The sequence below is a fragment of the Pseudomonas sp. BS-2016 genome (genome assembly GCF_001806145.1).
Classification (GTDB): Bacteria; Pseudomonadota; Gammaproteobacteria; order Pseudomonadales; family Pseudomonadaceae; genus Aquipseudomonas; species Aquipseudomonas lundensis.
Window position 1 is genome coordinate 115,343 of record NZ_MLCT01000015.1, and the last position, 56,456, is coordinate 171,798.

56 protein-coding genes and 1 pseudogene (2 of these 57 running past the window's edge) are annotated in these 56,456 nt (G+C 57.9%); 38 read left to right on the forward strand and 19 right to left on the reverse strand.

Annotated features, from left to right (window positions below; translation table 11 throughout):
* From BKD70_RS05965 to BKD70_RS05985, 5 genes are all read left to right on the forward strand, one after another.
* A protein-coding gene (locus BKD70_RS05965; RefSeq protein WP_047274095.1) for a high-affinity branched-chain amino acid ABC transporter permease LivM crosses the window boundary here: on the forward strand, positions 1-1,073 show its 3' portion. The gene continues 184 nt to the left of window position 1, outside the view; only the last 1,073 of its 1,257 coding nucleotides appear in the window; the start codon falls outside the window, past its left edge; its stop codon occupies positions 1,071-1,073.
* On the forward strand, positions 1,070-1,837 hold the full coding sequence (livG, locus tag BKD70_RS05970; protein ID WP_047274093.1) for a high-affinity branched-chain amino acid ABC transporter ATP-binding protein LivG: 768 nt from the start codon (positions 1,070-1,072) through the stop codon (positions 1,835-1,837). Before BKD70_RS05965 ends, livG begins: the two co-directional genes overlap by 4 nt.
* Positions 1,838-2,539 carry an ABC transporter ATP-binding protein gene (locus tag BKD70_RS05975; RefSeq protein WP_047274091.1) on the forward strand — a complete coding sequence of 234 codons (702 nt, stop codon included), beginning with the start codon at positions 1,838-1,840 and terminating at the stop codon, positions 2,537-2,539. It begins immediately after the preceding gene.
* Positions 2,540-2,791: 252 nt separating this feature from the next.
* The gene (locus BKD70_RS05980) at positions 2,792-3,925 is read left to right on the forward strand and encodes a colicin E3/pyocin S6 family cytotoxin (RefSeq protein WP_240478034.1); all 1,134 of its coding nucleotides are present in this window, start codon (positions 2,792-2,794) and stop codon (positions 3,923-3,925) included.
* A complete protein-coding gene (locus BKD70_RS05985; RefSeq protein WP_047274089.1) occupies positions 3,922-4,146 on the forward strand; it encodes a hypothetical protein in 225 nt (74 codons plus the stop codon). The genes BKD70_RS05980 and BKD70_RS05985 overlap by 4 nt, the downstream gene beginning before the upstream one ends.
* Before the next feature lie 53 nt (positions 4,147-4,199).
* Here BKD70_RS05985 and BKD70_RS05990 read toward each other — a convergent pair.
* A pseudogene (locus tag BKD70_RS05990) lies at positions 4,200-7,161 on the reverse strand (Tn3 family transposase).
* Here BKD70_RS05990 and BKD70_RS24695 point away from each other — a divergent pair.
* The 5 genes from BKD70_RS24695 to BKD70_RS06015 all read left to right on the forward strand — a co-directional run bounded on the left by BKD70_RS24695 (position 7,147) and on the right by BKD70_RS06015 (position 10,240).
* Complete coding sequence (locus tag BKD70_RS24695; RefSeq protein WP_240478035.1) at positions 7,147-7,533, forward strand: transposase; 387 nt, start codon at positions 7,147-7,149, stop codon at positions 7,531-7,533. The pseudogene BKD70_RS05990 and the gene BKD70_RS24695 sit on opposite strands and share 15 nt — an antisense overlap.
* A gap of 218 nt (positions 7,534-7,751) precedes the next feature.
* Complete coding sequence (locus BKD70_RS06000; RefSeq protein WP_047274085.1) at positions 7,752-8,060, forward strand: DUF2282 domain-containing protein; 309 nt, start codon at positions 7,752-7,754, stop codon at positions 8,058-8,060.
* 16 nt (positions 8,061-8,076) lie between these two features.
* Positions 8,077-8,961, forward strand: a complete 885-nt coding sequence (locus BKD70_RS06005) for a DUF692 domain-containing protein (RefSeq protein WP_169836422.1) — start codon at positions 8,077-8,079, stop codon at positions 8,959-8,961.
* Positions 8,958-9,734: a DUF2063 domain-containing protein gene (locus BKD70_RS06010; protein ID WP_047274083.1), complete on the forward strand. Its 777-nt coding sequence runs from the start codon at positions 8,958-8,960 to the stop codon at positions 9,732-9,734. Before BKD70_RS06005 ends, BKD70_RS06010 begins: the two co-directional genes overlap by 4 nt.
* Complete coding sequence (locus tag BKD70_RS06015) at positions 9,731-10,240, forward strand: DoxX family protein (protein WP_080960174.1); 510 nt, start codon at positions 9,731-9,733, stop codon at positions 10,238-10,240. The genes BKD70_RS06010 and BKD70_RS06015 overlap by 4 nt, the downstream gene beginning before the upstream one ends.
* On the opposite strand, the gene BKD70_RS06020 is transcribed toward BKD70_RS06015, so the two are convergent.
* Positions 10,231-11,139, reverse strand: a complete 909-nt coding sequence (locus BKD70_RS06020; RefSeq protein ID WP_047274081.1) for a LysR family transcriptional regulator — start codon at positions 11,137-11,139, stop codon at positions 10,231-10,233. The genes BKD70_RS06015 and BKD70_RS06020 overlap by 10 nt on opposite strands.
* A 104-nt stretch (positions 11,140-11,243) precedes the next feature.
* Between BKD70_RS06020 and BKD70_RS06025 the strand changes: the two genes are divergently transcribed.
* From BKD70_RS06025 to nhaA, 4 genes are all read left to right on the forward strand, one after another.
* Entirely contained in the window at positions 11,244-11,843 is a 600-nt protein-coding gene (locus BKD70_RS06025) for a short chain dehydrogenase (protein ID WP_047274079.1), read from the forward strand.
* A 59-nt stretch (positions 11,844-11,902) separates the two neighbouring features.
* Positions 11,903-12,574 (forward strand): COG3650 family protein, encoded by a 672-nt coding sequence (locus BKD70_RS06030; RefSeq protein ID WP_047274077.1) that lies wholly within the window; start codon positions 11,903-11,905, stop codon positions 12,572-12,574.
* A gap of 116 nt (positions 12,575-12,690) precedes the next feature.
* Entirely contained in the window at positions 12,691-14,301 is a 1,611-nt protein-coding gene (locus BKD70_RS06035; protein ID WP_047274074.1) for an NAD(P)/FAD-dependent oxidoreductase, read from the forward strand.
* Positions 14,302-14,593: 292 nt separating this feature from the next.
* Entirely contained in the window at positions 14,594-15,775 is a 1,182-nt protein-coding gene (gene nhaA / locus BKD70_RS06040) for a Na+/H+ antiporter NhaA (RefSeq protein WP_047274072.1), read from the forward strand.
* A 111-nt stretch (positions 15,776-15,886) separates the two neighbouring features.
* On the opposite strand, the gene BKD70_RS06045 is transcribed toward nhaA, so the two are convergent.
* Positions 15,887-16,351, reverse strand: a complete 465-nt coding sequence (locus BKD70_RS06045) for a glycine zipper 2TM domain-containing protein (RefSeq protein WP_047274071.1) — start codon at positions 16,349-16,351, stop codon at positions 15,887-15,889.
* Positions 16,352-16,537: 186 nt separating this feature from the next.
* On the opposite strand from BKD70_RS06045, the gene BKD70_RS06050 reads away from it, so the two are divergent.
* On the forward strand, positions 16,538-16,819 hold the full coding sequence (locus BKD70_RS06050) for a hypothetical protein (RefSeq protein WP_047274068.1): 282 nt from the start codon (positions 16,538-16,540) through the stop codon (positions 16,817-16,819).
* Here BKD70_RS06050 and pdxH read toward each other — a convergent pair.
* From pdxH to dinG, 6 genes are all read right to left on the reverse strand, one after another.
* A complete protein-coding gene (pdxH, locus tag BKD70_RS06055) occupies positions 16,767-17,414 on the reverse strand; it encodes a pyridoxamine 5'-phosphate oxidase (protein ID WP_047274067.1) in 648 nt (215 codons plus the stop codon). The genes BKD70_RS06050 and pdxH overlap by 53 nt on opposite strands.
* 25 nt (positions 17,415-17,439) lie before the next feature.
* Positions 17,440-18,558, reverse strand: coding sequence for an OmpA family protein (locus tag BKD70_RS06060; protein WP_047274065.1), 1,119 nt, complete (start codon positions 18,556-18,558; stop codon positions 17,440-17,442).
* Positions 18,559-18,667: 109 nt separating this feature from the next.
* Positions 18,668-19,813 carry a serine hydrolase domain-containing protein gene (locus BKD70_RS06065; protein ID WP_047274063.1) on the reverse strand — a complete coding sequence of 382 codons (1,146 nt, stop codon included), beginning with the start codon at positions 19,811-19,813 and terminating at the stop codon, positions 18,668-18,670.
* A 221-nt stretch (positions 19,814-20,034) separates the two neighbouring features.
* On the reverse strand, positions 20,035-20,160 hold the full coding sequence (locus tag BKD70_RS25300) for a hypothetical protein (protein WP_255163479.1): 126 nt from the start codon (positions 20,158-20,160) through the stop codon (positions 20,035-20,037).
* Positions 20,161-22,512: a beta-galactosidase gene (locus tag BKD70_RS06070; protein ID WP_047274061.1), complete on the reverse strand. Its 2,352-nt coding sequence runs from the start codon at positions 22,510-22,512 to the stop codon at positions 20,161-20,163.
* A gap of 95 nt (positions 22,513-22,607) precedes the next feature.
* On the reverse strand, positions 22,608-24,752 hold the full coding sequence (dinG, locus tag BKD70_RS06075; protein WP_047274059.1) for an ATP-dependent DNA helicase DinG: 2,145 nt from the start codon (positions 24,750-24,752) through the stop codon (positions 22,608-22,610).
* Between the two features lie 97 nt (positions 24,753-24,849).
* On the opposite strand from dinG, the gene BKD70_RS06080 reads away from it, so the two are divergent.
* Positions 24,850-25,314, forward strand: a complete 465-nt coding sequence (locus BKD70_RS06080) for a CopD family protein (protein WP_047274057.1) — start codon at positions 24,850-24,852, stop codon at positions 25,312-25,314.
* Between the two features lie 82 nt (positions 25,315-25,396).
* Here BKD70_RS06080 and BKD70_RS06085 read toward each other — a convergent pair whose 3' ends face one another.
* Positions 25,397-26,155 (reverse strand): hypothetical protein, encoded by a 759-nt coding sequence (locus tag BKD70_RS06085; protein WP_047274056.1) that lies wholly within the window; start codon positions 26,153-26,155, stop codon positions 25,397-25,399.
* The gene (locus BKD70_RS06090) at positions 26,148-26,426 is read right to left on the reverse strand and encodes a DUF1145 domain-containing protein (protein ID WP_047274054.1); all 279 of its coding nucleotides are present in this window, start codon (positions 26,424-26,426) and stop codon (positions 26,148-26,150) included. Before BKD70_RS06090 ends, BKD70_RS06085 begins: the two co-directional genes overlap by 8 nt.
* 237 nt (positions 26,427-26,663) lie before the next feature.
* Here BKD70_RS06090 and BKD70_RS06095 point away from each other — a divergent pair, with 237 nt between their 5' ends.
* From BKD70_RS06095 to pdeM, 11 genes are all read left to right on the forward strand, one after another.
* Positions 26,664-27,161: a DUF6231 family protein gene (locus BKD70_RS06095; RefSeq protein ID WP_047274052.1), complete on the forward strand. Its 498-nt coding sequence runs from the start codon at positions 26,664-26,666 to the stop codon at positions 27,159-27,161.
* Between the two features lie 4 nt (positions 27,162-27,165).
* Entirely contained in the window at positions 27,166-27,642 is a 477-nt protein-coding gene (locus BKD70_RS06100; protein WP_047274050.1) for a YchJ family protein, read from the forward strand.
* Positions 27,643-27,674: 32 nt separating this feature from the next.
* Complete coding sequence (locus BKD70_RS06105) at positions 27,675-28,160, forward strand: LEA type 2 family protein (protein ID WP_047274048.1); 486 nt, start codon at positions 27,675-27,677, stop codon at positions 28,158-28,160.
* Between the two features lie 7 nt (positions 28,161-28,167).
* On the forward strand, positions 28,168-28,380 hold the full coding sequence (locus tag BKD70_RS24125) for an SEC-C metal-binding domain-containing protein (RefSeq protein WP_080960307.1): 213 nt from the start codon (positions 28,168-28,170) through the stop codon (positions 28,378-28,380).
* Between the two features lie 204 nt (positions 28,381-28,584).
* Positions 28,585-29,226, forward strand: coding sequence for a glutathione S-transferase N-terminal domain-containing protein (locus BKD70_RS06115; protein WP_047274043.1), 642 nt, complete (start codon positions 28,585-28,587; stop codon positions 29,224-29,226).
* A gap of 276 nt (positions 29,227-29,502) precedes the next feature.
* Positions 29,503-31,947 (forward strand): penicillin acylase family protein, encoded by a 2,445-nt coding sequence (locus BKD70_RS06120; protein ID WP_047274040.1) that lies wholly within the window; start codon positions 29,503-29,505, stop codon positions 31,945-31,947.
* Between the two features lie 131 nt (positions 31,948-32,078).
* Complete coding sequence (locus BKD70_RS06125; protein ID WP_047274038.1) at positions 32,079-33,098, forward strand: ligase-associated DNA damage response exonuclease; 1,020 nt, start codon at positions 32,079-32,081, stop codon at positions 33,096-33,098.
* Entirely contained in the window at positions 33,095-34,750 is a 1,656-nt protein-coding gene (locus tag BKD70_RS06130; RefSeq protein WP_047274036.1) for an ATP-dependent DNA ligase, read from the forward strand. The genes BKD70_RS06125 and BKD70_RS06130 overlap by 4 nt, the downstream gene beginning before the upstream one ends.
* A 139-nt stretch (positions 34,751-34,889) precedes the next feature.
* A complete protein-coding gene (locus BKD70_RS06135; RefSeq protein WP_047274034.1) occupies positions 34,890-36,017 on the forward strand; it encodes a succinylglutamate desuccinylase/aspartoacylase family protein in 1,128 nt (375 codons plus the stop codon).
* A 79-nt stretch (positions 36,018-36,096) separates the two neighbouring features.
* Positions 36,097-38,589 (forward strand): ligase-associated DNA damage response DEXH box helicase, encoded by a 2,493-nt coding sequence (locus BKD70_RS06140; RefSeq protein WP_047274032.1) that lies wholly within the window; start codon positions 36,097-36,099, stop codon positions 38,587-38,589.
* A gap of 1 nt (position 38,590) precedes the next feature.
* The gene (gene pdeM / locus BKD70_RS06145; protein ID WP_047274030.1) at positions 38,591-39,247 is read left to right on the forward strand and encodes a ligase-associated DNA damage response endonuclease PdeM; all 657 of its coding nucleotides are present in this window, start codon (positions 38,591-38,593) and stop codon (positions 39,245-39,247) included.
* Between the two features lie 8 nt (positions 39,248-39,255).
* On the opposite strand, the gene BKD70_RS06150 is transcribed toward pdeM, so the two are convergent.
* Complete coding sequence (locus tag BKD70_RS06150) at positions 39,256-39,456, reverse strand: hypothetical protein (protein WP_047274028.1); 201 nt, start codon at positions 39,454-39,456, stop codon at positions 39,256-39,258.
* Positions 39,457-39,550: 94 nt separating this feature from the next.
* Positions 39,551-40,117: a dCTP deaminase gene (dcd, locus tag BKD70_RS06155; protein WP_019411020.1), complete on the reverse strand. Its 567-nt coding sequence runs from the start codon at positions 40,115-40,117 to the stop codon at positions 39,551-39,553.
* Positions 40,118-40,469: 352 nt separating this feature from the next.
* Here dcd and BKD70_RS06160 point away from each other — a divergent pair, with 352 nt between their 5' ends.
* The gene (locus BKD70_RS06160) at positions 40,470-40,679 is read left to right on the forward strand and encodes a cold-shock protein (RefSeq protein ID WP_002554837.1); all 210 of its coding nucleotides are present in this window, start codon (positions 40,470-40,472) and stop codon (positions 40,677-40,679) included.
* Positions 40,680-40,801: 122 nt separating this feature from the next.
* Here BKD70_RS06160 and apbC read toward each other — a convergent pair whose 3' ends face one another.
* Positions 40,802-41,896 carry an iron-sulfur cluster carrier protein ApbC gene (apbC, locus tag BKD70_RS06165; RefSeq protein ID WP_047274024.1) on the reverse strand — a complete coding sequence of 365 codons (1,095 nt, stop codon included), beginning with the start codon at positions 41,894-41,896 and terminating at the stop codon, positions 40,802-40,804.
* Between the two features lie 181 nt (positions 41,897-42,077).
* On the opposite strand from apbC, the gene metG reads away from it, so the two are divergent.
* The 4 genes from metG to BKD70_RS06185 all read left to right on the forward strand — a co-directional run bounded on the left by metG (position 42,078) and on the right by BKD70_RS06185 (position 46,331).
* The gene (metG, locus tag BKD70_RS06170; protein WP_047274022.1) at positions 42,078-44,129 is read left to right on the forward strand and encodes a methionine--tRNA ligase; all 2,052 of its coding nucleotides are present in this window, start codon (positions 42,078-42,080) and stop codon (positions 44,127-44,129) included.
* Positions 44,130-44,338: 209 nt separating this feature from the next.
* Positions 44,339-45,334 carry an electron transport complex subunit RsxB gene (rsxB, locus tag BKD70_RS06175; protein WP_047274020.1) on the forward strand — a complete coding sequence of 332 codons (996 nt, stop codon included), beginning with the start codon at positions 44,339-44,341 and terminating at the stop codon, positions 45,332-45,334.
* A gap of 69 nt (positions 45,335-45,403) precedes the next feature.
* Complete coding sequence (gene nth / locus BKD70_RS06180; RefSeq protein WP_047274018.1) at positions 45,404-46,042, forward strand: endonuclease III; 639 nt, start codon at positions 45,404-45,406, stop codon at positions 46,040-46,042.
* Positions 46,043-46,148: 106 nt separating this feature from the next.
* Positions 46,149-46,331 (forward strand): PA3496 family putative envelope integrity protein, encoded by a 183-nt coding sequence (locus BKD70_RS06185; protein WP_047274016.1) that lies wholly within the window; start codon positions 46,149-46,151, stop codon positions 46,329-46,331.
* 115 nt (positions 46,332-46,446) lie between these two features.
* Here BKD70_RS06185 and BKD70_RS06190 read toward each other — a convergent pair whose 3' ends face one another.
* Positions 46,447-47,073 carry a response regulator transcription factor gene (locus BKD70_RS06190; RefSeq protein WP_047274014.1) on the reverse strand — a complete coding sequence of 209 codons (627 nt, stop codon included), beginning with the start codon at positions 47,071-47,073 and terminating at the stop codon, positions 46,447-46,449.
* Positions 47,074-48,063: 990 nt separating this feature from the next.
* Between BKD70_RS06190 and BKD70_RS06195 the strand changes: the two genes are divergently transcribed.
* A complete protein-coding gene (locus tag BKD70_RS06195) occupies positions 48,064-48,852 on the forward strand; it encodes a hypothetical protein (RefSeq protein ID WP_052892204.1) in 789 nt (262 codons plus the stop codon).
* A 77-nt stretch (positions 48,853-48,929) separates the two neighbouring features.
* Here BKD70_RS06195 and BKD70_RS06200 read toward each other — a convergent pair whose 3' ends face one another.
* Positions 48,930-50,147 (reverse strand): argininosuccinate synthase, encoded by a 1,218-nt coding sequence (locus BKD70_RS06200; protein WP_047274012.1) that lies wholly within the window; start codon positions 50,145-50,147, stop codon positions 48,930-48,932.
* Between the two features lie 128 nt (positions 50,148-50,275).
* Positions 50,276-51,181 (reverse strand): OmpA family protein, encoded by a 906-nt coding sequence (locus BKD70_RS06205; protein WP_047274010.1) that lies wholly within the window; start codon positions 51,179-51,181, stop codon positions 50,276-50,278.
* A gap of 155 nt (positions 51,182-51,336) precedes the next feature.
* On the opposite strand from BKD70_RS06205, the gene pyrC reads away from it, so the two are divergent.
* A complete protein-coding gene (gene pyrC / locus BKD70_RS06210; RefSeq protein WP_047274008.1) occupies positions 51,337-52,383 on the forward strand; it encodes a dihydroorotase in 1,047 nt (348 codons plus the stop codon).
* On the forward strand, positions 52,380-53,051 hold the full coding sequence (gene rnt, locus BKD70_RS06215; protein WP_047274006.1) for a ribonuclease T: 672 nt from the start codon (positions 52,380-52,382) through the stop codon (positions 53,049-53,051). The genes pyrC and rnt overlap by 4 nt, the downstream gene beginning before the upstream one ends.
* A 71-nt stretch (positions 53,052-53,122) precedes the next feature.
* On the opposite strand, the gene BKD70_RS06220 is transcribed toward rnt, so the two are convergent.
* Entirely contained in the window at positions 53,123-53,725 is a 603-nt protein-coding gene (locus BKD70_RS06220) for a peroxiredoxin (RefSeq protein WP_047274004.1), read from the reverse strand.
* Positions 53,726-54,002: 277 nt separating this feature from the next.
* Here BKD70_RS06220 and BKD70_RS06225 point away from each other — a divergent pair, with 277 nt between their 5' ends.
* Complete coding sequence (locus tag BKD70_RS06225) at positions 54,003-54,221, forward strand: bacterioferritin-associated ferredoxin (RefSeq protein WP_047274002.1); 219 nt, start codon at positions 54,003-54,005, stop codon at positions 54,219-54,221.
* 199 nt (positions 54,222-54,420) lie between these two features.
* Positions 54,421-54,891, forward strand: coding sequence for a bacterioferritin (gene bfr / locus BKD70_RS06230; RefSeq protein WP_047274000.1), 471 nt, complete (start codon positions 54,421-54,423; stop codon positions 54,889-54,891).
* A gap of 94 nt (positions 54,892-54,985) precedes the next feature.
* On the opposite strand, the gene grxD is transcribed toward bfr, so the two are convergent.
* Complete coding sequence (gene grxD / locus BKD70_RS06235; RefSeq protein WP_047273998.1) at positions 54,986-55,327, reverse strand: Grx4 family monothiol glutaredoxin; 342 nt, start codon at positions 55,325-55,327, stop codon at positions 54,986-54,988.
* A gap of 389 nt (positions 55,328-55,716) precedes the next feature.
* Between grxD and argF the strand changes: the two genes are divergently transcribed.
* On the forward strand, positions 55,717-56,456 hold the 5' portion of the coding sequence (gene argF / locus BKD70_RS06240) for an ornithine carbamoyltransferase (protein ID WP_047274302.1). Its footprint extends 181 nt past the window's final position; the window shows 740 of its 921 coding nt (coding positions 1-740); it begins with the start codon at positions 55,717-55,719; its stop codon lies beyond the right edge, outside the window.

Here is a 56,456-nt window from a genome sequence, read left to right on the forward strand (position 1 = left end):
AGCAATTGAGCGCTGCCTGGAAGGCTTCGCCCAACCTGCCGAAAGTCCCTGCCAAAGCCACTAACTTTCTGACATTGCCCAGCACTCAGCGCTGGATTATCCTCGGACTGGTGGTAGTGGCACTGGTGTGGCCGTTCTATGGTTCGCGTGGCGCGGTGGACATTGCGACCCTGATCCTGATCTACGTGATGCTGGGCCTTGGCCTGAACATCGTGGTGGGGCTCGCGGGCTTGCTGGACTTGGGTTATGTCGGCTTTTATGCCGTCGGCGCTTACACCTACGCGTTGCTGTCGCACTTTTTTGGCTTCAGCTTCTGGGTGTGCCTGCCACTGGCGGGCCTGATGGCTGCCACCTTCGGCTTTTTGCTGGGGTTCCCGGTCTTGCGTTTGCGGGGTGACTATCTGGCCATTGTGACCCTGGGCTTTGGCGAGATCATTCGCCTGTTCCTGCGTAACCTGACCGACATCACCGGCGGCCCCAACGGCATCAGCAACATCCCTAAGCCCACGCTGTTCGGATTGAGTTTCGACCGCACCGCTGCCGAGGGGATGCAGACATTCCACGAATACTTCGGCATCCCCTATAACTCGATCAACAAGGTGATTTTCCTGTACCTGATCGCGTTACTGCTGGTGCTGCTGGTGCTGTTCGTGATCAACCGTTTGCTGCGCATGCCGATCGGCCGGGCCTGGGAAGCCCTGCGTGAGGACGAAATCGCCTGCCGGGCACTGGGCTTGAACCCTACCGTCATCAAACTTTCGGCCTTCACCCTGGGCGCAACATTCGCCGGGTTTGCCGGTAGTTTTTTTGCGGCCCGCCAAGGGCTGGTGACCCCCGAATCGTTCACCTTCCTGGAGTCGGCGATCATTCTGGCCATCGTTGTGCTCGGCGGTATGGGTTCGCAGTTGGGTGTGATTCTGGCTGCCGTGGTGATGATTCTGCTCCCGGAAATGATGCGAGACTTCAGTGAATACCGGATGTTGCTGTTCGGCGCCCTGATGGTGCTGATGATGATCTGGCGTCCGCAAGGTCTGCTACCGATGCAACGTCCTCACCTGGAGCTGCGAAAATGAGCCGCGAGATACTGAAAGTCAGCGGCCTGAGCATGCGCTTTGGCGGCTTGTTGGCGGTCAACGGCGTGGGCCTGACCGTGAAGGAAAAACAGGTGGTTTCCATGATCGGCCCCAACGGGGCGGGTAAAACCACCGTCTTTAACTGCCTGACCGGGTTCTACAAGCCTTCGGCCGGAAGCATTTTGCTCGATGGCCAAGCGATTGAAGGCCTGCCCGGTCACGAAATTGCCCGCAAAGGCGTGGTGCGCACCTTCCAGAACGTGCGCCTGTTCAAGGACATGACGGCTGTCGAGAACTTACTGATCGCTCAGCATCGCCACCTCAACACCAATTTCCTGGCGGGCTTGTTCAAAACGCCAGCCTTTCGCAAAAGCGAACATGACGCCATGGAGTACGCTGCGTACTGGCTGGACAAGGTCAACCTGACCGAGTTCGCCAACCGCCCGGCGGGCACTTTGGCTTATGGCCAGCAACGGCGTCTGGAGATCGCCCGCTGCATGATGACGCGCCCGCGCATCCTCATGCTCGACGAACCGGCCGCCGGTTTGAACCCCAAGGAAACTGACGACCTCAAGGCGCTCATCGGCGTACTGCGTGAAGAGCACAACGCCACGGTGTTGCTGATTGAGCACGACATGAAACTGGTGATGAGCATCTCTGACCACATCGTGGTTATCAATCAGGGTACGCCGTTGGCCGACGGCACACCGGAACAGATCCGCGACAACCCTGACGTGATCAAAGCCTATTTGGGGGAAGCGTAAATGCTGCAATTCGAAAACGTTTCAACCTTCTACGGCAAGATTCAGGCATTGCACAGCGTCAACGTCGAGGTCCGTCAGGGAGAAATCGTGACCCTGATCGGCGCCAACGGTGCGGGGAAATCCACGTTGATGATGACCCTGTGCGGTTCGCCACAGGCTCACAGCGGCAGTATTCGTTACTTGGGCGAAGAACTGGTGGGGTTGAGTTCGGCGCAGATCATGCGCAAGAGCATCGCCGTTGTCCCTGAAGGACGTCGTGTTTTTGCTCGGCTGACCGTCGAAGAAAACCTCGCCATGGGCGGTTTTTTTACCGACAAGCACGAGTACCAAGAGCAAATGGACAAGGTGCTGCACCTTTTCCCGCGGCTCAAAGAGCGTTTCACCCAACGTGGCGGGACCATGTCCGGTGGCGAACAGCAAATGCTTGCCATTGGCCGGGCGCTGATGAGCAAACCCAAGCTGTTGTTGCTGGATGAGCCGTCACTGGGGCTGGCACCGATCATCATTCAGCAGATTTTCGACATCATCGAACAACTGCGCAAAGAAGGTGTGACGGTGTTTCTGGTGGAACAAAACGCCAACCAGGCCCTGAAAATTGCCGACCGCGCCTACGTGCTGGAGAACGGCCGGGTGGTCATGCAAGGCACGGGCGAGCAGTTGCTCTGCGATCCAAAAGTGCGCGACGCCTACCTCGGCGGCTAAGCCTGCCTGTGACACGAGAGCGGCCCTTCGGGGCCGTTTTTTTTTGCGCAGCGGTTTAAGGGGTTTGGGGAGCAACGGAACAGAAAGTGCACTTAAGCTCTGGCAGTACAGTTTCGTGATCTGCCGATAGATCTGCCTGATCAGTTTATGGATCGTTCATCAAACTGAATGCTACTCGACTGCACGCTCGGGTCTGGCTTCACTTACTCCCTGGCCGGTAGACTTGTTGTCTGAAATCAGGATGAGAATGAAATGGCTGAAGGGAACTGGGCAGGACACCACTGCAAGGTGTGTTACGAGCAAGCGATGAAGGAAAAGGCGCGTCTAGAAGCGTTATTGCGCGCAAAACGGAACCGGCAATTGGTCGAGCCACCACCACGCCCAGAGCCTCCCCCTCCAGTAAAAAAAGCTCCCTCGCCCATACTCAAGGGCTGCGTCTTCTCCAAGTCGTGTGCGTTGCCCGATGGAATTATCAACTACAGCAACCCGAACGGATTTGTACCGGTCGAGTCGCTCAGCCAGTATGGCGCGTATTCGGTGCTGGGCATGGGGACGGCGGTTTCTACGGCCGGGACGGCGCTGGAGTGGATTGGCGGTTCTGGCAGCGCCATCGAGCTGGCCAAGCGTTTGGGGGGCAGTTTGTCGACGCTGGCCCCGCCGAATGTGAAAATAATCATTGGCATGGTGCTGCCAAACACGACCTCACCCGACAGCGCGTTCTACACGTCCGAGCAATACGCACAGCTCAGCGAAGGCAATACGCGGGTGCGAGTGCACATTAAACACCTCCCGGATGGCTCCGTGAGCGTATACGGATTCTATACCGGGACAAAACGGGAATGGCAGCGCGTGCCAGTGATCGCGGCGCAGGCGCGTGGCGAGCAACTTGTTGCGGATATGGGAGATGGCATCGAGGTCATCTGGACTCCCGCCGCCGATCCCAACGCTGTATTGGGTATTCCGGCTCTGGAAGGTGCCTCGCTGCAACCCGCTGCGTGGGTGTATCCACCGACCGAGCAGGCCGATCGTATCCTGATCAATCCGGTGCACCCGCCCGATTACCAGGACGCGATTATCTGGTTCCCAAACACCGGTATTCAGCCGATTTACATCTCGCTGAGCGTGTCAGGATCTGGCTATCATCCAAAACCTGACTCCTTGCCAGCGTTTCCGGACGCAAAATGGGCCAAATCAAAAACTTCAGTTCAAGGTGGAGGAGGCTTACGTCCACGCTGGAAGAGCAGAGACGGCACAATCTACGAATGGGATTTCCAGCATGGTGCAGTTGAGAAATACAATAAACGAGGCAAGCACCTCGGCGAGTTTGATCACAAAACTGGCACTCAAAACAAAGCAGCAGACCCGACAAGGAAAGTAGAACCATGAAGCATGTGATTATGGGAGTCCCTGAAGGTGAGGACTTCGCGTCTTTTGAAAAGGAAATTCCAGTTTCTGTCGCAGATCTTAAACTGATAATGGGCTGGGAAAAAGACGATGATTACGTATACGACTACCGGCTTACTTCGGAGCAAATTAGCGCTATAGAGCAGCTTTGTTCGTTGGAACTACCCAGAGATCTGGAGCTGTTTCTAACGTGCAACGCCTGATACTTGGTGGTCGCAAACCGTACCAACGCTCACCACAGACGCCCTTAAGAGAATCACGCGTCATCGTCGGGATGACGCAGTGGCCGCAACTCCCCACGAGCGACCTCTTCCGGTACCGCGAAGGATATGCTCGAAGATCAGCGGCGACAGCCGAGCCAGATCCTCGTCCAGCACCGGTTAGCCGTGCTGCTTTAGCCGTTTCACGGCTGCCGACATGTAGAGGGTGTTCCACAGCACGATAATGTTCACCACCAGACCCAGGGCACCGAGTTGATCTTCTTGGCCTTCGCGGTAGCGCTGGCGAAGCTCGCCACGTTTGCCATGGAACACGGTACGAGCCAGGCTGTGCCGGCCTTCGCCGCGATTCAACTGGGTCAGAGTAGCCCGGCGTTTGGACTCATCATCGATGTAGGTCAACGTGTGCAGGGTTTTCTCGATCCGCCCGAACTCGGCCAGTGCCTGGGCCAGGCGGGTCGGACGATCACCTGTCTGTAGAGTGCGCATGATACCGGTCGCCGGTACTCGACCGAGTTTGAGTGAGCCAGCCAGGCGCAGCAGGTCATCCCAGTGTTCGGCGATAAGGTCGAGCTTGACCGACTGCCAAGCCAGTCCGTTGAGTTTGCCGTAATCCGCATCAGGGCGTGTGCGCCAGAAGCGGGTACCACCGACATCCGCCAGACGCGGGCAGAAGTGATAACCGAGCAGACGGAACAACCCGAATACCATATCGCTGTAGGCGCCGGTATCGGTCATGATCTGTGTTGGCTGCAATTCGGTCTGTTGTTCCAGCACAACCGCTAGCAATACTAAGCTGTCACGCAAAGTGCCGGGCACCGTGATGGCGTTCAGGCCGGAGAACTGATCGGAAATCAGGTTGTACCAGATGACGCCCCGGCCGGTACCGAAATATTTCGGGTTGGGGCCAGCATGCACCGTGCGTACCGGTACGACGAAACGCATGCCATCGGCGGAGGCTACTTCGCCGCCGCCCCAGATCTGAGTCAGTTCCAGTTGGCTTTGTGCAGCCACCAGAATGGTATTGGCTGCTGACAGGGTGTCGTCGCGTAGATAGTTCTGGCTAACCCAGGACAGTCGAGCACGGCGTAGCGCTTGGTTGTCGTTGCGGATTAATGGTTCCAGGCCGGTGTTACAGGCTCCCCCCAGGAGTACGGCACACAGGCTGATCACCAGGTTATCGGCCCGCGCATTGCGTTCGGACACATGGGTGAAGGCCTCAGCGAAGCCGGTACGAGCGGCGATTTCCAATAGAGTTTCCGGCAGATCGACACGCGGCATCAAGTCGGCCACTGCCGCACGCAGTTGCAGTAGCGAGTTCGGTTCCTCCAGCTTGTCCAGCGCTCCGAGGGACAGCTCAGTTTCGCCATCAGCGCTCTCGCTCAGTTGGATGGCAGGGTTTTCGGGCACGCGGGCGGCGACTGCCTGCCACGTTGCATCCAGCTCGACAGACAAGGCGTCCAAGGTGGTTTTGGCATCGATAGTCAGGCCCAGCGAGCGGCAGATGATCGGTCGTGCCATCAGCCATTCAGCACCATCGAGCAGGCCGATACGCGGGTCGGCATAGCGCCAACGGGGTGAAACAAAGACATCGCGGCGGCGTAAGGCCGTGCGCAGCGCATCAAGCGTACAGAAGACATAGGCGCCCATGTCGAGGGAGCCGTCTTCGCGAGTGATGTGCTGCTGCCAAGCCTTGGCCACGATCTCTTGCGGTGCATCATCTTCCGGTTTCCTGCGAGGTAGGTTCAGTTGCAGCCAGTCCAGACTCGCTGCCACGCCCTTGCCTGCCGGACTGAAGCCGAAGCGAACATGCTTCAATAGGTCGGGAAGGAAACGGCGCACGCTGCGGTAGCGCTCCTCCAGGGCGAGGTAATACACATCGTTGGCCGGACGGATCAACGCGGTGACCTCTTCGAGGGCTTTCTCCAGCGTGATACGTGGTAGGTCGTTGAACAGCCGGGCACGGACGTTGTCATCACTGATTGAGCTATCCAGTACCACCTTGCATGCGGCAGCGAGCGTTGCCGCCGAGCGATCCAGGTCTTTTAGACTGCGCAACCGAGCTTTTTTGTCGGCCCTCTCTGCGTTGCTGAATAGGTCGCGCAGTAAGGCTTCCAGCACTTCTAAGGCGTCATCATGCGTAGTCGCCTCCAGACAAAGCGCAAATGCCACCAGCGTTGCCATCCGCCGTGATGCCGGCAGCCGGTTGATCGCGGTGACCTTGGCCGTGTTGGCAAAGCGTGCCAGGGCCGCGATTCGGCTGGGTGGGATATGGGCCGCTGCGTGCAAGGTGATGCCGATGCCTCGCACGTCATCGAGTCGTCGTAGCGCACGAATCAGTGCGGGCCCACTGATCATCACCGGGCCTGAGCGCAACTGATCCAGGCGGGAGTAGCGGTTACCTTCGACCACTACCAGCAATTCTTGCAGGTGCTGTCTCTGTTCATCAGTCACGCTGCGGCCTAAGGTGAGCCTGAGGCGCTCTTCGACCCGACTGCGCAGTTGGGCGATAAACCGCTCCAGTACCGTTACGCCAGGCAGTAAAACCTTATGCGTCAGCAACCAAGTCGTCGCCCGATTGAACAACTCACTAGGACGATCTGTCCCTGGCCAGCAGAGCGCATATAACCAGCGAGCAAGTCGCAAGCCGACGCTGGAGTCAGCAAACACCCGATAGCCATAACGCTCCTGAATCTCGCCAGCATGACGTTGACGCTGGCGGGTTTCAGCATAGGCCAGGATGCACGTCGGATCATTGATGCCTAGTTGACGACTGAGCACTTGCAGAACCTCATCCGGAATGGCTGAAAAGTCTTCAGGGAAGATGCCCAAGTAACGGACGCTGGTCAGTTGCGTGGCGTAGCCGAGACGGTTGTATTCGCCGCGTAGCGGCAGGAGGGCTTTGTGGTCGTCATCGCTCAGGTGGAAATAGCGCTCCAGCTCTTCGCGGCTAGGAGGATCGACATAGCGACCAAAGCCGTCGCGTTGCTCCTGAGTCATCGTGGTGTCGATATCGGGACGTATCAGAAGAGCGAACAAACGCGGGGTCAGCAGCGCAATGTCGCGTCACCGGCAGAGTCGGCCATTGAACGGGTTGCCACCATTACGTTGCGTTTGGCGGTGGAGAACAACAGCAAGTTCGTGCGCGGTCGAAAGAGGACCAAGGAGAACATTGAGCGCTATTGCCTAGAGCCATTCGGCGTGAAGCGCCTGGAGTCGGGAAACTATGAACTGACAGTTCCCTATCAGAGCGACGAGGAATTGGATAAGGAGATGCATGACTTGCTCGGCGAGATCAGCCAGGAAGCCGAGATGCGCAACTGCTTTATCGAGGCGGATGCCTGGGAGGAAGCTACTGAACGACGCTGGTAGGGCTTAAGTGCACTTTCTGTTCCGTTGCTCCCCAAATCCCTTTAACACGGTTGCACAGGCGCAGCGCGGCGTTTCAGCATCGACTCCACCCGCCCCAGCCACGCCATTTATTTTTTTTCGACTCATCTGTAACAAAACCCGAGGTCGCTTCTCTAGTGGGGTAAGCCGGTCGCCATAACGCGCTGGCCACACTAAAAACTCAACCTCGGAGAATCACCATGTCTAACCTAACCACTCGCACTGTGTCCGCCACCGCCTTGGCGCTGGCCCTGGGTTCAGCCTTGAGCATGGCCGCCCTGCCCTCCACCGCATTCGCGTCGGGCGACATGGAAAAATGCTTCGGTGTTGCCATGGCTGGCAAGAACGATTGCGCCGCTGGCGCTGGCACCACCTGCGCGGGCACAGCCAAAACCGACCATCAGGCCAACGCGTGGAAACTCGTCCCTAAAGGCACATGCGAGCGCACTGTCAGCAGCACCTCACCGACCGGCTTCGGTCAGTTGACTGCTTATACCGCCAAATCCTGACAATCGTCATCGAGCCATGATGATGCACAGCCCGACTGCTTCGCTCATCGCGCCTCGTGCGCCCCAGCTTTCGCCACGTGCGGGGCTGGGGCTCAAGGCCGAGCACTTCAAGGACGTTCTGGAGACCCGACCCGATGTCGGGTTCTTCGAAGTCCATGCCGAAAACTACATGGTCGACGGAGGCCCTTTTCACCACTACTTGAGCTTGATTCGAGAACACTACCCGCTATCAATCCACGGTGTTGGCCTGTCCATTGGCAGCGAGGGACCGCTGGATCAAGCACATGTGTTGCGCTTGCGCACCCTGCTCGACCGTTATCAGCCGGAACAATTCTCTGAACATCTGGCCTGGTCCACACACGGTCCGTGGTTTCTCAATGACCTGTTGCCTCTGCGCTATGACGACGCGACGTTGACCCGCGTCTGTGAGCATATCGATCAGGTACAAAACGCCCTGCGACGGCCCATGCTGCTGGAAAATCCGGCGACCTACGTCGAGTTCGATCAGGCCGATTACGAAGAAGCCGCGTTTATTCAACACGTGATCCAGCGCACGGGCTGTGGCCTGTTGCTGGATGTGAACAATGTGTACGTGTCCTGCATCAATCATCGCCGCGATCCCATGACCTACATCGATGCCCTGCCATTACAGGCTGTCGGCGAACTTCATCTGGCAGGTTTTGCTGAAGATACGGACAGCCAGGGTCAGCGCCTGCTGATCGACAACCATGGTTCAGCCGTGGATGACGCCGTCTGGGGACTTTATCAGCAGGTACTCATGCGGATCGGTCCCATGGCGACGCTGATTGAACGGGACAATCACGTCCCCGCCTTAAGCGAGCTGCTCATCGACGCGCAGCGCGCTGATCACTGTCTACAGACCTCAAAGGTGCGCTCATGACCATGCAACAAGCCTTCAGCGCCGCCCTGTTCGATCCGCAGCCGAGTTGCCCGCAGGGCGTGATCTGCCCGGAGGGCAGTGATGCGGCGAGCCGGTTTTCCGTGTACCGAAACAACGTACAGAGCGGTTTGATCAACGCGTTGGGCAGCAGTTTTCCGGTGGTCGCCCAATGGGTGGGCGAGGCGTTTTTCCATGGCATGGCCCACGTGTTTGTGCAGAAAAACCCGCCAGACCATCCGGTCATGAGCCGCTACGGTCGTGGCTTCCCGGACTTCATTCAAGGCTTTGCTCCGGCCAACAGCCTGCCGTACCTGGCAGATGTCGCACGTCTGGAATGGCTCTGCGTGCAGGCGTATCACGCCGCCGATGCCCTTCCCCTGAACCCGCACATACTCGCGCGCGCAGTAGCCACACCCGAGACGCTTGAACACCTGCGCCTGACCCTGCACCCAAGCGTCGCCACCTTGCACTCTGCGTATGCCGTGGCCGCCTTGTGGATCGCCCACACACAGGACGGGCAACTTCAGGGCCTGGACCCGCGTCACCCGCAAAGTGCGTTGGTGCTGCGCCATGGTCTGAACGTGGAAGTGTTCGCCGTCAGCTCAGGCTGCGTGGCGTTTATTCGACTTTTGAAAACCCGCTGCCCTCTTGGGCAAGCTGCTGACTACGCCCTGCAAGCCGACCCAGAGTTTGACTTGAGCCAGTGCCTGGCGCTGCTCATCAGCAAAGGCGCAATCACTGACGTGCAGTCCGTCCACGAGGTAAGGCCATGAGCACATTGACAGGTTATGCCTGCACATTAGGTCATTTAGTGGCCAGAACAACGCATGCTCTGCAACGCATTCCCCACTCCCTGATAGCGTTCATCGCGCGCTTCTCCATCGCCGCCGTGTTCTGGCAGTCCGGGCAAACCAAGGTCGAGGGCTTTGCACTGGACTTCGTGTCCGGCACGTTCGAGTGGGGCACCCCGCACCTGGCCGATTCAGCCCTGTACTTGTTCAGCCACGAGTACAAGGTGCCACTGCTGCCTGCGGAGTTCGCCGCTTACGCGGCGACCGTTTGCGAACACCTGTTCCCCGTGCTGATTTTGGTGGGCCTGGCGACCCGCTTTTCAGCGTTGGCGCTGCTGGGCATGACCCTGACCATTCAACTGTTCGTTTACCCCGATGCCTACGCCACGCACGGGACGTGGGCCACGATTTTGCTGTACCTGATGGCGCGGGGACCGGGCACCCTTTCCATCGACCACTGGCTGGCGCGCCGTTATCGTCAAGGCTGATCGCAGGTCGACGCAGTGCGTTGAAACCAACTCGTGAGGTAATCCACCAACACTTGCGTGCGCTTGGGCAGCCCCCCCTGATACGGGTGAACGAGGTACATGGGGTGGCTACGCGTATGGTAATCGCGCAACACACTGCACAAGCGACCGTCAGACAGTTCAGCGTTGAGCATGTAGGACGGCAGGCGCGCGATGCCGGCTCCATTCAAGGCAGCTTTTTTCAGCAAGCTGTAGTGATTACTGGCGAAAGCTCCCGAGACTCGCACGCGGTGCAGTTCATGCTGCTGATGGTAGTGCCATTCTTCGCGTCCAAGGTAATGGCTATTGAGCAGACAGCGGTGCCCAGCCAATGCCTGTGGCGTCATGGGTTCACCGAATTGCTCTAAGTACGACGGGCTGGCGCAGGTGACTTCGTGCCAGCTCACCACTTGCCTGGCAACCAGGCGTTCGTCACTGGCGACCCGAGAACGGATTGCTAGATCAAAACCTTCGCGCGCCATGTCGCGGTAGCTGTTGTTGAGTTCCAACTCGATTTGCACCTGCGGGTAATCGTGGGAGAACTCCAGCAATAGGGAGTCAAAGAATGTTTCCCCTAATGAGACAGGAACAGTCATGCGCACAGGTCCGGCAATATCTTCCTTGAGACGTGCCAACGCCTGACGTGCGAGTTCGACTTGAACCCCAAGCGCTTGGGCCTGCGGCAACAGCGCCGCACCCGCTGCCGTTAGGCTCAAGCGACGCGTGGTTCGGTGCAGAAGCACCACCGAAAACTGCGTCTCCAGCTGGCTGATACGCTTGGATAACTGGCCTTTGCTGCACCCCAATTGTTGAGCAGCCCGCGTGAAACTGCCCGCATCGACCAATACTGCAAATGCCGCCAGATCATCCATCTCACTCATCGATTGTTTCCACATGAAAACCAAAGGTTGCTAATTAGTGTGCTTATCACATCAAAAAACCAGCCCTAGACTAAGCCCACATTCACTTCATACAGGTACAGGCCATGAAAATCCTATTGATCGGTGCTCACGGCACCATTGGCTCAGCCATTGATCGCGAACTTTCACCCCGTCACGAAATTGTGCGCATCGGCCGCAAAAGTGGTGATTTTCAGGTGGATATCAGTGATAGCGCGTCCATACGCAAGCTGTTTCAACAGACCGGTCAATTCGACGCCTTGATTTGCGCTGCCGGTAGCGTGACCTTTGCGCCCTTGGGACAAATGAGTGAAAAAGACTTCGTGCTGGGCTTACAAAATAAACTTATGGGCCAGGTCAATTTGCTGTTGATCGGCCGCGAATTCGCCAATGATGGCGCGTCGTTTACCTTCACCAGCGGCGTCATTAACCGTGAGCCTATTCGTACCGGTAGCTCGGCAGCACTGGTAAACGCTGCACTTGACGGTTTCGTAAAAGCTGCCGCCATCGAACTGCCGCGTGGCCTGCGTGTGAACTCGGTCAGCCCCACCGTACTGGAAGAAGCCATGGATCATTACGCTCCTTTCTTCCGCGGGTTCAAACCGGTTCCGGCCGCGGAGGTGGCACTGGCCTACGCAAAAAGTGTTGAAGGTTTGCACACCGGCCAGACGTATCAGGTCGGCTAAACACTTGTGATGGCAGGCGAGCCTGAGTAACGTGGCGGCACTTGTCAGGAGACCCGAAGATGCGTGCTGCCCGTTCCTTAGTTTTAGTCGCCCTGCTCCCCGTATTCGCGGGCTGCCAATTGTTCAACAGCAAACCCGTGGACAGCCATGCGGGTTTGTCGCGTCTGCAAGGCCAGTTGGTTTCGACCGACGGTGAGCTGGTCTTCCAACCCTGTGTCGGACAACAGCGTTACGTGGTGCGTGACAGCGAAAACACCACGCTCGTACAAGATGCCGCAGACATGCCCATCAAGCCCGAGGCCCTGTTCGCGGACATTCGCGGCCAATTTATCGCCAGCAAAACCGCCGGTTCGAATGGCGAGGTCAACGTCAAACAGCTCTATCGTCTTGAACGCAGCAGTACGGCCTGCCAAGACCCGAACTTCAAGCAACTGACCGTGCATGCCAACGGCAACGGCCCGGCGTGGGAAGTCCGTGCGGGCAGTAAGGGCCTGGAGTTGACCCGTGAAGGCCAACCGCCCCTGGCGCTGCCGTATGTGGAAGAGCAAGTCGGTGACGGGCGCTTTTACCTGTCCACCGAAGCCAACCACCAGCGCATTGAACTGTGGGTGGCCCCGCAACGTTGCACCGACAGTGTTAATGGCAGCGTGCAACATTTAGGCGCTGAGCTGCGGGTCAACGGGCAGGTGCAGCGCGGTTGCGGCTATTTCGGTGGCGCGCGCAACGACTAATCGACGACTGTTACTGAACATTGCCGTTTAAGCCTGACGGATTTACCCCGAAGCAGCCTATAATCGCCGGTCTATGGCTGCCGGGGTAAACCTGGCCCCAATACTGGACCACCGTCATGTTACGAATTACCGAACTCAAGTTGCCAATCGACCATCCCGAAGAAGACCTGCGCCCTGCCATCGTGCAGCGCCTGGGCATCGCCGATGATGACCTGCTCGATTTCACCTTGTTCAAGCGCAGCTACGACGCGCGCAAAAAAACCTCCGAACTGTGCTTTATCTACACCATCGACCTGTCGGTGCGTGATGAAGCGCCGTTGCTGCTCAAATTTGCCGATGACCGCAACGTCAACCCTGCACCGGACGTCAGCTACAAGGTAGTCGGTCAGGCCCCACAGGATCTGAGCGAACGCCCGATTGTGGTCGGCTTCGGTCCGTGCGGCATTTTTGCTGGCCTGTTGCTGGCTCAGATGGGGTTCAAGCCCATCATTCTTGAGCGTGGCCCGGAAGTGCGTCAGCGCACTAAAGACACATGGGGACTGTGGCGTAAAAACGTGCTGAACCCCGAATCCAACGTGCAGTTTGGTGAGGGCGGTGCCGGTACGTTCTCTGATGGCAAACTGTACAGCCAGATCAAAGACCCGCAGCACCACGGCCGTAAAGTGCTGCACGAGTTCGTGAAAGCCGGTGCGCCTGAAGAAATTCTCTACGTCAGCAAGCCGCATATCGGGACGTTCCGTCTGACGGGCGTCGTGGAAAACATGCGTCAGCAGATCGAGGCCTTGGGCGGCGAAGTCCGCTTCCAGCAGCGCGTAACCGACGTGTTGATCGACAACGGCCAATTGACCGGCGTGATACTGGCCGATGGCGAGCAATTAAATGCACGCCACGTCATCATGGCGCTGGGCCACAGTGCCCGTGACACCTTCCGTATGCTGCACGGGCGCGGTGTGTACATGGAAGCCAAGCCGTTCTCGGTCGGTTTCCGCATCGAACACCCGCAATCGCTGATCGACAGCGCACGCCTGGGCAAATATGCCGGGCACCCGAAGCTGGGCGCAGCCGACTATAAACTGGTGCACCACGCCAAAAACGGGCGTTCGGTGTACAGCTTCTGCATGTGCCCTGGCGGTACGGTCGTGGCAGCCACCAGCGAACCCGGCCGTGTAGTGACCAACGGCATGAGCCAGTACTCGCGTAACGAACGCAATGCCAACTCTGGCATCGTGGTCGGCATCACCCCCGAAGACTACCCGGGCGGGCCGTTGGCCGGTATCGAGCTGCAAGAGCGCCTCGAAGCCCACGCGTACGTGCTGGGCGGCAGCACGTACGAAGCACCGGCACAGCTGGTTGGCGATTTTATTGCCGGCAAACCCTCCACCGCGCTGGGCAGCGTCGAACCGTCGTACAAGCCGGGCGTTTCGCTGGGTGACCTGGCGCTGGCCTTGCCGGATTACGCCATCGAAGCCATCCGCGAAGCCTTGCCAGCGTTCGAGAAGCAAATCAAAGGCTTCTCGATGCATGACGCGATCCTGACCGGGATCGAGACTCGCACCTCATCGCCCTTGCGCATGACCCGCGACGCCTCGATGCAAAGCCTCAACGTCAAAGGCCTGTACCCGGCAGGTGAAGGCGCCGGTTATGCAGGCGGCATTCTGTCGGCAGGCGTGGACGGTATCCGCATCGCTGAAGCGGTCGCCCGCGACTTGCTGGGCATCGACGCTTAAACCAGGCATGGCTCGCACAGGACTGCCCGACCGTTCTGCGCGAGCCATCAAAAACAAGGGGCCCTGCGACCCTATCGCCACCTGGCGATAGCATTTTCCTTCAACTGTTTGAGCCCTTTTCCTCGGGCTTTTACGGCTAATTCGCGACTCACTTTGATACACAACTGCTAGGCTTTTGAGCGGTGTGATTTCGCGCGCCTGCTTATAACAAAAAAGAATATAGTTTTTGTTTTAACAACTAACCTCTCAGGTTAGGGTGTTGCACCCTTTCACTCACCGATGGAGAGCGACCTTGCCTCTGCGTAGCACTTTCACTCGTTTCTTTCAGTTGGAAGCTGCCAGCGGTCTGCTGTTGATTGCCGCAGCCGCTCTGGCTTTGATCATTAACAACTCACCGCTTTCACACTTCTACACCGCCTTTCTGGACGCGCCCGTGGCCGTGCAAATCGGCGCCCTGCAAATTGCCAAACCTTCGCTGCTGTGGATCAACGACGGCCTCATGGCGTTGTTTTTCCTGCTGATCGGCCTGGAAGTCAAACGCGAGCTGCTGGAAGGCCAGTTGTCCAAGCCATCGCAGGTGGTGCTGCCCGGTGCCGCAGCGATTGGTGGCATGGTGGTGCCCGCGCTGATCTACTGGTTCATCAACAAGGACTACCCGGATGCGCTGGGCGGCTGGGCAATTCCCATGGCCACCGACATCGCGTTCGCGCTGGGTGTCCTGGCGCTGCTGGGCAAGCGGGTTCCGGTGTCGCTCAAGCTGTTCCTGATGACGCTGGCGATCATCGATGACTTGGGCGCGATTGTGGTGATTGCCCTGTTCTATTCCAGCGAACTGTCTGGCCTGTCCCTGATTCTGGCCGCTGCGTGCCTGCTGGTGCTCATCCTCATGAACCGCATGGGCGTGGTGAAGGTCGCGCCGTACATGATTGTCGGCCTGATTCTGTGGGTGTGCGTGCTCAAAAGCGGCGTTCACGCCACGCTGGCGGGCGTCACACTGGCGTTCTGCATCCCGTTGCGCACCAAGAACTCCGAGCCCTCGCCGCTCATGACCATTGAGCATGCATTGCACCCGTGGGTGGCATACGGGATCTTGCCGTTGTTTGCCTTCGCCAATGCGGGCGTGTCGTTGGCGGGCATTACTCTGCACAACTTCGTCAGCCACGTGCCAATGGGGATTGCCGCAGGCTTGCTGATCGGTAAAACCGTGGGTGTATTCGGCCTGACCTGGATCGCCATCAAAACCGGCATGGCAGCGCTGCCAGCAGGCGCAAACTGGGGGCAAGTGTTTGGCGTGGCCATCCTGTGTGGCATCGGCTTCACCATGAGCCTGTTTGTTGGCTCTCTGGCGTTTGTGGCCGGCAGCAGTGAGTACGTCGGCATGGACCGCATGGGGATCCTCACCGGTTCGATCCTGGCAGCGTTGATCGGTTATGCCGTGACTGCCATGGCGAGCCGCAAACCGACAGCCATCTGATCTGCATCAGCCGTTGCTGCCTGAGGCCCAACGCCTCAGGTAGCCTCCGGGCAGACACAAAAAAACCCCGGCCAGTTCGCACTGGCCGGGGTTTTGTTTTGGCGCCGGGTCTTAGTGTGCTACGCGGCTGGTGCCATCAACGGTCATGATGCGCACGCGCTCACCGGTACGGAATATCTCGTTCGGCTGAACCTGTTGCACATAGGCACGGGTGCTGCCGTCGTCTTCACGGACAGTGATTTCAACACCCTGGGTTTTGGTCAGGCCCGATTCAGCAGCCGACCCCAGCAGACCACCTGCAACTGCACCAATCACAGCTGTCACGATACTGCCGCGACCGCCACCAATGGCGCTACCGCCCACCCCGCCCACAACAGCACCGGTTGCGGCGCCGATCGGGGTTTTGGTGCCTTCAATTTGTACCGGACGCAGGGCAACAATGGTGCCCATGCGGACTGTCTGCACGCGACGCGCTTCTTCACGCGAGTAAGAGTCGCCGGTCAAGTTGGAGGTGCAGCCGCCCAACAGGACTGTCATGGTAGAAAAAGCAGCAATTAACAGTACGGACTTACGCATTAGATCAACTCCAAAAGATCAGGGATTCATTAAACTCCGCTGCCACCACCCTGTCACGGCCGTGTGCGGAAAAACTGGCCTTTATTCAGCGGCTGTACAGCCAGATAAATGCCTTCAATCAGGTCGAAACGTCAAGCAAGGGTAGCGGGTAATCCTTCGTCACGCTGCGTTCATCACAGGACAGATATGGACTATTTCATCATTTTCATCACCACAGCCGCCGGCCTGTATTTCCACTGGTGGCTGTATGTGCGCATCAAACGCTGGATGGACAGGGATCTGGCGTTGTCGCTGGCAGGTGACGATCCGGCCCGCAGGGCGTTTATGGTGCAACGTCTGGAAGAGGCTCGCCAGCAGAAGATCAAACGCCGCGACTTGCCCCAATGGTTGCAGGCCGCGGCGTCCGAATATGCCGTCAGGGCGCCAGACGCTCGCGCGCCCAGTCAGTCCCGCACAGCCGATAGTTGAGGCGGTCATGCAAGCGGCTGGGACGGCCTTGCCAAAACTCGATGCGCTCAGGTAACAACCTGAAACCGCCCCAATGCTCAGGGCAATGGGGCTGCGTATCCGTGAAACGCTCCTGTGTGACACGAAGCAGTTCGGTCAGTTCTTCACGCCCTGAAATGACCTGGCTTTGCGGCGACGCCCACGCTCCGATGCGGCTGCCCAGCGGACGAACCTGGTAGTAAGCGTCCGACTCTTCAGGCGTCACTTTGACCACACGCCCTTCAATGCGCACCTGACGCTCCAGGGTGGGCCAGAAAAACGTCATCGCCGCAAAAGGGCGTGCCGCCAGTTGCTGACCCTTGGCGCTGGTGTAATTAGTGAAGAACGTAAAACCTTGTGCATCCAGCCCTTTGAGCAGCAGCACCCGGCAATGCGGACGCCCGTCTTCATCCACCGTTGCCAGGGTCATGGCATTGGCTTCAACCGGCGGTTGCTCGGTTTTAACCGCGTCTGCAAACCATTGATGAAACAGCGCGAAAGGCTCCGCCGGGGCCTGAGCCTCGGCGAGTCCGTCACGGGTGTAGTCGCGTCGCATATCTGCCAGCGCTTGAGTCATGCCGCCCTCCCGTTCATCAAACCAATCAGTTTTTGGCTTGAGTGTTGCTCACGTCCTTTTTGGCTGCGGCGGTTTTGGCAACCACGGCTTTCTTGGCCGGAGCAGCCTTCACCGCTTTTTTGGCCGGGGCGGACTTCTTGGCTACAACGGCTTTTTTCGCCGGGGCCGCCGCTTTTTTAGCGGTGACGGCTTTGGAAGGCGCAACGGCGGGCTGTACCGCGACCAGTTCAGCAGGCGACAGGGCGGGCTGGCTGTATTTGCTGACCAGCGCCAGCATGGTGTTTTGTGGTGTCATCAGGATTTCGACACGGCGGTTCAATGCACGACCTTCGTTGCTGTCGTTGGCCGCACGCGGCATCACCGAACCCATGCCACGCAAGGTCAGGCGGTTAGCCTGCAAGCCGCTCATGCGGAAAATCGCCGCCACCGAACGCGCACGGTCGAGGCTCAATTTGGTGTTGGCAGCCATTGCGCCCGTGGTGTCAGCGTGGCCGAGCACCAAAACAGCGGTTTTCGGATCACCTTCAACCACTTTGGCGACGCGGGTGAACGGACCGAGCATGGACGGCTTCAACAAGTCCGGGCGCGTTGGTTTGAACGCACTGTCCGCAGACGCCACGATCACCAGCAGGCTTTCACGACGTTCAAGTTGCAGGTTGGTGTCTTTAATCGCTGCACGCAGGCGTGGCTCATATTCGTCCAGCCAGGCCTGGGTCACTTTAGGGTCAGGCATCGGCACGACATGAGCTGCAACCGGCTTGGCGTCTTTAGCAGTGCCACCAAACGGCCACCACCAGTTTTTCTCGGTGCTTGACGCTGGAGCAGCGGCGACCGTTTTTTCTTTAGCGACGGGTTCGTCTTTCTTCGCGCGGTCCGAACCAAAAGGCCACCAGCTGGAATCGCTGTCTTTTTTGGCCTCGGTCGCGGCCGGAGCCGTTTTGGCGACAACAGGCTCAGCCTTCTTTTTGTCTGCCGGCTTGGCTGCCGGGGCATCGGCTTTGTCAGCCGGGGTTGGCGCTGCGGCTTGATCGGATGAGCCCAGCTGCCACCATTTGTGGCCGCCTTCAGCGTCATTTTGTGGAGTTTGTGCGCAACCTGTGATTGCCAGACAGAGGGCCAGAGCAAGGGTCTTATTAGATGACATTGAATATCCACACAATGAATTAGAAATAATTGGACGCGATATACGTATAAAAAAGCGTATTAAGCGCATTAAAGCCACAGGCATCCGACCTACGGCCTACAAAACAGTCTTACAAACAGGTTGCTAATACCCGCACCAGCTTTTGCGCACGGGGATCCATCAAGACATAGGGCCCCAGCGTGTTGGTGACAAACCCAAACGCCACATCCCGTTCCGGGTCAGCAAACCCGATGGAACCGCCCGCTCCTGGGTGGCCAAAGGCCTTAGCGCCCAGACCAAACGTCGCGTTCGCCACTTGCGGCTGATCCAGCATGCAACCCAGTCCAAAGCGTGTTTGGGTGCGCAGGGTTTTGTCTTCCCCAACGCTGTGCTCGCGGGTCAACTCGGCGAGCATTTCGGACTCCAGCAACTGGCCGTCCAGTAATCCGTTGTAAAAGCCGGCGAGGCTGCGGGCATTGCCATGGCCATTGGCCGCAGGTTGCTCCATACGACGCCATTGCGGCTTATTGGTGCTGGTCATAATAGACGGTGGATTGGTAAATGCCCGGGTGCTCATGGACGTGGGCTCATTCATCATCGCCTTTAGCAAGCGCTGGGCAGAGGCATCACCCACCGTGCCTTTGCTGCGAGCGATGTGCGCGACCCGGTAAAACTCGTCATCCGCCAACCCGACGTGGAAATCCAGCCCCAGCGGCAGTGCCGTACGGGCCATGATCGATTGACCCGGGCTGCGCCCATCGGCGCGGCGTATCAATTCGCCCAGCAGCCAGCCATACGTGATGGCGGCATAGCCATGACCTTCACCCGGCGTCCACCACGGCGCTTCAGCCGCCAGCGCGTCCACCATGGTTTGCCACTCATACAGCGCCTCAGGCGGCATAGGCTCACGCAACGCAGGCAAGCCTGCCCGGTGACTCAGCAGGTGACGCAAGGTGATGGACTCTTTACCGGCGGCGGCAAATTCCGGCCAATAACGCACGACCGGAGCATCCAGCGCCAGCTTGCCCTCTTCCACCAGTTGCAAGGCCGTCACGGCAGTGAAGGTTTTGGTACAGGAAAACAGATTGGCGATGGTATCGGTGTGCCATGCCTGTTCACCGTCTTTATCCGCCGTACCGCCCCACAGGTCTATGACCGTTTCACCGCCGACCTGAATACACAGTGCGGCGCCACGCTCTTGGGGATCGTTGAAAAGCTCGGCAAATGCTTCACGCACCGCCTCGAACTTGAGGTCGTGAAAACCCTGAATCTGCACCCGCCCCTCCTGGATCACGCATGGCTCTACAAGGCGTGCATTGTTCCAGTCCCGATCAAATTTTGAAACACACTAAACGGATCTAAACGCACAATTTTTGAGCATTCAAAAATCGAGGCTGAAGGTAAACGCATCAAGGTGGATTTTTTGTGAAAACACCACACGCCCGGGCAAGGCTAGAGCGAACCTGCCCTTAACAGGCAAGCTCGCTTGCGTCAGTGTTACAGCGCTGCGGCTACCGCCCTGGCCAATGCTTGCACCCGCTGATCCGAGAGAACATGCCCGCCCAGGGTATTGGTCACAAAGGCAACCGTTACGTCACGTTCTCCGTCGGCAACCCAGGTCACTCAGTGCCCTTGCCCCGAATGCCCGCCCGCATGGCCCGCACCCGAGCGGCCCTCGCTGCCCTCCTGAGGGGCGTGACGCGGTGCTTTGACGTCATTTTTAGCGTCAGCTTGTGCCTTGGCGGCTTCTTGGCCGAGTTGATCCAACGCTTGTAAATTGGCTTTGCGCACGCTTTCAACAAACCCGGTAAACGGTAAGTCGGTAATGCCGACCATCCCGAAATGACCATTTTCGCCATCCAGCAACCGCCCGGTCACGGGTTGGTCCAGGTACTGGAACCAGTGCACACCGACAATCGACGGCTCTGACACCGCCTGTTTGAGGAATTTGCTGTACGCCGGGCCACGCGCCTCTTCGTTGGCCACTTCGGTCACGCCGCCCCAGAACGGGCCGCGATCACGGGAGCCAAAGTTGAACTCGGTGATCATCACCGGCTTGTCGAGTTCTCGCAGTTTGGCGAAGTCATAGCCGTCCTGCGGTTGCAGGGTGTAGAAGTTGAAGCTCAGCACATCGCAATACTGCGCGCAGGACGCTACCGCTTCAGGGGTGCTGACGGCAAACCGGCCACCCAGCAGCAAATGGTTGGGGGCGTGCCACTTGAGCGAGTCAGAGATGGTCTTGAAGTAGTTGTCGGCAAATACTTTCTGGAAGTATTGATAGTCGGCTTCGATTTCCGGGTGCTCAGGGTTGGGCAACGGCGCTTCGAATCCCGGGTCTTCAAGCAGCTCCCAGGCCGGGATGTCGACACCCCAAGCTTTGGAAAGGCCTTGCTGGTTACGGTATTTGTCCCGCAGTTGCTTGAGGAACGCGCGCTTGGCAGGCACATCGGTGGTCAGGCGCAGCGTGCCGAAAGCCAGTGCGTAACGGCTTTTTGCATCGGTGCCGGGGCCCGCCCACGCCAACTCATTGTCGGCAAAATACCCGATCAGCCACGGATCATCGCGGTGATCTCGGGCGGCGATGGCAACTGCGCGCTCGGTGGCCATGGCAAAGCGCGGGTCAAACGGGTCAGGCATGCCGCCCCACCAATCGGAGCCGGTGCTGATGCTGGCGTAATCGCCCACGATCGACAGCGGTAAGGTGTATGGCACACGCTTGCTCTCGGCCAGCACCGGGTCGCTCCAGTTGCCGATGGTGTTAAAGCCCCAGGCTTGCAGGCGATCCAGCGTGTGGGCTTGCCAGCGCTGTGCATCAAAGGCTTCGGGGGCACACGGGGTCACCGCTTCAGCGCTTTGTGCCGCGTTGCCGGTGGTGCAGGGCTGACCATAAAGACGTTGCAGGTTGGCGCCATAAAAGTTGTACCAGCGCCCCGCGTCAAAGGCTCGCCCGCGGCTGGCGCCGTTGTCGCTGTTATGGTCCGAGCTGCCGTAATAGGCATGCAATGGCTCGCCCTTTTTAGGGAGTGCGCTGAACATCCATTCGCGGCCCGCCACGTAGGTTTGGCTGTCACGGGCGGTCACGGCATTCAGGCCCAAGGAATAAAACGGATGCCCTTGCGGGGTGATCAGGTTCCAGCGCCCGTCACGTTTTTCGGTGCGGAAAAAGCCCGAGGCTTCGAAGGGTGCGCCCTGGATCCAGCCTCCGTATTTATCCTGATCGCCGCGCTTGGCCAGCCAGCCCTTGAGTTGCTGGTGTTCCCGGGCGGCTGCGGCCTTGAGCTGCTCGTCATTGGCCACACGTTCGGGCCATCGGGCGCGAGTCGACTGTCCATATTCGTCCACAATCGAGCTGTAGACCGCTTTGATCACGCCGTCGCCGTCTTGCACACCAAAGCGCTCCAGCAAGATGCTTTGCGCTGCGTTGGGCTGCGGGACCGACAGCGTTACCGACACCACCTGGCTCAGGTCAATTTCGCCTTGGCTGGCAGCCAGCAAGATGCGCTGACCGTCGAGGGTCATCGGCATCGGCGGCCCGGCGCGCATTCCCTGACTGTGCGGGGTATTGGCCTTCAACGGCAGTAATAGCGTCTGTGCCGGGCCTGCCGGCAGGGCGACGCGGCTGGTCAACGTTTTGCCGTTGCTGCTTTGCAGGGTGACGTCGAGGGTCAGCGCCCAGTTCATGGCGTTTTGAATACGTAACGTCATCATGCCCGACTGCGACCAGTCCCAAACACCGGTCTGGGGCTTGAGTATCAGGCTCGGGGCTGTCGCCGGGTTGAAGGTCACACGACGCAACACCTCACCTTCGGCCGTTTGTTCCGCGTTGTACTGCGGCAAATACGCATCCACGGTCGCCACCTGCACCACATCGGCGGGGCGAACGAAGTTAAACAACGTTTGTTGTCCGGCAGGCGCCGCCAGTAGCGGGGTCGAAACCAACAACGCAAAAACAGCAGACAGGGAACGGCGAATCATAGGAATGTGGTTCTCCCTAACGACCGAAAAACGGTCTGTGAGGTGGTAAAAGTCAAAGCATAGACAGCAAAGTCGGCGAGATCGCCGACTTGCACTCAAGAAATTTCGCGCCGGAAAGGGGGCAAGGCATTCAGGATCGCCTTGCCATAGCGCTGGGTGACCAGGCGCCGGTCCAGCAAGGTGATGGTGCCGCGATCCTGCTCGGTGCGCAGCAGACGACCGCAGGCCTGCACCAGTTTGAGCGACGCGTCGGGAACGGATATTTCCATGAACGGGTTGCCGCCACGGGCTTCGATCCACTCCGCCAACGCGGCCTCGACGGGGTCGTCAGGCACCGAGAACGGAATTTTAGCGATCACCACGTGCTCGCAGTACGCGCCGGGCAAGTCCACACCTTCGGCAAAGCTGGCCAGCCCGAACAACACGCTGGAGTCGCCACCATCCACCCGGGCCTTGTGTTTATTGAGGGTTTCCTGCTTGGACAAGTTGCCCTGGATGAACACCTGCTTGCGCCAGTCACGCTCCAGACCGTCGAACACGTCCTGCATCTGTTTGCGCGACGAGAACAGCACCAGCGTGCCCTTGGACCCCTCAACCAGACCTGGCAGGTCACGAATGATCGCCGCCGTGTGCGCCATCGCGTCCCGTGGGTCGGCTTTAAGGTCGGGTACCCGCAGTACGCCCGCGTCGGCGTGGTGGAACGGGCTGGGGACGACGGCCGTCACCGCCTTTTTCGGCAACCCGGCACGCATGCGAAAACGATCGAAGGTGCCCAAAGCCGTAAGCGTGGCCGACGTGACCAACGCGCCATAGGCAACGTTCCACAGGTTACGGCGCAGCATTTCTGCCGCCAGAATCGGGCTGGCATTGACCTCGATATCAAACAGCGAACCGCTTTCAGCCAAGGTCAGCCAACGGGCCATGGGCGGGTTGTCTTCCGGGTCTTCGGTGGTAAAGGCGGTCCACAATTCCCAGTTGCCCTGGGCGCGGGACAGCAAGCTGCCAAACAGCGGATACCACTCTTCGGCCTGATTGCTGGTGATGCCGATATTGACCTCACCGTCCATGCCGTCTTTGAGAATTTCAGTCAGCCGGGTAAACAAGTCTGTAAGGCGCGAGAACCCTTTTTTCAGTTCGATGCCCATTTCCCGCATGTGATCGGGAATAAGCCCACCGACAAATCGGTGCCGCGGGCGCTCGCGCCCTTCCGGTTCTTCACCGACCTTGAAGTCAGCGATCTGCTCGCACGTGGTGAACATGAACTGCTGCTGCGCCTTGATCTCCTTCGCAAGCTCCGGCACTTGCTCCAGCAAACGGCCCAGGTCACCCGGCAGCGGGTGTTGCGCCAGTAGTTTGGTCAGGTTCTTGGCGGTTTGCTCCAGCCAGTCGGCGGTGGAACGCAGGCGCGTGTAATGAGCAAAGTGGCCGATGGCCTTGTCCGGCAGGTGATGACCTTCGTCGAACACATACAAGGTGTCACGCGGATCGGGCAATACGGCGCCGCCGCCCAGCGCCAGGTCGGCCAGCACCATGTCGTGGTTGGTGACGATCACGTCTACCTTGCCCATGCCTTCGCGGGCTTTATAGAAGGCGCATTGGCCAAAATTCGGGCAATGGCGGTTGGTGCATTGGCTGTGGTCGGTGGTCAGGCGAGCCCAGTCCTGGTCTTCCAGCGCCTGGGGCCAGCTGTCACGGTCGCCATCCCACTTATTGCCTGCCAGTTTCTCGATCATGCTGGTAAACAGCTTCTGGCTGGCTTCATCGACCTCGATCTTGAACCCTTCTTCTTCGAACAACTGGGCTGTCGTGGTTTGCGCGTGGCCTTCTTGCAGCAGCATGTCGAGTTTGGACAAGCACATGTAGCGCCCACGGCCTTTGGCCAGCGCGAAGCTGAAATTCAGCCCGCTGTTGCGCATCAGGTCGGGGAGGTCTTTGTAAACAATTTGCTCCTGCAGCGCGACGGTGGCGGTGGCAATCACCAGCCGCTTGCCTGCGGCCTTGGCCGTTGGAATGGCCGCCAGGCTATAGGCCACGGTCTTACCGGTGCCGGTGCCTGCTTCGACCGCCACCACGGCCGGTTCGCCGCTGCGATGGCCTTCTTCGTCGGTGTCGATGTCGCCGAGCACCTTGGCCACTTCAGCGATCATCAATCGCTGGCCATAGCGGGGCTTGAGGCTTTTGGCTTCGAGAAAACGCGAGTAGGCGCCCTGGATCTGGGATTTGAGTTCGTTACTAATCATGGTTCTTCGGGCGCGAGAAACGCTGGATAAATTTTCAGTGGTTCGAATGGCCGCTATCATACCCCGCTAATTCATCCCGCGCCGAACGGAGTACCTCATGACCGCCTTTGCCCTTGCCTATACCCTGCATGTTTTGGCCGCCCTGATCTGGGTGGGCGGGATGTTTTTTGCCTGGATGATCCTGCGCCCGGCCAGCGTGGCCGCCCTGGAAGGCCCGGCCAGGTTGAAATTATGGGTTCAGGTATTCCCACGGTTTTTTATCTGGGTATGGTTCGCCGTGCTGATTTTGCCGATAAGCGGCATTGGCCTGCTGCAGATGCGCTTTAACGGGTTTGAGACCGCGCCGCGTTATGTGCAGGTCATGATGGGGTTGTACATCGTGATGGTGGCGCTGTTCATTCGTATCCAGTCGTTACAACTACCGGAATTGCGCAAGGCGGTCGAGGCTGAACAGTGGGCGGCCGGAGCGGCGGCCTTGGGGCGGATTCGTCGTCTGGTGGGCTGTAACTTGATTGTCGGGCTGGCAGTGGTGGCCATTGCGGCGGCACGCCCCCTGTTGTAAAGCCTTGAGCAGTGACAGGACGACGCATTGGTCGTCCTGTCACTGCTCGCAGCCTTCGCACCAGGCGTTTTTACAGGAAGGATTACAAACGCTGGATGGTGACGGCGCCAGCAGAACCGGTTTCACCGGGTTCCCCGGCCAGCCCTGGCTTGCCTGACTTTGCGCCGTCGGTGCGGTATACCAAGCATCCTTTGGATTTGCCGCCAGACCCCGCACGCCCTGCTGCGCCGGGCTTGCCACCCGCGCCGCCGTCCACACGCACCTTAATCAGGTCATCGGGAAAGTCTCGCGGCAGCTCAACCCGAACCTGCGCGCCAGCAGCGCCTTGCTGACCGTTGCCACCGTTTTGCCCATTGTGGCCTGCGCTCGCGGAACCCCACGTGCAACCCGGCGCGTCACCGTTGCCGCCATCCAACCCGACAAAACCCGGCGCACCGGTTCCGCCACGGGCATCTACCGACAGCTCATTGGCTTGCAGGGCATCAAAACGCAGGGTCAGGTCACGCGCCGGTCGCGCCGGTTTTTCGTAGGTGCCCGCCGCGCCGCGGGCGTTGATCTGACTGCCTTCTTCCAAGTTGGCGTAAGCGGCGTGCAACTCAATGGCACGTTCAGCCGGGACGATGGTGATGCGCGCCTCACGCCCCAAATGCAATTGGTCAATCTTGACCTGAGTCACACCGGGCGGGATCAGCAACGTGCCGTAGTCCGCCACGTCCAGCTGTTCGAGTTGCAAAACGCTGGTATTGGCGGGTAAACGCATCAGCGTGTTGGAATCAACCTTGACCGATTCGGCATGGACAAACGGGCTGCACAGGGCGACCAATAAACCTAACTTACGCATGGTGAGCGCCTTGTTCAGAAGTGGAGCGAAGGGTTTGCAGGTGAAAAATGCCAACCAGAAGGATATGCAGGCGATCACGCCAAGGATTGGGGCGGTCTTTGATACTGCCGTTGAACAGTAGCAGTTCAAGCAAGTGGGTCAGCAGCAGCAAACTGCCAGCTAGGTTGACCAACACATCAAACGGGTTAATCAACGGATTGAACACATTGATCACCACAACCACCCAGAACATAAGGGTCAAGACCTTCCCCAGCCCCCAAAGCACCTTCATAGCTCCCCCTGATCGTTATGTTTTTTCTTTGAATGCACCTTAACGGGTGGCAGGACAGCTGCGCCAGAGGTCCCGACAAAAATACCTGCACGCCTCATTCAGATAACTGAGGCCGCCGGTCGCTTGCGCCTGCTGACGTTGAACCCGGTGTGCGCCCCTTTCGCCTTGCTTGAGCTGACCCACTAGGCCACAGGGTCAGGGCAGGCTAGTCTTGGGCGCTTAGACAGAGGACTTGAGATGAACGCCGGCATTTCCACCCGCACGCCCCAGCAAGCGTTGGCAGCCTTGCTTGATCGTTACGCCCCACAGCGCCTGCTGGTGGTCGGCGCCAGTCAATTTCCGGCGCTGCACGCCTTTCAACAGGCCCACCCTGACGCCCGGATCTCACGGGCCGCCCCCGGCGCGCTTCCCGAAGACTTGGCAGACCAACGCTTTGATTTAGCCCTGGTGGTGGATTGCCTTGAGCACATGCCCAAAAAAGCCGGGCTTGAATTGCTGGGCGGGATTCGCAACCTGAACGCCAGCCGTCTCGCGGTACTCGCGGATCTGACGGCATGCGACTGGAAAGAAACGGACTTTTTCGCTTTAGCCCTACAAAACAACGAGAGCTTTCAGCGTGACGACCAGATACTGACGCTGTTCACCTATGATCTACGCGAGTACAAAGACGTGCCCGACTGGCTGAATGCCAGGTTCTGGGCCAACCCGGAAAACTTTGGCAAGTATTGGTGGTAACACGATGAGCACATCTATTTGCCCGTGTGGCAGCGGCAACCTGCTCGACGCCTGCTGCGGGCATTATCACGCGGGGACAGTGGCCCCAAGCGCCGAAACCCTTATGCGCTCACGCTACAGCGCCTATGTGCTGGGGCAGGTGGATTATCTGGTGGCCACTACACTCCCGGTGCAGCAAGCCGGTCTGGACCGTGAGTCGATGAAGAGCTGGAGCGCGCAAAGTACCTGGCTCGGGTTAGAGGTTGAACACAGTGAAGTGTTTGGTGGTCAACCTGAACATGCGTTAGTCACCTTTACCGCGCGCTGGCATGACGCCAACGGCGAACACAGTCATCGGGAAAAGTCTTCATTCGTACAAAGTGCCGGTCGCTGGTACTTCATTGATCCAACCGTGCCGCTCAAAGTGGGGCGCAATGACCCCTGCCCTTGCGCCAGCGGTTTCAAATTCAAAAAATGCTGCGCCGGCTATTTCGCCCAATAAGCTGAACTGACGTGGCTGATAAGGAGCAAGGAATGGATGTTCGGGCACTTATTAAACACACCGCCGCCCTGTTACTGATAGCGGGCCTGTCGGGGTGTGCCTCCTGGTTTGAGTCATCGGACAAAGACCCCGAGGTGCGCCTGGAACGCGTCGAACTGGTTCAGGCCAAACTGCTGGAGCAGCGCTTCAAGCTGCATTTCAGGGTCAATAACCTCAACGATTCGACCCTCACGGTGCGCGGCATCAGCTACAAAGTGTATTTGGGGCCGGTTCTGTTGACCGAAGGCGAACACAGCCAATGGTTCAGCGTCGACCCCAACGGCACTGCCGAGTACATCGTTCCCGTGCGCACCAATATGTGGCAACACATCAAACCCCTGGTCAAATTGCTGGAGTCGCCCGACCAGCCCATCCCTTATCGGCTTGAAGGTACGCTGGAGACCGGTCTGTTCTACGGTAACGACGTGCACGTGATGCGCAAAGGCGAGATAATCCCCGGCGATTTTATTCCAGAGTGATTGAGCAATGACCCAACAACCCCACGTTCACGGCCCGGACTGCAACCACGATCATGACCAGCATGATCACGCCCATGACCACGGCAACGGCCACGTGCATGGCCCGAACTGCGGTCACGCCCATCAGGAGCCTGTGCGCAATGCGTTGAAAGACGTTGGCCGCAACGATCCTTGCCCGTGTGGCAGCAGCAAGAAATTCAAAAAGTGTCACGGCGCCTGATCCTGTCAAAAGCGCCCGACCAGCGCCGCATCTGCCTTCGGGCCGGTGCGGCGTTTGTGTTTTTATCGCCTGAAAGTTGCGACCAGAACCTGCGATGGCACGTTTCCCCTTCACAACAGAAGGCGTAAAACTGACAACTGCGAGTGAACTGCTACCTTTGCCGGGCATCAGTTTCAACGTGAACATTCCCTTCTGGAGCCCTTCATGATCGATCTTTACTACTGGACCACCCCAAACGGCCACAAGGTTTCACTGTTTCTCGAAGAAACTGGCCTGCCGTACAAGGTCCACCCGATCAACATCAGTAAAAATGAACAGTTCGCGCCCGCCTTCCTGAAAATCTCACCGAACAATCGCATTCCGGCCATCGTCGATAACACCCCGGCGGACGGCGGTGGGCCGCTGTCGCTGTTCGAATCGGGCGCCATCCTGCTGTACCTGGCCGAAAAAACCGGTCAGTTCCTGCCCAAGGATTTACGAGGTCGGCAAATGGCCCTGCAGTGGCTGTTCTGGCAAATGGGCGGGCTGGGGCCGATGGCGGGGCAAAACCATCACTTCAATCGTTTTGCGCCCGAGAAAATCCCCTACGCGATCAAGCGCTATACCGACGAAACGGCCCGCCTCTACGGCGTATTGAACAAGCAGCTGGAAGGCCGGCAGTTCGTAGCAGGTGACGAGTACAGCATCGCGGACATGGCGATTTACCCGTGGATCGTGCCGCACGCCTGGCAAGGCCAGAATCTGGATGACTTCCCGGCGCTGAAAAGCTGGTTTGCCCGGGTCAAGGCTCGCCCGGCCACCGAACGGGCTTACGCACTGGTGGCCAAGATCAACCCGCCGCAGTAAACACGCCTCACCGCTGCAAGCGTCATAACGCTGGCGCTGCAGGCCGATCACGCGAGGCGGCGAGTCGCGCCTCGCGCCGTTCGGTCTCGATCAGACAGCACTCGCCCATTCACGCGGCTCCCGCCCTGCTATGCCCTGCAAATCCTCAACGCTCAGTCTGCGTGAATCGGCGGTCTGCAGCGCCTCGGCTTTTCGCCAGATAGCCCTTGCGTGCCCCCGTGCGCGTCACTAACGTAGCGCCTTTCGATGACATCCCCCCTTCGCAGGAGCTTTGCCATGGCCTCGCCAGCCTTCATTCATTTTTTACCCCGGTTCGGCGTTGCCGCGGCAGTGGTCGGCGTGTTGAGCCTGACCGGTTGCCAGATGAACAACCACGCCTCACAAAGCCTTGTGCCGACGTCGGGTGTGCAACCGCTCAAAGGGCTGGCGCAGAACGTGTCGGTGCGCCGTAACGCGCAAGGCATGCCGCTGATTGAAAGCAGCAGTTTCCATGACGCGCTGTTCACCCTGGGCTATGTTCACGCCAGCGACCGCATCAGCCAAATGGTGCGCCTGCGCTTGCTCGCTCAGGGCCGTCTGGCCGAGCTGGACGGCGCCGATGCCCTGCCCACCGACCGCCTGATGCGCAGCATCAACCTGAAGAAAAACGCCAGTGAGCTGTACAAAAGTGCATCGCCGCGCCTGAAAAAATTCTTTGAAGTGTATGCGCGGGGCGTCAACGCTTACCTGTTCCGCTACCGCGACAAGTTGCCCGAAGATTTGGCCCGGGCAGGCTACAAGGCCGAGTACTGGAAACCCGAAGATTCGGCCCTGGTGTACAGCCTGCTGAGCTTCGGCATGTCGACCAACCTGCAAGAAGAGTTGAATGCGCTGGTGCTGGCGCAGAAAGTGGGCAGCGACAAACTGGCCTGGCTGATGCCGACCTACCCCGGTGAAGCGTTGCCCACCAGCGAGGCCGACAAGCTCAAGGGCTTGAACCTTGGCACTCAGTTACAAGGGCTGGACAGCGTGACGCAAGCCCTTGAACAGGTCACGCACATGAGTCTGCCGGGGGTGACGGCGTCCAGTGACTGGGCGATTGGCCCGTCACGTAGCCGGTCGGGCAAAAGCCTGTTGGCCAACGACATTCATCAGCCCATCGGCATCCCTTCGGCCTGGAGCTACGTGCAGATCCGCGCGCCCAAGTACCAGGCTGCCGGGGCCACGATTGCCGGGCTGCCGACCCTGTTTGCCGGTTTCAACGGCAACGTGGCGTGGGGCATGAGCATGGCCATGGGCGACAATCAGGACGTGTTTGTCGAGAAGCTCAAGCGCGAGGGTAATCGTCTGTATTACCTGTCCAACGGCAAATGGTTGCCCGCCAGCGTGCGCAACGAAACGTTCTTCATTAAGGGGCAGCGCCCGGTGCGTGAAGCGGTGTATGAAACCCGCCACGGGCCGCTGCTCAACAACCCGCTCAACAGTCACTTGGGCCTGGCCCTGCAACTGCCGGACTTCAAGGGTGACAGCACGCTGGATGCGTTTTTCAACCTGTCCCGGGCGCAAACCAGCGAAGCCGCCTCCGACGCCAGCCGTGAAATCCGTTCGGTCGCGCTCAATTTGCTGTATGCCGACGCCCGGCACATTGGCTGGCAAGTGACCGGTCTGTACCCCAACCGCCGCGAAGGGCTGGGCCTGATCCCGTCGCCGGGCTGGGACAGTCGCTACGACTGGGACGGTTATGCCGACGCCATGCTGCACCCTTACGATCAAGACCCGGCTCAGGGCTGGCTCGGCACGGCCAACCAGCGCACGGCGGCCTTTGGCTACGGCATGCAACTGTCAAACTCGTGGCTGTCACCTGAGCGCAGCGAGCGCCTCGCGCAATTGGCCGGCAGCGGCAAACAGGACGCGCGCAGCCTGATCGCCATGCAGTACGACCAGGTCACCCTGTTCGCCCCCAAACTCAAGGCCATGCTCACCGCTCCCGGTATGGCGCAGCCCCTGAAACAAGCCATTGCTGCGCTGCCCGCTGCCGACCAGTCCAAAGCCCGCGAGGCCCTGAGCCGGTTGCTGGCCTTTGACGGCAAGCTCAATGCGACCTCCGCCGACGCGGCGCTGTATGAATTGTTCCTGCAGGCCAGTACGCAAGTGACGTTCCTCGACGCCCTTGGCCCCGAAAACAGCGCCAGCTGGAAGGCGTTTATCAGCAACGGCAACCTGTCGTACTCGGCTCAGGCCGATCACTTGCTGAGCCGCGAAGACAGCCCGTTCTGGAGTGACGCCCGCAATGGGCAACAGCGCGACAAACCGGCCGTCTTGGCCCGCAGCCTGGTGGCGGCCGTCGATGCGGGTGAACGCCTGATGGGCAGCGATCACAAGGCCTGGCAATGGGGCACGTTGCACCATTACGTGTGGCGCAATGCCCAGGGCCAGACCGTGCGCGGGCCGATTGCAGCGGGCGGGGATCACACCACGCTGAACATGGCCGCGTATCGCCTGGGGGATTCGAACTTCGACACCACGCTGATCCCGGCCATGCGCATGATCGTCGATTTCGGGCAACCCGAGCCGATGATGGCGCAGAACAGCAGCGGGCAATCCAGCAACCCGGCCAGCCCGCATTACGCCGACGGCATCGATCCGTGGCTCAAAGGGCAGTACGTGAGCTTCCCGATGCAACCGCAACATTTCGACAAGGTGTACGGCAACACCCGCCTGACGCTGACACCGGGCAGGTAACCCCCTCAGACTGCCGCGCAGGGCGCGTTCATAGAACTCACCTTGCGCGGCCGTGTCAGCCCCGCACCTTTTTCGAACTTCCCGCCCTGCCCTCGCCTCCTACATAACAAGCCCATTGCCACGGCATGCCCATGGACCTAGTTATCGCGCGACCTGAAGGTTTGTACTGCCCGCCCGGGGATTTTTATATCGACCCGTGGCGCCCTGTCGAACGCTCGGTGATTACCCACGGCCATGGCGACCATGCGCGCACGGGCAACACCCATTACCTGGCCGCCGAACCTGGCGCGGGCATCTTGCGTGCACGGCTTGGCCAAGACATCAGCCTGCAAACTCTGGCCTACGGTCAGCCCCTGAAACACCACGGCGTCACCCTCAGCTTTCACCCGGCGGGCCATGTGCTGGGCTCGGCGCAGGTTCGGCTGGCGTACAAAGGTGAAGTGTGGGTGGCCTCCGGCGATTACAAAGTGGAGCCCGACGGCACCTGCGCGCCGTTCGAGCCCGTGCGCTGTCACACGTTCATCACTGAATCGACCTTCGGCGTGCCCATTTACCGCTGGCAGCCGCAAGCGCAGATTTTTGCCGAAATCAATCAGTGGTGGCGTGCCAATCAGCGCGTGGGCAAAGCCAGCGTGCTGTTCTGTTATGCCTTCGGCAAAGCGCAGCGCATTTTGCACGGGATCGACACCAGTATCGGCCCGATCGTGACCCACGGGTCGGTGGAGCCGCTGAACCGGGTGTACCGCGACGCGGGCATTTACATCCCCGAAACCCTGTACGCCGGGGACCTCAAAAAGACCGACCCCTTGCTACGACAGGCCTTGATCCTCGCGCCTCCCTCTTCGGGCGGCAGCACCTGGATGCGCCGCTTTGGCGATTACAGCGATGCCTTCGCCAGCGGCTGGATGCGCCTGCGCGGCCCGAGGCGACGCCGGGGGGTGGACCGCGGATTTATTCTGTCCGACCACGCCGACTGGCCCGGATTGTTGTGGGCCATCGAGCAAACCGGCGCCGAACGGGTCATGGTGACCCATGGCTCGATCGGCACGCTGGTGCGGTTTCTGCGGGAAAAGGGCCTGGATGCCCAAGGGTTTGTCACCGAATACGGCGATGACGAAGAAGCAACGCCCCCGCTGGAGCCCGCCTCATGAAGGCCTTCGCGCAGCTCTATGGTCGACTCGACGCCACCACCTCCAGCAACGCCAAACTGGCCGCGCTGCAAGACTATTTCAGCCAGGCCCAGCCCGCCGATGCCGCTTGGGCGGTGTACTTTTTGGCAGGCGGACGCCCGCGCCAACTGGTGCCCAGCCGTGTATTGCGCGAGATTGGCATGCAACAGGCCGCCCTGCCTGAATGGTTGTTTGAAGAAAGCTACCAAGCCGTCGGCGATCTGGCCGAAACCCTGTCGCTGCTGTTGCCTGAATCCCTGCACAGCAGCGAGGCCGGGCTCGCTGACTGGATTGAGCATCATCTGTTACCGCTGCGCGGAGCGTCGCCAGAAGACTTGGCGCAGCGCCTCCCGGCCCTGTGGGCGCAACTCGATCAACAAAGCCTGATGGTCTGCATCAAGTTGATTACCGGCAGTTTCCGCGTGGGCGTCTCCAAACTGCTGGTGACCCGCGCCCTCGCGGCCCTGGCCGGGGTCGACAGCAAGCGCGTGGCCCAGCGGCTGGTGGGTTATACCGAGTTGTCGCGCAAGCCTTCTGCGGCCGACTACCTGAAACTGATCGCCGAACCGTCAGCCGATGAACACGCGCAACGGGGCGGGCAACCTTATCCGTTCTTTCTCGCGCACCCGCTGCAACTGCCGGTCGAGCAATTCGAGGCCCAACTGGGGCCGCCTACCGAGTGGCAAGTGGAATGGAAGTGGGACGGTATCCGCGCCCAACTGGTCAAACGCGACGGGCAAGTATGGCTGTGGTCGCGGGGCGAAGAGTTAATCAGCGAGCGCTTCCCGGAGCTGCTGGAAATGGGCGCTGCCCTCCCGGACGGGAGCGTCATCGATGGCGAGATTGTGGTCTGGAATCACGCGCCGCAAGCCGGGCCCCGCGTGCAGCCATTCGCCTTGTTGCAGCAACGTATTGGCCGCAAGACGCTGAGTAAAAAGATCCTTCAAGAAATTCCGGTGGTGCTGCTTGCCTACGACCTGTTGGAGTGGCAAGGCCAGGATTGGCGCCAGCACCCGCAACACTACCGGCGGGCGCAACTGGAAGCCGCCGTGGATCAGGCCAACCAGCCCGCGTTGCAGCTATCCCCCCTATTGCAAGGGCGCGACTGGTCGGACTTGGCACAACAACGCACCGCGTCTCGGGCCTTGGGCGTGGAAGGGATGATGCTCAAAGCGCGCACGGCGCACTACGGCGTCGGGCGCACCAAGGACGTGGGCGTGTGGTGGAAATGGAAAGTCGACCCGTTCAGTGTCGACGCCGTGCTCATCTACGCCCAACGCGGGCATGGTCGGCGTGCCAGCCTCTACAGCGATTACACCTTTGCCGTATGGGACGGACCGCCGGAAAAATCGGATCGTCAATTGGTGCCCTTCGCCAAGGCTTATTCAGGGTTAACCGACGAAGAAATGCGCAAAGTCGACGCGATCGTGCGTAAGACCACTGTCGAGAAGTTCGGCCCGGTCAGCAGTGTGACCCCCAGCCTGGTGTTCGAGCTGGGGTTTGAAGGCATTGCTCTGTCAAAACGCCATAAAAGCGGGATCGCCGTGCGCTTTCCGCGCATGTTGCGTTGGCGACAGGACAAACCCGTGGCTGAGGCCGACAGCCTTGAAACCCTGCAAGCCTTGCTGGGCTAAAGGCCAACGCCTGTGCGGGAAACGCGGTAGGGGTGCTTTTCGCGAGCCAGCATCGCTGCCATTATTCGGACCTGTGTGACCTCATTGGCCGGAACGCTGCAGGCTGGCGCTCCCTGACCTGGCTCATCGGGACTTTTGCATGCGAACAGAGCGACATCAAACTCACACCTTGCTGGCCCCCGTGCCCGGCAGTGAACGCCAGCTTCATAGTTTTCACTATGGCCCTGAGCAGCCGCAGGGCAAGGTCTACATTCAGGCCGCGCTGCACGCGGATGAACTGCCGGGCATGCTGGTGGCGTGGCACCTCAAGCAGCGGCTGACCGAGCTGGAAAGCGAGGGCCGGTTGCGCAGTGAAATCGTGATCGTGCCGATGGCCAACCCCGCTGGCCTGGAACAAGTGCTGATGGACGTCCCCCTGGGCCGCTTTGAATTGGAAAGCGGGCAGAATTTCAATCGCCTGTTTCTCGATTTAAGCCTTGAAATAGGGGATGCCGTTGAAGGGCTTTTAACCGATGACCCCACTCATAACCTGCATCTGATTCGCCATCATTTGCGTGAAACCCTCGCTCAGCACGTGCCCGTGACCGCGCTGCAATCTCAGCGCCTGACCTTGCAAACGTTGGCCTGCGATGCCGATATCGTGCTGGACCTGCATTGCGATTTCGAAGCCGTCCCTCACCTTTACACCACCCCCGATGCCTGGCCCCGTGTCGAACCGTTGGCGCGTCGCATCGGCGCACAGGCAAGCCTGCTGGCCACCGATTCAGGCGGACTGTCCTTCGACGAATGCCTGACGCTTTTGTGGTGGGAGCTCAAGCAACGCTTCGGGCACGTCGCCGCCATCCCCCAAGGTTGTGTGTCAGTCACCGTTGAGTTGCGCGGTCAGCATGACGTCAACCACCCCATGGCCAAGGCCGACTGTGAGGCGTTGCTTGATTATTTGATCGACCTGGGGGCCATTGCTGGCGACCCGCCACCTGCCCCCGCGTTGTTGTGCCCCGCTACGCCGCTGGCCGGGGTTGAACCGGTGACGACGCCCGTCGGGGGGCTGCTGGTGTTTTGCGCCCGCCCGGGCGAGAGACTGCGCGACGGCCAACTGATCGCCCAGGTCATTGACCCGCTCAGCGACCGCGTCACGCCCATTTACAGCGCCACGCAAGGCGTGTTGTACGCCCGTTCGTTACGGCGCATGGCCACGGCCGGCATGGTCATCGCGCATGTGGCGGGGGCCGGGGAGCACCGCAGCGAGTACCTGCTGTCGCCTTGAGGCGAGCGACAATTTTTGGCACTAACCGGCAGCGCTCGCGGTCTCTGAATCAAGCCCCCTCAGAGCATTGCCCGCGCGTATGGCTGACTCCAATAACTTCGCGAAACAGTGGTTCAGTGCTCGACAGTGGGTGCCGTTCGCTTTTCAGAAAAAGGTCTGGGCGGCGGTCAAGCGCGGTGAGTCCGGTCTGCTGCATGCCAGTACCGGCGCCGGCAAAACCTATGCGGTGTGGTTTGCAGCCCTCAACCGCTTTGCCCGTGCCGCGCCAGCCAAACCGCTGACCCCGCCCAAATCACGCAAACCGGCCAGTGCACCGCTGACGGTCCTGTGGATCACCCCCATGCGCGCGCTGGCAGCGGACACTGCGCGAGCGCTGGATGCACCGCTGGCAGAGCTGGACATTCCGTGGAACGTTGGCCTGCGCACGGGCGACACCAGCAGCAGCGAACGCGCCCGACAGGGTCGACGCCTGCCCAGTGCGCTGGTGACCACCCCCGAGAGCCTGACCTTGCTGCTGACCCGTGCCGACGCAAAGGCACAGATGTCCAACCTGCGCATGCTGGTGGTGGATGAGTGGCACGAGTTGATTGGCAACAAGCGCGGGGTGCAACTGCAATTGGCGTTGGCACGATTGCGCAAGTGGAATCCACAACTGATCGTGTGGGGTATTTCTGCAACCCTCGGCAATCAGGCCCACGCCCAGGATGTGCTATTGCCGCAAGGCGGGGGCGCCAGTGTCCAAGGCAACGTCATCAAGGATTTACAGGTCGACACCCTGCTGCCGCCCTCCATCGAACGCTTTCCCTGGGCCGGGCATATCGGACTGCGCATGCTGCCCGCGGTAGTGGCCGAAGTGGACAGCAGCGCCAGTTGCCTGATTTTCACCAATACCCGCGCGCAATCCGAGATTTGGTATCAAGCGTTGCTGGAAGCCCGTCCCGACTGGGCCGGATTGATTGCCCTGCATCACGGCTCCTTGGCCCGAGGCGTGCGGGACTGGGTTGAGCGCAGCCTTAAGGAAGGCACGCTCAAAGCGGTGGTTTGTACGTCGAGTCTGGATCTTGGGGTGGATTTTTTACCGGTTGAGCGGGTGCTGCAAATCGGCTCGGTCAAAGGCATCGCCCGCTTGATGCAACGTGCGGGTCGCTCGGGTCATGCGCCGGGGCGACCTTCGCGTGTGACGCTGGTGCCGACCCACAGCCTGGAGCTGGTTGAAGCCGCTGCCGCCAAAGCCGCCGTGGCCGCCCGTTTGATTGAACCCCGCGAATCGCCCCACTGCCCGCTGGATGTGTTGGTGCAACATCTGGTCAGTATGGCGTTGGCCGGTGGCTTCACGCCTGATGAGTTGCTGGACGAAGTGCGCAGCACCTGGGCTTATCGCGACCTGAGCGAGGCTCAATGGCGCTGGGCGCTGGCGTTTGTCCATCATGGCGGCGACTCGCTGACCGCATACCCGGACTACCAGCGTGTCGAACCCGATGCCGACGGCGTGTGGAAAGTCCCCAGCGCACGCCTGGCCCGACGCCACCGCATGAGCATCGGCACCATCGTCAGTGACGCCAGTATCCAATTGAAGTACTGGCGCAAAGGCGGCGGCGGGCAATCGCTGGGCAGTGTCGAAGAAGGGTTTATTGCACGGCTCAAACCGGGTGACGGTTTTCTGTTCGGCGGGCGCTTGCTGGAATTGGTGCGCGTCGAAAACATGGTGGCGTACGTCAAACGTACCTCGGGCAAAAAAGCCGCCGTGCCGCGCTGGAACGGTGGGCGCATGCCGCTCTCCAGCGAGTTGGCGCATGCGGTTGTCGCGCAACTGGATGCCGCTCGCCAGGGTCAGTTCACAGGCCCGGAAATGCAGGCGATCAAGCCCTTGCTGGAGGTGCAACAGGCGTGGTCGGCCCTGCCCGGCACCCACACGCTGCTAGCCGAAACCCTTAAATCCCGTGAAGGGTGGCACCTGTTCCTGTATCCCTTTGCCGGGAGGCAGGTGCACCTGGGGCTGGCCAGCCTGTTGGCCTGGAGGATCAGTCAACAGCAACCGCTGACGTTCTCGATCGCGGTGAATGACTATGGTTTTGAACTGCTCAGTGCGACCGCGGTGGACTGGGCGTCCCTGCTCAAGGCGGGCCTGTTTGATGAAGCCCACTTGCTGGAAGACATTCTTGCCAGCCTCAATGCCGGTGAACTGGCCCTACGGCGTTTTAGGGAAATAGCGCGTATTTCGGGACTGGTGTTTGGCGGTTACCCCGGCGCGCAGAAAAGCACGCGCCAGGTTCAAGCCTCCAGTGGCCTGTTTTTTGAGGTCTTCAAGCAATACGACGCCAACAATCTGTTGTTGACCCAAGCCCAGGAGGAAGTATTGCGCCAGGAGTTGGATATTCAGCGCCTGGAACAGACCTTGAGTGACATGCGCGCACTGACGCTCGACGTGCATGCCATCCAACGGGCGACTCCGTTCGCGTTCCCGCTGTTGGTGGAGCGTTTTCGTGAAAGCCTCAGCTCTGAAAAACTGGCGGATCGTATCGCACGCATGGTCAAGGACCTGGAAGCCGCTGTCCTGAAAGGAACGAAATAGCATGAAAGTGGTGGTTGAACTGGCGGGTGAAGAGCTATGGCTGTTGGCAGAAAAGGCCATCTATTGGCCGCGCCGACACACCCTGTTGATTGCTGACGCGCACTTCGGCAAAGCGGCAGCCTATCGAAAACTGGGCCAGCCGGTGCCGACCGGCACGACTCAAACCAATATCGATGTACTGAATCGATTAATGCGGCGTTATCCCTGCACAGAGGTGATTTTTCTGGGGGACTTCCTGCACGCACCCGAATCCCACGCGCTCAACACCTTGGCGGCCATTGGCACGTGGCGCGAGGCGCATGCTGATGTGTCTATGAGGTTGATCAGGGGCAACCACGACCGGCGTGCCGGGGATCCGCCTGAGGCGTTGAAGATTGAGGTGGTAGCCGAACCGTGGTTGGTGGGGCCCTTTGCCCTGCAGCATGAGCCGCAGCCCCATGCCACTCACCATGTACTGGCCGGCCATGTGCATCCCACTTTCCGCTTGCGCGGTAAAGGTCGGCAAAGCGTACGTGCGCCCTGTTTCTGTCTCGGCCCAAGGATCAGTTTGCTACCGGCGTTCGGTGCATTCACAGGGGGGATGAACGTCAGCCCTGCGCCCGGTACGCGCCTGTATCTGGTAGCAGATGAAGGCGTGTGGCCACTGACGCATGACTGACTGAATATTCACGCCACTGGCGCAGGCGGTGGCTCGTCCGGAATTGTCGGGACGCCCGGTTCAGTGGGTTGCGGGGTATCGGGGTCAGGCTGGCCGGGGATGCCGCCTGCTTGCATCGGAGGGTGTGCGAGCAGCGACCAGGCCAACATACCGACCTGATTCGGTTCAAGGCTGGCCAGTTGGGCGCGGATACTCGGATCAATCTTCATAGGGGCACTCCTGAGCGTGGATCCGGCGCGCTGGGTGCATCACCGGAAATACACCCAGTAGAGTGTATTTCCGCTCAGGAATTCCCTCGGTTCGTCAGGTACGCGGCAAGGTCACGCCACGTTGGCCCTGATATTTACCGCCACGGTCCTTGTAGGAGACTTCGCATTCCTCGTCGGATTCGAAGAACAGCATCTGTGCGACGCCTTCATTGGCGTAGATTTTCGCCGGCAAGGTCGTGGTGTTGGAGAACTCCAGCGTCACGTGGCCTTCCCACTCCGGCTCAAGCGGCGTCACGTTGACGATGATGCCGCAGCGGGCGTACGTGCTTTTACCCAGGCAGATCGTCAGCACGTTGCGCGGAATACGGAAGTACTCGACGGTGCGCGCCAGCGCGAATGAGTTGGGCGGGATGATGCACACATCACTGGTGACATCGACAAAGCTGCCTTCATCGAAGTTTTTCGGATCGACGGTGGCGGAGTTGATGTTGGTGAACACCTTGAATTCGTTCGCGCAGCGCACGTCATAACCGTAGCTCGACACACCATAGGAGATCAGACGGTCGGCGCCTTCGCCACGCACCTGGCGCTCAACGAAGGGTTCGATCATGCCGTGCTCTTGCGCCATGCGGCGGATCCACTTGTCTGATTTGATGCTCATGGCGGGGTGTCCTGAATAGCGAGGTGGAAAAATTCTGTTCGGCATCTTACCGGGGCGAGGTGTCAGGTTCAAAAGCCTGAGACAGATTTATTGAAAATAGCTGTAGCGACCGGGAATACAGGCTGTGAGGCCAACCGCCAGTCACGTTTTTAGAGAAACCTTCGCAAAGACCCTTTGCACGTTCCTGAAAAAGGGTTAAGGTGGCGCCACTGTGTTGCTTGTGTCACTGAGAATCTCTACACGATGTTGAATTTCGATCCAACCATCTCCAAGAATTTTTCCTGCTCTTTGCACTCAGTCTCGGCCAGGGCTTTTCCTGAGTCGCAGTTATCTTTGTCCAAGGAGTTACACCATGTCTAATCGCCAAACTGGTACCGTTAAGTGGTTCAACGATGAAAAAGGCTTCGGCTTCATCACTCCACAATCCGGTGACGACCTGTTTGTTCACTTCAAAGCAATCCAATCCGACGGCTTCAAAAGCCTGAAAGAAGGCCAACAGGTTTCTTTCATCGCTACTCGCGGTCAGAAAGGCATGCAAGCTGAGGAAGTTCAAGTTATCTAACTTGTACTGATCCAGTAAAAAACCCCGCCCTCAAAAGCGGGGTTTTTTTATGCCTGCCGTAAAAGCAACACGCGCCCCGGACTTCAAGAGGGGGCGAGCCAGCCCGCCCCCGCTGCCGAATTTCAATCGTCGCTGGTGGTGATGGTCGGCATGGCTTGTGATGCGGCTTCGTGCAAGACGATGCGTGCACCCACATGCCGGGCCAATTCTTGATAAATCATTGCGATCTGGCTGTCGGGTTCGGCAATCGCCGTCGGCTTGCCGCTGTCCGCCTGCTCGCGAATGGCCATCGACAGTGGCAGTGAGGCCAACACCTCAACACCATATTGCGTCGCGAGCTTCTCACCCCCACCCTCGCCGAACAGATGCTCCGCGTGACCGCAATTGGAGCAGATGTGGACCGCCATGTTCTCGACAACCCCCAATACCGGGATATTGACCTTGCGGAACATTTCGACACCTTTACGCGCATCCAGCAATGCCAGGTCTTGAGGCGTGGTCACCACGACAGACCCGGTGACCGGAACTTTCTGCGCCAGGGTCAGCTGGATGTCCCCGGTGCCCGGCGGCATATCAATCACCAAGTAGTCCAGATCATTCCAGGCCGTCTGCGTCACCAGTTGCAACAGCGCGCCAGACACCATCGGCCCGCGCCACACCATCGGCGTGTTGTCATCGGTCAAAAAGGCCATGGACATCACTTCAACGCCGTGGGCCTCAATCGGCACAAACCATTTCTGGTCACGGATCTTCGGCCGTGTACCTTCCGGGATACCAAACATTACCCCCTGGCTCGGCCCATAAATGTCGGCATCCAGAATACCGACACGCGCACCTTCGCGCGCCAGTGCCAACGCAAGGTTTGCGGCCGTGGTGGATTTGCCCACGCCCCCCTTGCCCGAGGCCACCGCCACAATGTTTTTTACATTGGCCAGCCCCGGGATTTGCGCCTGGGCCTTGTGCGCTGCAATCACGCAGTTGACCTCAACCTTGGCAACTGACACGCCATCCATGTTTTCAATGGCCATTTGCAGCATCTGCGCCCAGCCATTTTTGAACAGACCGGCGGCGTAGCCCAATTCCAGTTGCACGCTGACGCGATCGCCCTGGACATCGACATGACGGACGCAGCCGGCAGACACAGGGTCCTGATTCAAGTAAGGGTCGGTGTACTGGCGAAGGACAGCCTCCACCGCTGCGCGATTGACGGCGCTCATGGGCAACTCCCGAAAAGATCTGATTAAAACAGGCCGCTATCCTAACCTTCTGAAGCGACCAAAGCAGGCTTTTAAAAGCCTTGAAACCACCATAAACCCTCAGATACGTGTCCACGGGGTGAAATATATCGCCCGGCGCTTTATAGTGGCCGACCACCGTCTCATCAAGTAGCCGAGCCCCATGTCCGAGCCACGCAAGATCCTCGTCACCAGCGCCCTGCCCTATGCCAATGGTTCAATCCACCTTGGCCATATGCTTGAGTACATCCAGACCGATATGTGGGTGCGCTTCCAGAAGCAACGCGGCAACCAATGCACGTATGTTTGCGCAGACGACGCCCACGGCTCGGCAATCATGTTGCGCGCTGAAAAAGAAGGCATCACGCCAGAGCAACTGATCGCCAACGTCCAGGCTGAACACAGCGCCGACTTTGCCGACTTCCTCGTTGACTTCGATAATTTCCACTCGACCCACGCCGAAGAAAACCGTGAGCTGTCGAGTGCGATCTACATCAAGCTGCGCGAAGCGGGCCATATCGCAACTCGCTCAATTACTCAGTACTTCGACCCGGAAAAGAAAATGTTCCTGGCCGACCGCTTCATCAAGGGCACCTGCCCGAAATGCGGCACTGAAGATCAATACGGCGACAACTGCGAAAAATGTGGTGCCACCTACGCACCTACGGATCTCAAGAACCCGAAATCAGCGATTTCCGGTGCCACGCCGGTTCTCAAAGAGTCGCAACACTTCTTCTTCAAGCTGCCAGACTTCGACGCCATGCTCAAAAGCTGGACCCGAAGCGGTGCCTTGCAAGATGCCGTCGCAAACAAAATTGCCGAATGGCTCGATGCGGGTCTGCAACAGTGGGACATCTCACGCGATGCGCCCTACTTCGGTTTTGAAATCCCCGATGAGCCCGGCAAATATTTCTATGTGTGGCTGGATGCACCCATCGGCTACATGGCCAGTTTCAAGAACCTCTGCGCACGCCGTCCTGATCTGGATTTCGACGCCTACTGGGCCAAAGACTCCACCGCCGAGCTGTATCACTTCATCGGCAAGGACATCGTGAACTTCCACGCCCTGTTCTGGCCCGCCATGCTCGAAGGCGCAGGTTATCGCAAGCCAACGGCCATCAACGTGCACGGCTATCTGACGGTCAACGGCCAGAAAATGTCCAAATCCCGCGGCACCTTTATCAAGGCCCGCACGTACCTGGACCACCTGTCGCCTGAATACCTGCGTTACTACTACGCCTCGAAACTGGGTCGCGGGGTCGACGACCTGGACCTCAACCTCGAAGATTTCGTGCAAAAGGTCAACTCTGACCTGGTCGGCAAAGTGGTGAACATTGCCAGCCGCTGCGCAGGCTTTGTCCACAAGGGCAATGCGGGCGTGTTGGTTGAAGGCAACGCAGCACCTGAGCTGACCGATGCATTTCTGGCGGCCGCTCCGAGCATTGCCGAAGCCTATGAAGCACGCGACTTCGCACGCGCCATGCGCGAAATCATGGCATTGGCCGACCGCGCCAACGCCTGGATTGCCGAAAAAGCCCCATGGGCCATGGCCAAGCAGGAAGGTAAACAGGACGAAGTCCAGGCGGTGTGCGCACTGGGTATCAACCTGTTCCGTCAGTTGATCATTTTCCTCAAGCCTGTGTTGCCGGTATTGGCCGCCGATGCAGAGGCATTCCTCAATGTGTCGCCGTTGACGTGGGACGATCACACCACACTGCTGAGCAATCATCAGTTGAATGCATTCAAACCACTGATGACCCGCATTGACCCGGTAAAAGTACAGGCCATGACTGACGCATCGAAAGAAGACCTGGCTGCGAGCCAGACCGACACTGGCTCCGCCGCCCCAAAAGGTAACGGCGAACTGGTAAATGAACCTCTGGCAGCCGAGATCGACTTTGACGCTTTCGCCGCCGTTGACCTGCGCGTGGCCTTGATTCTCAAGGCAGAGGCCGTTGAAGGTGCCGACAAATTGTTGCGCCTGACCCTCGACATCGGCGACGAACAGCGCAACGTGTTCTCCGGGATCAAAAGTGCCTACCCGGACCCGGCCGCACTCGAAGGTCGCCTGACGATGATGATTGCCAACCTCAAGCCGCGCAAAATGCGTTTCGGCATTTCGGAAGGCATGGTCATGGCGGCAGGCCCGGGCGGTGAAGAAATTTACCTGCTGAGCCCTGACAGTGGCGCCAAGCCGGGTCAACGCATCAAGTAAGACTCCGCGCCTCACATTCGCTGACGACCTGCGGGTCGTCAGCGAACGTTCTACAGTAGCCTCCCTTCCTGCCTTGTCGGATAATCAGCACCCTCGCTTGACGGCGACCATGACTGACCTGACATTCACGCGTTACTACCAAGCCCGTTTCGATGATTCCCTGATCATGAGCGCAGCGGACGGCTTGCTGTCGTTGGAAACATCACACAATGAGCCTGATACAACAGATCGATGCCTTATTGCCGCAAACCCAGTGCGGAAAATGCGGCCACCCGGGCTGCAAACCTTATGCACAAGGGATTGCGCAGGGCGAAGCGATTAACAAATGCCCTCCTGGTGGTGAAGAAACCCTTCATGCCCTCGCACAGTTGCTCCAGGTGCCTGTCATTGCCCTCGACGCAGAGCGCGGATCTGCTGCAGCTCAAGTTGCCTACATCCGCGAAGCTGAATGCATCGGCTGCACCAAATGCATTCAGGCTTGCCCGGTTGATGCCATTCTCGGCGCTGCCAAGCTGATGCACAGCGTAATCGTGGATGAATGCACAGGCTGCGACCTGTGTGTTGCGCCCTGCCCGGTAGACTGCATTGAAATGCGCCCACTCCCCGAGAACGTCATTGCGGTGATTGGTGGGCTTGCACAGCGTACGGACGAGTACCAAGCCCGCGCACAAAAACGGCAACATGCACGTTTTCGTTATGAACAACGTGAAGCCCGCCTCAAGCGTGAAGATGAGATCAGGCTAGCCGCACGCGCTGCACGCTCCCAACCTGTTGCGGTGGGCCACCCGACAACGCGCGAATCCGACGTGCAATCCATCTCCGGCACACCCGGCAGCGATGAAGCGGCGCTTAAAAAGGCCAAAATTACGCTGGCCATGGCCCGCGCTCAACTGCACAAGTCACTCAAAGCCTTTGGCCACCCTCCTACAGCGCAACAGCAAGCCCAACTCAACGTGCTCGGGCAACAATTTGAATCTGCCGAACAGGTATTGGCGACACTTGAAAAAACACCTCAGCCCTTGGCGCCCACAGCCAGCAATCAGGGCGCCGATCTCAAGCGCGCAAAAATTCAATTGGCACTGCGCCGGGCAGAGCTGAACAAAGCCATCAGCCTGAATCGCTCAACCGAAGAGTTGGCGCCATTAAAAGATGCCGCGGATCGGGCAGAACGGCTGATCATTTCGTTGAACGACGCTAGCGCTTGATATTTTTCAGTTCGATACACATTTTCTACCGCGCATAAACCGACAGCCCATCAGGAAACGCCACTACTCATGAACGCCGCAAAGCGCCTTGAAATATTTCGTCGATTCCACGAAGACAATCCTGAGCCCAAAACGGAGCTGGCTTACTCATCGCCCTTCGAACTGTTGATCGCGGTTATTTTGTCCGCACAGGCAACCGACGTGAGCGTCAACAAGGCTATGGCCAAATTGTTTCCGGTCGCGAATACGCCAGAAGCCATCTACGCTCTGGGAGTGGACGGCTTATCGGAGTACATCAAGACCATCGGCTTGTATAACAGCAAGGCCAAAAACGTAATTGAGGCTTGCCGGTTACTGATCGAGCGACATAACAGCCAAGTGCCGCGGACACGGGAAGCGCTCGAAGCACTTCCGGGTGTCGGCCGCAAAACGGCGAATGTGGTGCTCAACACCGCGTTCAGGCAGGTTGCCATGGCCGTCGATACTCATATTTTTCGTGTAAGCAACCGTACCGGCTTGGCGCCGGGCAAAAATGTGGTGGAGGTCGAAAAGCAACTGATGAAGTTCGTGCCCAAGCCCTACCTGCTGGATGCGCACCATTGGCTCATCCTCCATGGGCGCTATGTGTGCCAAGCACGTAAGCCCAGATGCGGGAGCTGCCGAATAGAAGACCTGTGTGACTTTAAGGAAAAGACGTCTGATGATTGAGCGATAGCGATTTTATTCACTGATCGATTGAGAAAATCTTTTTTACCCTGGCGATGTTTGTCGCTATAAGGGGCGCCAATAGCTGTCTTGGTCTGGAGTGAGCAGAATGAGCACTGGCAAAGAAGAACTGGATGTAGACGAAGAGCTTGTGTCAGACGAGCAGGAGGAAGAGGTCGTCCCGGCTCCGGAGGTGGCGAAGACCAATCTCGCCAAACGCAGAACCATTGATAATCTTCTGGAAGAAAGAAGACTCCAGAAGCAGCTTTCGGACTATGACTTCGATCTCTGACCAGCTGGAAAGCCTCCTGCACAAAGAGGCTTTTTTTCTGGGAGCCAGAGCGTACGGCTATCTCGCTACACACGCGAGATAGCCGTCTAAAGGTGAAACGTAATGGCGCCGTCGTTCACACCAAGCCGTTTCGCTGAGCAAGCTCGATCAGATCAACCAGGGATCGGGCATTGAGTTTCAGTAACAAGCGCGTTTTGTATGTACTGACTGTCTTGTTACTCAAGAACATCCCGTCGGCAATATCCTTGTTACTTTTCCCTCGCGCTAATTGCTGCAGTACCATCATCTCCCTGCCCGATAACCGATTAACCATATCGGCCTCACTGGCATTGCCGAGACTGGTACGCACTGAGTGCAATGCTTGGTTAGGAAAGTAACTGTATCCCGACAACACTGCTTTTATTGCACTGAGCAACTCTGTCAGATCCTGCTGCTTGCATACATATCCCGCCGCCCCGGCCTGCATGCAACGCATGGAAAAATGTCCCGGCGCCTGTGAAGTTAAAACCAGTACTTTCACAGGCAGCGCCGGAGTTGATAGACGAGCGATCACTTCCAGCCCGTCCAGCTTAGGTATCCCTATGTCGAGTATCACAATATCCGGCGCATGTTCACGCGCAAGTTGTAATGCATCCACACCGTTATCCGTCTCAGCAACGACTTCATAGCCATGTCGTTCCATGAGCATACGTACAGCAAGACGGATCACGGGATGATCATCCACGATCAGCACTTTATTCATGGGTAATTCCAATTTTCGCTGTTCGAATTTTTAGAGTCAGCACAATAGCCTAGTCGTAACACCCTGGGCATAGCGCCCCCCCCCGAGCACTAACAGCCAAAGACATCACCTACATAAAATAACGATTTTCCCTACAAAAAACTGCTCTAAAGAAAAGCTTCCCGCTTGTCAAAGCGTGGACATCCTCACGAAATAAAAACCGTATCCCACAGCATGTACGGACACACGATTAATCAAACGAGTGTTTTATTGCAATTCCATCGCACCTACGCAAGCGACACTTTGACGTAACACCATACATGTCATTTACTTCCTGAGATCCCTCCCTTATGTGGATTGACACATGCACCTGCTGCGTTTCAAAAACAGCCTTACACTCATTTACTTGTGACAAACCTTATATCAATGATATTCGTTGTGACAACACGTACAGACATGAAAATTCGTCTGAAGACTGTGGAGACACATAAATATCACTACAAAATATTCTTAAACTATGCAGGCGAACCACACTAGCACGCTCTTATGTGCCGCCACACACGTTTAATCGCACCCGGCAAAATCTACTCTTATTTCTCAAGAAAGTATTTCAAATTATCACTTAAGGAAAGGTACTACAGATCATTCGGAAAAATATGCAAGAATCATTTAACTCATATTTTTACAGGACTCGCCATAACGCTGAAAGCAGACACATCAATGACGCATAAAACATCAGTGCGAGAAAGGATTAATCCTCGTAAAAACTCCTTCTTCGACTTGCGATCAGGACTACATCCAAAAAAATTCCAGGTACAAAACATTCATCAACTATCGTCCACTTCAAACAACGTTAAACTTGCACATTCAAAACCCCACGTCTAAGTTTATAAATAGACACACTATTAAAAACGCCTAAGACCTCTTAATAGCATCGGAAAAACAATCTCCATCCGACTACTCTTACTTTCCTTCATCAATCGAGGTCTTTTCAGACAAATAGGTTCCCTTATGCTTAAGAGCAAACCCACCACCAAAAATCCGCTGACGGTGATTGCCATTTTCTCAATACTGACGCAAGCCTCAGCCTCCGTGTCCCTGCCTTACATCAACAAGGAGAATCAGGAGATCTACGTTTGGTTTTTAGTCGCATTCCCGATTGCGCTGGTTATACTTTTCTTTATAACTTTAAATTTCAATAACAAAAGGCTCTACTCGCCCTCGGATTTCTCAAATGAAGAGAACTTTTTAGAATCCAACATTCATGCAATACAACCAGGCAAAGAATGTCATGACAGTCTGCCTGCGCGCTCGAAATCAGCGCCAAAAAAAATAACCGATCACCCAGACATCAGGTTTAGCTTTTGCACCCCGCACAACCTCATACTGCTGCCTCAAAGCCAAACACATGCCCAACAAACCCACCTTAAACAAAGCACCAAAAAGACGCTCACAGAGGCTGGCAAACGGCATAAAGAAATGGATTCAGCCAAACACAAAACCTTTCGAAGGGCCATAACAGAGGGGTTGCACGTTGCCAACCTGACACGTTCGGACAAACACTTGATGAATAAACATGAACTTGAAGAAGTGCTGTCATTAATTTACGAAACCATGACCTCAGCAAGAAACTCGACCGACAAAAACAAGGTGCTTATCCTATTAATCAATAGCCACGTCAACGCACTGATAAACAAACACCCTTTACCCCCCCTGATTTATAAAAAATTTCAGCTATGGGAGACAACCACTATTTTCACTTACAACACTGAAACAGACGCATTGAGCACAACCTATTGAACATATAGTCATGCCTAAACACTCACATAAAAAAGCCCCGACCAGTGGCCGGGGCTTTTTTCGAAAGCCGCTCTTAATCAGAAAAAGCTACGACCCTTGTTCGCTGCAATGCGCATGCGCAGTGCGTTTAGTTTGATAAAACCAGCTGCATCGGCCTGATTGTAAGCACCGCCATCTTCCTCAAAAGTTGCAATATTTGCATCGAACAACGATTGATCGGACTTACGGCCGGTAACGATGACATTACCTTTGTAGAGTTTTAGACGAACAACACCATTCACGTGGGCTTGAGAGGCGTCAATCATCTGCTGCAACATAACGCGCTCCGGGCTCCACCAGTAGCCGGTGTAAATCAGGCTGGCGTATTTAGGCATCAACTCATCTTTCAAGTGCGCCACTTCGCGGTCCAGCGTAATCGACTCTATCGCCCGGTGAGCACGCAGCATGATGGTGCCGCCCGGGGTTTCGTAGCAACCACGGGACTTCATGCCAACGTAGCGGTTTTCAACAATATCCAGACGGCCAATGCCGTTTTCCCCGCCAATGCGGTTCAGAGTGGCCAAAACCGTCGCAGGCGTCATTTCAACGCCGTCCAACGCCACGATGTCGCCATTGCGATAGGTCAGTTCCAGATACGTCGGAGTGTTGGGCGCGTCTTCCGGGGACTTGGTCCAGCGCCACATGTCTTCTTCGTGCTCGGTCCAGGTGTCTTCCAGCACACCGCCTTCGTACGAGATATGAAGCAGGTTGGCGTCCATGGAGTAAGGGGATTTTTTCTTACCGTGACGTTCGATAGGGATTGCATGCTTTTCAGCGTAATCCATCAACTTTTCACGCGAGAGCAGATCCCATTCACGCCACGGCGCAATGACTTTTACGCCGGGTTTCAGTGCGTAGGCCCCAAGCTCGAAACGCACCTGGTCGTTACCTTTACCGGTAGCACCGTGGGAAATGGCATCAGCGCCCGTTTCGTTGGCGATTTCAATCAGGCGTTTGGCAATCAGCGGACGAGCGATGGAAGTACCCAGCAGGTACTCACCTTCGTAAACAGTATTGGCGCGGAACATCGGGAACACGAAGTCTCGAACAAACTCTTCGCGCAGGTCGTCAATATAGATTTCCTTGACGCCCATGGCTTGCGCCTTGGCACGTGCAGGTTCGACCTCTTCACCCTGACCCAGGTCAGCGGTAAAGGTTACGACTTCACAGTTATAAGTATCCTGCAGCCACTTCAGGATCACCGAAGTGTCCAGGCCGCCCGAATAAGCCAGAACGACCTTGTTTACGTCCGCCATGCCATCACTCCACGGGTTGTTCGAAAAGCCGAACAGTCTACCGCTCAAGTTGCAGAAATTACAGAGGCGCGACAGCTTAAGACGACAAAGCGACAGTTAGTTTCAATAGCGCGACGACGGTGACTGCTTTAAGAGACGCTTGCAGGGTTTGTGGTGCCTACAGGGGAAGTAGTTTTTTCCGGCGCGGGGACCCGTTCAAGCCGCACGCTGACACGGCGATTTTTTGCACGATTCGCAGCGTTGGAATTGCGCACCAACGGGTACTGTTCTCCGTGAAACCGCAGGGTGATTTGCGACTCTTGAATCCCGTTTTCTTTGAAGAAATCCATCACGGCCAAGGCTCGGCGCCGGGACAAATCACGATTGGTCAGTCGATTGCCGGAGTTGTCCGAGTGCCCATCCAGCGTGATGTGGTTTACCGAAGGATCTGCCTTCATGTATTCCACCATGACCTGCAAGTTTACCCGCGCCTGATTGTCCAGATCGATCCCTCCCCCCGGAAAACCGATCTGGCTTTGACGTACCTGTTCAAAGTTTTTGGGTAACAGTTTGGTCGTACAGGCTTCGTAATCGCTATACGCCTGACGAAACTTGACGGGGAGCAAACGAACCTCGGACGTTCCGCTGGTCGAGGAATAATGCCTGACCAAGGGAGTGCGCCCCTCCAGCAAACCGCGCACCAGGCTTGCGGCCTGTGCCTGGGAACTGTTGAACAACACCTGACCCCGACCAATCCGTACCGAGCCAAGGTTGATATCTCCGCGCCCCGGCTGCCAGGGAGCTGCGGCAGCCAGCAACGTGGCAGAACCCTCACCGAGCATGGCGTTGAAGGCATTCAGGCGAAAAATGGCCTGTTCACCCGCACGGCGCACGAAAACCCCGGAACCGAAGTCCGTGATGGGCTGAATCAGACGGCACTCGAATTTGTCACCTTCCACCTTCCACTCGATATTCTCCAGACGGGTCTGGAAAGTCAGGGCCATGGCAGGCAGGCTGGCAAACATACTGAGTAGGGCTAGATAACGCTGGCGCACGGGCGGCTCCACAGGCTTGTACTGCAAAAAAACAGCAAACAGATAGACGACATTCTCAAAAGATATCGGTTAAGCGCCGCAAAACTTGATAGCGAGTGCCTGACTGAGTGTTTTCCGGTAGGATTCGCCTCAGTTTGACCCGCCTGGAATCCCCAATGTCCGACCGCCTGACCCTTCTGCGTCCCGATGACTGGCACATACATCTTCGAGATGGTGCTGTGTTGCCTCACACTGTCGCGGATGTAGCGCGCACTTTTGGCCGCGCCATCATCATGCCCAACCTGGTGCCTCCGGTGCGTAACGCAGCCGAAGCTGATGCCTATCGCCAGCGCATTTTGGCCGCTCGCCCTGCGGGTAGCCGCTTCGAGCCGCTGATGGTGCTCTATCTGACCGATCGCACGCAGCCTGAAGACATTCGCACAGCCAAATCCAGTGGCTTCGTACACGCTGCAAAGTTATATCCTGCAGGCGCAACGACCAACTCCGACTCTGGCGTCACCAGTATTGACGCTATTTTCCCGGTGCTGGAAACCATGGCTGAAGTCGGTATGCCCTTGCTGATTCACGGCGAAGTGACACGCACCGATGTGGATGTATTTGATCGCGAGAAAATCTTCATCGACGAGCACATGCGCCGTGTTGTAGAGCGTTTTCCGACGCTCAAAGTGGTGTTCGAACACATCACCACTGCGGATGCCGTGCAGTTCGTCAACGAAGCGTCCAGTCAAGTCGCCGCAACGATTACTGCTCATCACCTGCTTTACAACCGCAACCATATGCTGGTGGGGGGGATACGCCCGCACTTCTATTGCTTGCCGATCCTGAAGCGCAATACTCATCAGCATGCCCTGCTCGATGCAGCAACCAGCGGTAGCGAGAAGTTCTTCCTGGGGACCGACTCCGCACCGCATGCCCAGCACGCCAAAGAAGCGGCCTGTGGCTGCGCCGGTTGCTACACCTCCTACGCAGCTATCGAGTTGTACGCCGAAGCCTTTGAACAGCGTAATGCGCTGGACAAGCTGGAGGCTTTTGCCAGCCTCAACGGACCTCGCTTCTACGGACTGGCACCCAGCACCGAACACATCACACTGGTTCGCCAGGAGTGGACTGCCCCAACCAGCCTGCCGTTCGGTGAGCTGACCGTAATCCCGCTGCGCGCCGGTGAAAAACTGCGCTGGCGCCTGCTGGAGGAACAGCTGTGAGTGACGACCATTTCGACGATGAACATGAAGGCGGGCATGGCGGCCCACGTCACCCCATGGCTGAGCGCTTTCGCGGTTACCTGCCAGTGGTAATCGATGTTGAAACCGGCGGTTTCAACAGCTCAACCGATGCATTGCTGGAAATCGCAGCGGTCACGATCGGCATGGACGAGAAAGGCTTCGTGTTCCCTGAACACACCTATTTCCACCGCGTGGAACCGTTCGAAGGCGCCAACATTGAACCGGCTGCGCTGGAGTTCACCGGTATCAAGCTGGATCACCCGTTGCGCATGGCTGTCAGCGAAGAAACAGCCCTGACTGACATCTTCCGCGGTGTGCGCAAAGCCTTGAAAGCCAATGGCTGCAAACGCGCCATCCTGGTTGGCCATAACAGCAGTTTTGATCTCGGCTTCCTGAACGCTGCCGTTGCTCGACTGGACATGAAACGCAACCCGTTCCATCCGTTCTCGAGCTTCGACACCGCCACACTGGCTGGCCTGGCGTACGGCCAGACTGTACTCGCCAAAGCCTGTCAGGCTGCTGACATCGACTTCGATGGGCGGGAAGCGCATTCGGCGCGTTATGACACCGAAAAAACAGCAGAGCTGTTCTGTGGCATCGTCAACAGCTGGAAGCAAATGGGCGGTTGGAAAGATTTCGACGACTGAGTCCGGGACTTTCTCTCCTGCATAAAAAAACCGGACATAACGTCCGGTTTTTTTATGCCCTCAACCGACGCTTACAGCTTGTCAGCATTTTCGGACAGGTAAGCCGCTACGCCCGCGGTGGAAGCCGTCATGCCTTTGTCGCCTTTTTTCCAGTTCGCAGGGCACACTTCGCCGTGCTCTTCGTGGAATTGCAGGGCGTCAACCAGACGCAGCAGCTCGTCCATGTTGCGGCCCAGAGGCAGGTCATTCACGATCTGCGAACGAACGATGCCCTTGTCATCGATCAGGAATGCGCCACGGAAAGCGACGCCGCCCTCAGATTCAACATCGTAGGCTTTGCAGATTTCGTGCTTCATATCGGCTGCCATGGTGTATTGCACCTGACCGATACCGCCGTTGTTTACCGGCGTGTTGCGCCATGCGTTATGGGTGAAGTGAGAGTCGATGGAGACTGCCACCACTTCTACGTTACGGGCTTTGAACTCAGGAATGCGGTGGTCCAGAGCAATCAGCTCGGACGGGCAAACGAATGTGAAGTCCAGCGGGTAGAAGAACACCAGGCCGTATTTGCCTTTGATCGCGGTGGACAGCGTAAAGCTATCAACGATTTCGCCATTGCCCAGAACGGCGGCGACGGTGAAGTCAGGGGCTTGTTTGCCTACGAGTACGCTCATGGATATCTCCTGATGTGCAGCGTGGTAAACGGGAGCTGGCCAGTCATGGGTAATGACACGGTTAACAATCAGCTCGCGCATGAAAAAAGATCGGCCATCATACACCGCTCGTCGGGTCCGGCCTCCCCCCTTTTTTAAAGCCACCCGGGTTAGGCGTGGCACCGTTCGTCAGCATCAGGAATTAAACCTGCAATCGAGACCTAAGTTGCTTTGACAATCATTCTCGTTAACATTAAGATCCTTCGCATTGAATCCCAACCAGCGATGGTTCTTATTTATGTACGTTTGCCTCTGCACTGGCGTCACTGATGGAAAAATCCGAGACGCAATCTATGAAGGTTGCTGCAGCTACCGTGAAGTTCGCGAAGCGACCGGTGTTGCCAGTCAATGTGGCAAATGTGCGTGTCTGGCCAAGCAAGTGGTGCGCGAAACCCTGTCTTCCCTGCAAGCCAGCCAGGCAGCCATGAGTTACCCGGCAGAATTTTCAGTCGCCTGATGTAGCCATTTAAAGAGAACCGGACATGATGTCCGGTTTTTTTATGCCTTTAATTCAAGTGCTTAGGGCCTAGACGCGGAATACAAACATTCTTATTCCGATTAATTTTCATTTATTATTCAAATACTTAGGTTTGACAGGTGTAAGTGTGCAGATCAAACTCTTGCGCATATACAGATCATTAAGGCAGGCCCTCGCGATGAAAGGCGACATTTCAGTCATTCAGCACCTCAACAAAATTCTCGGCAACGAGCTGGTCGCAATCAATCAGTACTTCTTGCATGCGCGCATGTATCAAGATTGGGGCCTGGAAAAGTTGGGTGCTCACGAATACCACGAGTCCATCGATGAGATGAAACACGCGGATAAGCTGATCAAACGCATTCTCTTCCTGGAAGGCCTGCCTAACGTGCAGGACCTGGGCAAGCTGCACATCGGCGAGCACACCAAGGAGATGCTTGAGTGCGACCTGCGCATTGAGCGCACCGGCCATGCCGATCTGAAAGCAGCCATCGCACACTGCGAAGTTGTGGGCGACTTTGGTAGCCGAGAACTTCTAGAAGACATTCTGGAGTCTGAAGAAGAACATATTGACTGGCTGGAAACTCAGCTTGGCCTGATTGATAAAGTGGGTCTTGAGAACTATCTGCAATCGCAGATGGGTGAATAAACCAAACCTCAGCCAATAAAAAACCCCGCCCTGTCTAAACAGTGGCGGGGTTTTTAATGCGCGCTAATTTATTCAAACTCGCGCGCAAAGACCCTTAGGCTTCGGTCTTGGCGGCTGCGGCTTTAGCGGCGGCATCCTTGATCAGGGTTTGCAGCTCACCATTGGCAAACATCTCCGCCATGATGTCGCTGCCGCCCACCAGCTCGCCACCTACCCACAGTTGCGGGAAGGTCGGCCAGTTAGCGTACTTGGGCAAATTGGCACGAATCTCTGGGTTCTGCAGGATGTCCACGTAAGCGAACTTTTCACCACAGCCCATTACGGCCTGAGCAGCTTTGGCCGAAAAGCCGCACTGCGGGGCATTCGGTGAGCCTTTCATGTAGAGCAGAATGGTGTTGTTGGCAATCTGTTCTTTGATCGTTTCGATGATATCCATGGAGCACCTCGGCTGAACTTTCCGACTCAGTTGTCGGCACGGTGGCGCATTGTAACGGAAACCCAGGCACCACGCTCGGTCTCCCCCACCGACAATAGTCTGCATCTGCTGCCCATCAATTGCCAACCCATGGCAGGGCAGTGTACAAATGGGTCGCTGAGGGCAGGTAATCCACCCATTAGTGCTTACAGTGCACGCGCTTATGCCGCGTACACAGCGCCTGAAACCTCCCAAACAACACCCTTATTGGCAAGACGCGACATTTCCTTATAAGATCGCGCCTTCCCCTATTTCGTCGCCACGTGCGGCTAACGCCGCAGGTCTCGCCCGTTTTTCTGAAAAACCTGGCTTTGAGCATCTGCAGTCGTTGCAAAAGAAGGTAGTTAATGATGAGCGCAAGGCACTTTCTCTCCCTGATGGATTGCACGCCCGAAGAGCTTAGCAGCGTGATTCGTCGAGGCATCGAGCTCAAGGACCTGCGCAATCGCGGCGTGCTTTTCGAACCGCTGAAAAACCGTGTACTGGGCATGATTTTCGAAAAATCGTCCACCCGCACCCGTTTGTCCTTTGAAGCGGGCATGATCCAGCTCGGCGGCCAGGCGATCTTCCTGTCGCCGCGTGACACCCAACTGGGGCGCGGCGAACCCATCGGCGACTGCGCAATCGTCATGTCACGCATGCTGGATGCCGTGATGATCCGTACCTTCGCCCACAGCACCCTGACCGAATTCGCAGCCAATTCTCGCGTACCAGTGATCAATGGTCTGTCAGACGATCTGCACCCGTGCCAACTGCTGGCCGACATGCAAACGTTTCTAGAACACCGCGGCTCGATCAAAGGCAAGACCGTGGCTTGGATCGGGGACGGCAACAACATGTGCAACAGCTATATAGAAGCAGCCATCCAGTTCGACTTCCAACTGCGCATCGCCTGCCCGGAAGGCTATGAACCGAACCCCGAGTTCGTGGCCCAGGCAGGCGAACGCGTCACCATCGTACGCGCCCCGCAAGACGCAGTAACCGGCGCCCACCTGATCAGTACCGACGTCTGGACCTCCATGGGTCAGGAAGAAGAAACCGCCAAGCGTCTGAAGCAGTTCGCGCCTTATCAGGTCAACAAGGCACTGCT

Bases quoted from the DNA above. Each gene is read 5' to 3' on its own strand.
- BKD70_RS06025 (WP_047274079.1), top strand. From the start codon at position 11,244: ATGAAAATCCTATTGATCGGTGCTCACGGCACCATTGGCTCAGCCATT.
- BKD70_RS06085 (WP_047274056.1), bottom strand. From the start codon at position 26,155: ATGCGTAAGTTAGGTTTATTGGTCGCCCTGTGCAGCCCGTTTGTCCAT.
- metG (WP_047274022.1), top strand. From the start codon at position 42,078: ATGTCCGAGCCACGCAAGATCCTCGTCACCAGCGCCCTGCCCTATGCC.
- BKD70_RS06060 (WP_047274065.1), bottom strand. From the start codon at position 18,558: ATGTCATCTAATAAGACCCTTGCTCTGGCCCTCTGTCTGGCAATCACA.
- pdeM (WP_047274030.1), top strand. From the start codon at position 38,591: ATGAAAGTGGTGGTTGAACTGGCGGGTGAAGAGCTATGGCTGTTGGCA.
- pdxH (WP_047274067.1), bottom strand. From the start codon at position 17,414: ATGACTCAAGCGCTGGCAGATATGCGACGCGACTACACCCGTGACGGA.
- BKD70_RS06115 (WP_047274043.1), top strand. From the start codon at position 28,585: ATGATCGATCTTTACTACTGGACCACCCCAAACGGCCACAAGGTTTCA.
- BKD70_RS06045 (WP_047274071.1), bottom strand. From the start codon at position 16,351: ATGCGTAAGTCCGTACTGTTAATTGCTGCTTTTTCTACCATGACAGTC.
- BKD70_RS05985 (WP_047274089.1), top strand. From the start codon at position 3,922: ATGAAGCATGTGATTATGGGAGTCCCTGAAGGTGAGGACTTCGCGTCT.
- bfr (WP_047274000.1), top strand. From the start codon at position 54,421: ATGAAAGGCGACATTTCAGTCATTCAGCACCTCAACAAAATTCTCGGC.
- grxD (WP_047273998.1), bottom strand. From the start codon at position 55,327: ATGGATATCATCGAAACGATCAAAGAACAGATTGCCAACAACACCATT.
- BKD70_RS06000 (WP_047274085.1), top strand. From the start codon at position 7,752: ATGTCTAACCTAACCACTCGCACTGTGTCCGCCACCGCCTTGGCGCTG.
- rsxB (WP_047274020.1), top strand. From the start codon at position 44,339: ATGAGCCTGATACAACAGATCGATGCCTTATTGCCGCAAACCCAGTGC.
- BKD70_RS06195 (WP_052892204.1), top strand. From the start codon at position 48,064: ATGCTTAAGAGCAAACCCACCACCAAAAATCCGCTGACGGTGATTGCC.
- BKD70_RS06160 (WP_002554837.1), top strand. From the start codon at position 40,470: ATGTCTAATCGCCAAACTGGTACCGTTAAGTGGTTCAACGATGAAAAA.
- nth (WP_047274018.1), top strand. From the start codon at position 45,404: ATGAACGCCGCAAAGCGCCTTGAAATATTTCGTCGATTCCACGAAGAC.
- BKD70_RS06150 (WP_047274028.1), bottom strand. From the start codon at position 39,456: ATGAAGATTGATCCGAGTATCCGCGCCCAACTGGCCAGCCTTGAACCG.
- BKD70_RS06140 (WP_047274032.1), top strand. From the start codon at position 36,097: ATGGCTGACTCCAATAACTTCGCGAAACAGTGGTTCAGTGCTCGACAG.
- BKD70_RS06130 (WP_047274036.1), top strand. From the start codon at position 33,095: ATGAAGGCCTTCGCGCAGCTCTATGGTCGACTCGACGCCACCACCTCC.
- BKD70_RS05975 (WP_047274091.1), top strand. From the start codon at position 1,838: ATGCTGCAATTCGAAAACGTTTCAACCTTCTACGGCAAGATTCAGGCA.
- BKD70_RS06120 (WP_047274040.1), top strand. From the start codon at position 29,503: ATGGCCTCGCCAGCCTTCATTCATTTTTTACCCCGGTTCGGCGTTGCC.
- BKD70_RS06185 (WP_047274016.1), top strand. From the start codon at position 46,149: ATGAGCACTGGCAAAGAAGAACTGGATGTAGACGAAGAGCTTGTGTCA.
- BKD70_RS24125 (WP_080960307.1), top strand. From the start codon at position 28,168: ATGACCCAACAACCCCACGTTCACGGCCCGGACTGCAACCACGATCAT.
- BKD70_RS06070 (WP_047274061.1), bottom strand. From the start codon at position 22,512: ATGATTCGCCGTTCCCTGTCTGCTGTTTTTGCGTTGTTGGTTTCGACC.
- BKD70_RS06190 (WP_047274014.1), bottom strand. From the start codon at position 47,073: ATGAATAAAGTGCTGATCGTGGATGATCATCCCGTGATCCGTCTTGCT.
- dcd (WP_019411020.1), bottom strand. From the start codon at position 40,117: ATGAGCATCAAATCAGACAAGTGGATCCGCCGCATGGCGCAAGAGCAC.
- apbC (WP_047274024.1), bottom strand. From the start codon at position 41,896: ATGAGCGCCGTCAATCGCGCAGCGGTGGAGGCTGTCCTTCGCCAGTAC.
- BKD70_RS05980 (WP_240478034.1), top strand. From the start codon at position 2,792: ATGGCTGAAGGGAACTGGGCAGGACACCACTGCAAGGTGTGTTACGAG.
- BKD70_RS06050 (WP_047274068.1), top strand. From the start codon at position 16,538: ATGGACTATTTCATCATTTTCATCACCACAGCCGCCGGCCTGTATTTC.
- livG (WP_047274093.1), top strand. From the start codon at position 1,070: ATGAGCCGCGAGATACTGAAAGTCAGCGGCCTGAGCATGCGCTTTGGC.
- BKD70_RS06030 (WP_047274077.1), top strand. From the start codon at position 11,903: ATGCGTGCTGCCCGTTCCTTAGTTTTAGTCGCCCTGCTCCCCGTATTC.
- BKD70_RS06100 (WP_047274050.1), top strand. From the start codon at position 27,166: ATGAGCACATCTATTTGCCCGTGTGGCAGCGGCAACCTGCTCGACGCC.
- BKD70_RS06080 (WP_047274057.1), top strand. From the start codon at position 24,850: ATGACCGCCTTTGCCCTTGCCTATACCCTGCATGTTTTGGCCGCCCTG.
- BKD70_RS06015 (WP_080960174.1), top strand. From the start codon at position 9,731: ATGAGCACATTGACAGGTTATGCCTGCACATTAGGTCATTTAGTGGCC.
- BKD70_RS06095 (WP_047274052.1), top strand. From the start codon at position 26,664: ATGAACGCCGGCATTTCCACCCGCACGCCCCAGCAAGCGTTGGCAGCC.
- BKD70_RS06105 (WP_047274048.1), top strand. From the start codon at position 27,675: ATGGATGTTCGGGCACTTATTAAACACACCGCCGCCCTGTTACTGATA.
- BKD70_RS06220 (WP_047274004.1), bottom strand. From the start codon at position 53,725: ATGAGCGTACTCGTAGGCAAACAAGCCCCTGACTTCACCGTCGCCGCC.
- pyrC (WP_047274008.1), top strand. From the start codon at position 51,337: ATGTCCGACCGCCTGACCCTTCTGCGTCCCGATGACTGGCACATACAT.
- BKD70_RS06125 (WP_047274038.1), top strand. From the start codon at position 32,079: ATGGACCTAGTTATCGCGCGACCTGAAGGTTTGTACTGCCCGCCCGGG.
- BKD70_RS06020 (WP_047274081.1), bottom strand. From the start codon at position 11,139: ATGAGTGAGATGGATGATCTGGCGGCATTTGCAGTATTGGTCGATGCG.
- BKD70_RS06005 (WP_169836422.1), top strand. From the start codon at position 8,077: ATGATGATGCACAGCCCGACTGCTTCGCTCATCGCGCCTCGTGCGCCC.
- BKD70_RS06035 (WP_047274074.1), top strand. From the start codon at position 12,691: ATGTTACGAATTACCGAACTCAAGTTGCCAATCGACCATCCCGAAGAA.
- BKD70_RS06200 (WP_047274012.1), bottom strand. From the start codon at position 50,147: ATGGCGGACGTAAACAAGGTCGTTCTGGCTTATTCGGGCGGCCTGGAC.
- dinG (WP_047274059.1), bottom strand. From the start codon at position 24,752: ATGATTAGTAACGAACTCAAATCCCAGATCCAGGGCGCCTACTCGCGT.
- BKD70_RS06090 (WP_047274054.1), bottom strand. From the start codon at position 26,426: ATGAAGGTGCTTTGGGGGCTGGGGAAGGTCTTGACCCTTATGTTCTGG.
- BKD70_RS06225 (WP_047274002.1), top strand. From the start codon at position 54,003: ATGTACGTTTGCCTCTGCACTGGCGTCACTGATGGAAAAATCCGAGAC.
- BKD70_RS06135 (WP_047274034.1), top strand. From the start codon at position 34,890: ATGCGAACAGAGCGACATCAAACTCACACCTTGCTGGCCCCCGTGCCC.
- BKD70_RS06010 (WP_047274083.1), top strand. From the start codon at position 8,958: ATGACCATGCAACAAGCCTTCAGCGCCGCCCTGTTCGATCCGCAGCCG.